The following is a 46,732-nucleotide window of genomic DNA, read 5'->3' as shown; positions in this document are numbered from 1 at the left end:
CGGACCAATGGAAGGCTGGTGGGGTATCCTGAAGTCCGAGATGTACTATCTTCGCAAGTTTACGGATAAAACTGAGCTGATCTCGACGATAGAGGAATACATCACCTATTACAACACAAGGCGTTACCAGATCAAACTGAGCAGCATGACACCTATGGAATACCATGAAGCATATGCTGCGTGACCAGTCGGTGCTTGCCAATTGTTAACAACAAAGCAGCCTGCACAAATTGCACAGACTGCTTTTGGTCACTACATAGAATATTTTTGTTTTTACGCTGTCTACTTGACAGGGGGCGGGTCAGAATGATCTTCTGCACAGCTTTTTTGTTTGGATAAGAAAGTAAAAAATATGTGAAAGCTATTGACAAATACCCCGTGGGGGTATATACTAGAAGTATGAATCATACCCCAGGGGGGTATAATAGGAGATGATAAAGTATGTCGGATACTGAACATTTCTGCTGTTGTGACAGAAAAAAAGTCCGCAGTGAAAAAGAACGCCGTGAGCTTATGAATCGTCTGAAACGTATCGAAGGTCAGATTCGCGGCTTGCAGCGTATGCTTGAAGAAGACGCATACTGTCCCGATATCCTTACACAAGCATCGGCGGCAAACTCTGCGCTGAACAGTTTTTGCAGAACTCTTCTTGCAAGCCATCTGCGCACCTGTGTTTCGGAGGATATCCGTGAGGGGCGCGAGGATACTATCGATGAACTGATGAATACTATTGAAAAGCTTATGAGGTGATATTTGGTGGAGCAATATCAAGTCACAGGCATGAGTTGTGCGGTCTGCGCAGGACGTGTTGAAAAAGCCGTAAAGGAAGTTCCGGGAGTGACCGCCTGCAGTGTCAGCTTGCTGACGAATTCAATGGGTGTCGAGGGCGATGTTTCTGCGGCAGATATAGTTGAAGCCGTTGAAAAAGCAGGCTACGGAGCATCACCAAAGAGTGCTTCGATGAAAGCAGAATCTGGCGGCTCGCCATCCTGGGCAGATTCGGAAGCCCTTAAAGACCGTGAAACACCTGTGCTGAAAAATCGTCTGCTGTGGTCGGTGCCTTTGCTGATGGTGCTGATGTATTTTTCCATGGGTCATATGATGTGGGGCTGGTATGCTCCCGACGCTTTTGATAATCATGTGTTTCTTGGTCTTTTTGAACTGCTTATCGCGGCGGCTGTTATGGTCATAAACGGAAAATTCTTCATTTCCGGTGTGAGCTCGCTTATTCATAAAGCGCCGAATATGGATACCCTTGTGGCACTGGGCTCGGGTGCATCTTTTATCTATTCGGTTGCTGAGCTGTTTATTATGATACTGGCTCAGGGAGAGGGCAGACACGATATCGTGATGAAGTACGGTATGAATATGTACTTTGAATCTGCCGCCATGATACCAACGCTGATAACTGTTGGCAAAATGCTTGAAGCGAAGTCAAAGGGACGGACTACCGACGCGCTCAAAGGTTTGATGAGCCTTGCGCCGAAGACCGCTGTTCTGCTGAAAGACGATAACGAAACCGAAGTCGGTATTGAGGAAGTACGTGCGGGGGATATTTTCGCGGTGCGTCCCGGTGAGAAGATTCCTGTGGACGGTGTGATACTAAAAGGCAATACCTCGGTGGACGAATCAGCTCTGACAGGGGAGAGTATCCCCGCAGATAAGTCCGAGGGGGACAGTGTGTCCGCCGCTACCATAAATCAGCAAGGGTATATCCAGTGCAGAGCAACAAGGGTCGGTGAGGATACAACTCTCGCGGGTATAATACGGACTGTATCAGATGCTGCGGCGACCAAAGCACCGCTTGCACGAATTGCCGACAAAGTTTCAATGATATTTGTGCCGACGGTCATCGTGCTCTCTGTGCTGACACTTGCAGGCTGGCTGATAGCGGGGAAGTCATTTACATTTGCCATAGCGAGGGGTATCTCGGTTCTGGTGATAAGCTGTCCCTGCGCACTTGGGCTTGCTACCCCTGTTGCAATAATGGTTGGCAGCGGTGTTGGCGCTAAAAACGGTATACTTTTCAAAACTGCTTCAGCTCTTGAAGCTGCAGGCAGGACACAGATCATCGCACTGGACAAGACAGGCACTGTCACCGAGGGACAGCCCTCTGTGACGGATATTATTGCCATAGGTATAGATGAAAAGGAACTTCTCACACTTGCCGCATCCCTTGAAAAAAACAGCGAGCACCCTCTTTCAAAGGCGGTAACATCAGCCGCTGAGGGGCTGGATATAAAGGAAGTTACCGATTTTGAGGTGCTTTCGGGACACGGGCTGAGGTGTACTCTAGATGGCAGAGAACTTGTGGGCGGAAGTCTCAAATTCCTGACTTCAAAGGGCATGACCGAACCGTCCCTGACCCAGCGAGCGAATGCTCTGGCAGAAGAAGGCAAAACACCGTTGCTGTTCGCATACGATGGTAAAGCCGTGGGTCTGATAGCGGTTTCCGACAGGATAAGAGAGGATTCGGAAAAAGCTGTGCGTGAGCTGAAAGGTATGGGCATCAGCACCATAATGCTTACAGGTGATAATCAGCGCACCGCGAAAGCAATCGCGGCGCAGGCGGGTGTTGACCATGTTATTTCAGATGTGCTGCCCGCCGACAAATCAGACGTAGTCACCGCCATGAAAAAGCTTGGCAAGACAGCCATGGTAGGTGACGGTATAAACGATGCACCCGCGCTTACTTCAGCGGACAGTGGTATAGCCATCGGTGCAGGCACGGACATCGCTGTTGATGCAGCGGATATTGTGGTGATGAAGAACCGTCTTTCGGATGTAACTGCTGCCATAAGGCTCAGCCGACACACTATCCGCAATATTCATCAGAATCTTTTCTGGGCATTTTTTTACAATGCGGTGTGCATACCCCTTGCCATGGGTCTGTACGGCATTGAGATGAAGCCGATGTACGGTGCGGCAGCCATGGCACTTTCGAGCTTTTTCGTATGTATGAATGCTCTGCGGCTGAATCTGGTAAAACCTTATGATGCCGCTCACGACCGGAAGATCGGGCAGATAAACAGTGAAGCTGTCGCAGAGATAGTTTCTTCGTCAGAAAAAAAGGAGGATAAAACCATGACAAAGACAATGAAGATCGAAGGTATGATGTGCCCCCACTGCGAGGCAAGTGTAAAGAAGGCTCTTGAAGCTATCGACGGTGTTGAAAGCGCCGCTCCTGACCACACCTCAGGAGTTGCTGTGGTCACACTGTCATCTGATGTTGGTGACGATGTTTTGAAAAATGCTGTTGAAGCTAAGGATTACAAGGTTCTCGGGATCGAGTGATAATTTATCAGTAAGATCACAAAGGCTGTGAAGTTTGATACTCACAGCCTTTTATATTGGGCGTAATGATGATTGTGGAATTTAGGTTATTGCATTTAATGATTATTTAATAAACCCCATGCTATAATGTGAACACAGAAAGGGAGGGAACAATATGTATCTTAGAATATTAAAGAAAGATCTGAAAAGAAAAAAGACAATGAACATCATACTTCTGCTGTTTGTAATACTTTCTGCCATGTTTGCGGCATCAAGTGTGAATAATATCCTGTCTGTTGTGAACGGGCTGGACTACTTTTTCGAGAAAGCGAATATGCCAGATATGTTCTACGCCACCAGAGGTGAGAAGAAATCACAGTATATCGAGGAATTTTTGCAGGAGAGCGAATACGTCACCGATTACAGGCGTGAGGATGTTATCTACCTCATATCCTCGAACCTCCAGCGTAACGGAAAAAATCTGTGTGACCTTGACAGGGTGGGTATGCTCAACAAAATCGATACGGTGGGCATAAATGTTTTTGACAGCAATAATGAGATGCTGACCGAGGTTGAAAAAGGAAAGATATACATTGCGGGTCAGGAGATCAAAAAGACCGATCTGGAGATAGGTGACAAGATAACAATAGATCTTGATGGCGTTTCTAAGGAGTTTGAGTTTGCGGGTTATATCAAAGACGCACTTTACGGTTCATCTATGATGTCGAACCCGAGATACGTTATAAACAGTGAGGATTACAGAGCTTTTGCAGAAAATGAAGCTATAAATACAGGTTTCGCTGGAAATATGTATTATTTCAATATCTCAGACGAAAAGGCGTTTACTGATGCTTCTGCTAAATATGCACCTTATCTTCAGCTGAATTTAGATATAAATCTTATCAGAATGACATACCTAATGGATATATTGGTTGCGGCTATTCTGATGGTGCTTAGTATAGGTCTGTTGATAGTTTCATTTGTGGTGCTGAGATTCACCATCGGTTTTACTATTTCTGAAGAGTTCAGAGAGATAGGAGTAATGAAAGCGGTGGGTCTAAATAACAGCTCCATCAGGGGAATGTATCTGGTGAAGTACCTTGGCATCGCTGTACTTGGTGCATCTGTAGGATATATTTTAAGCGTGCCCTTCGGTGCGGCACTTCTTAAAAGTGTCAGCGAAAATATGGTGCTTGGCAGTGATAACAGTGTGCTGATAGGAATTGTATGTTGTCTTGCAGTAGTTGCAATGATAATGCTTTTCTGTTGGAGATGCACAGCTAAGATAAAAAAACTTTCTCCTATAGATGCTGTGCGCAACGGTCAGACAGGTGAGCGTTTCAAGAAACGCAGCGTTATGAGCCTCAGCAAGAGCAGACTTGGCAGCACCGGCTTCTTATCCGTTAACGATATACTCAGCGCACCAAGGCAGTACGGTCTTATAACATTTATATTCATACTGTTCACGCTGCTGATAATGGTACTGACAGCCACCGCGAATACCATCGACAGTGATTCGCTGCTGTATCTTCTGAGCGTTAAGCAGAGTGATGTTTATCTGACCGATAGTGAGCGCAGCATGGAGATAATAGGAGGTATAAAGACGCCCGATGAAGCTTCTGCTGAGATAGAAAAGATACTTTCCGATAATGATATGCCCGGAAAGGTATGGGCTGAACCCTGGTATCAGCTAAACGTTGAGTATGCAGGGAAGAACACCAATCTCAGCTTCCTGCAATGCAGCAAGACAGATACAAAAGATTATGAGTATACCGATGGCACTGCACCGATGTACACCAACGAGGTAGCTTTTGCCGAAGCTGCCGCAGAGAAAATAGGTGTAAAGATAGGCGATACCGTTAAGATAACTATTGACGGCAGCACAGATGAGTATCTGGTATCTGCACTGTTCCAGAGTTTTGACCAGATGGGCATGGTTGGCAGACTTCATCAGGATATCGAGATCAAGGAAACGACACCATCTTCCATATTTGCATTTCAGATAGATTTCGATGATGATCCCGGCAAGGAAGTTATCAACGAGCGCAGGGAAAAGCTGAAAGATATCATGAATGTCAGTATCGTTGAAGATTCACGTGAATTCACGAAAAGCAGCATGGGTGTCGGCGATACTATGTCTGCTGTCAGAGATCTTACGCTGGTGCTTGCGGTGATAATCATTGTGCTGATAAGTGTGCTGATGGAGCGTTCGTTTATCGCAAAGGAAAGATCTGAGATAGCACTGATGAAAGCTATCGGTTTCAAGGAACGCTCGGTAGTGGCACATCATACACTGCGTTTTCTGTTTATTTCAATATTTGCAGTACTCATTTCAGCATCCCTTTGCGTACCGTTCACCAAGCTAACTATGGATCCGATTTTCGGAATGCTGGGTGTTATGAACAGCGTTGAATACAAGTTCGACGTTCTTTCGATGTTCGTTATATATCCCGCAGTTATGATAGCGGTCACAGTGGTGAGCGTACTTCTTACTTCACTTTATACAGGCAAGGTAAAGGCTTCGGATACGGCGAGCATTGAATAGTATAAAAACTATTCTTCAAACATCCTGATATGTACACAGTAAACGACACCGATCTTTGAGATCAGATGTCGTTTGCTGTTTTCCCGGGAAATGAATATGTAGTTGACGTATCTGCAAAATGGGAGTATAATATTAGATATGAGTATAAATATATGCGAGGTGTGAAATGGTCGATATACTGATTGTTGAGGATAACAAGGAGCTCAGTGTTCTGCTGTGTGATTTTCTCAGGGCTGATGGATATACAGTCAGCACTGCTGAAAGCGGAGAAAAAGCGTTGACTTTTTTTGAAAAATACGGTGCACGACTTGTGCTTTTGGATATCAATCTTCCTGGCATCGACGGGTTTGCCGTTTGCAGGCGGATACGTGAGCAAAGCAATACTCCAATACTGATACTTACCGCAAGGATAGACAGGGAGGACAAGCTGAACGGTCTTATCTTAGGGGCTGATGATTACATCGAAAAGCCTTATGATATCGACATTCTCATAGCCAAGGTCAAGGGCATATTCAAGCGTCGTCTTGCCATGGACGATCTCTCCGACGGCGATATTACCCTAGACCTTACAGCGGAAACAGTTACCAAAAACGGAGAGCCTTTACAGATAACAGCCAAGGAATTCGAGCTGTTAAGATTGTTCATCGAGAACAAGGGACAGACCCTTACCAAGGAGTTCATATTCAATCGCATATGGGGTTCTGACAGTGAATCCGAGATACAGACGCTGACAGTCCATATAAAATGGCTCCGCCAGAAGATAGAGCCCGACCCCAAAGAACCTAAGCGAATACTGACGGTATGGGGAAAGGGTTACCGCTGGGAGGGCTGAGATGAAAAGCTTCGACAAGCTTATAGTGTTCTTCATTGTGATAATGATTCTTCTGACAGCTTGCGTTGACCATATACTGCTTAAGGACCGCGGTGAGACTTCCGGGTATTACCTTGTTGAGGTAAACAGAGTGAAACATCGGCTTGATGCAGGTGAAAAAGTCAGTGCCGATGATTATACTTCCATAACAGGGATCTATGATATTGAAGCAGAGGATGAAGCCGCATTTGAAAGCAAGAGAGAGTATGTTATCTGCAGAGCAGGTGGCAGACTTTATAGGATAGAGTATGATGACAGGAAAGATAACAGCAGCAAAAAAGCATTTGCCGCTGTGAATATTGCTTTCATCTCAGTTACGGTAATTGTGCTGGCTGTACTCCTCTATCTCAGGAGCAAGATGATAAAACCTTTCAACAGGATAAGCGAACTGCCCTATGAGCTTTCAAAGGGCAACCTTACCGACCCCCTCAAAGAAGACAAAAGCAGGTACTTCGGCAAATTTGTATGGGGACTTGATATGCTGAGGGAGAAGCTGGAATCTTCAAAGCAGAAAGAGTATGAACACGCCAAAGCTGAGAAGACAATGATACTTTCTCTTTCACACGATATCAAAACTCCGCTGTCCTCAATAAAGCTTTATTCCAAGGCGCTGGCAAGAGGACTATACAGCGATCCCAAGAAGCTGGAAGAAGTCTACGGGAGCATTGGTGAAAAGGCGGACGAGATAGAGCGTTATCTTGAAGAGATAATCAAACATTCCTCCGATGATTTTATAAGCTTTGAAGTTGAGAACCGCGACTATTATCTTTCGCAGGTCATCGATGGTATTGGCGCTTTCTACAACAGCAAGCTTTCACTGAATGGTACAGAATTCACTGTTGAAGACTACAACGACTGCATGATAAACGGAGATCCCGACCGACTTACCGAGGTGCTTCAGAACATTATAGAAAATGCCATCAAGTACGGCGACGGCAAAAGCATAGAGATAAGTTTTTCGGACGAAGAAGACTGCCGTCTTATTACAGTAAAAAACAGCGGCTGTGAACTTCCGAAGAACGAGCTCGACCACATATTCGACAGCTTCTGGAGAGGCTCAAACACAAACGGCAGGCAGGGCAGCGGGCTCGGTCTGTACATATGCCGCAGACTGATGAACAGTATGCGTGGTGATATTTTCGCCGATATAAATGACGGATACATGAGTGTAACTGCCGTATGCCGAAAAAGCTGATGACAAAAAAAGACTGTGCGATCACTGAGATCACACAGTCTTTATATTTGTGATTAATATTATTCAGCAGAAAGTGCTGCCTCGGGGATAGCAACTTCTTCATCAGAAACGCCGCCCCAGTTGCTGAAGTTAAGAACCATGCTCATTGTCATATCCATCTTGACATCACTTGTATCATCGGAACCAAGTGAGCTGAGCAGTTCGGACATATCGAAAGCGATGTCCTCCATAGTAATGCTTACAGGATAATAATCGCTGCCGATAGTCATTACCATATTACCTTCAGCTTCTCCGCCGCCTCCCATACCGAATAGGGACTCTGCAACTTCACCGCCGTTTGCGAGGATATCCTTCAGTGCGATGGTGATAACATAATTGTCGCCGTCTTTTTCAAGAGTAGCATTCTGGAATACAGCCTCATCACCGATCACCTCATTGGAGAATGCATCAGCATCGAGTGTAGTAGTAGAACCAACAGTCTTTGTCCATGTCTTGCCATCGTCAGTAGTTACATAGGTATTGCCGTCTTCAGACTGATAGCTCTCCTGAGTTTCTGTAATAGGACTGCCTGTACCCTGATCGGTAGAAGTGGTCTGAATTGTGTGAGTGTTCTTACCGTTTGTCTTTGAAACGATATCAGTTGTGTTCTTCATATTTGTGGTAGTGCCGCTCATGGTCATTACCATATCGATATCCATCTTTGCAGTAACTTCGCAGTTCTTGCTGTCAGCAGTGGTCTCCTTTACCTTAGCAAGCAGTTCGGTGAGCTCTTCATTAGAAGATGCAGCGGGCTTATCGGACTCAGCCTTGGACTCTGTCTCAGCCTTAGACTCAGCTTCAGCTGCGCTCTCAGCCTCTGCAGCAGATTCCTCTGTTGTTTCAGCTTCGCTTACGTCTACTTCGCTGGCAACAGCCTCGCTTGCAGATGAAGCAGCAGACTCGGTATCATTGGATGCCTTTTCAGTGTCTCCGCAAGATGCAAAGCTAAGTGTGAGTGCAGCTACGCAGAGCATAAGTATCAGTTTCTTTTTCATAGTTCGATTATCCTTTCTTTCTTGAAATTATAAATTCCTAAATTATTCAGTGCTTTCCGTAAATACTTTTCAAAAAATGAATTAACCTTTGCGGAATTGCGACTACATTATAACATTTATCCGATAAAAAGTCAATAGATTTGCTGAAAAATCGTTTTTTCAGACAATGCCATGCTGTACTTATCAGTCTTTTTCGGGTATCTTTTTAGTGCTCAATGTCGAGCCTTTGAGCCACCAGCCGCTGAGGTAGTTCAGCCATGTTATGGTACAGCCCGTGCCGAAGCCGAAAAGCCCGTTCCACCAGATTATGCTGTAACCGAAAAAGTCGCTATACCTGAAAATGTATGTAACTATAATTCGGACAGTAAGTGCGCAGGTGGCAACAATGGTCGGTATAAAACTGTGGTTGGTGCCCTGGAATACTCCGAAAAGTGGGATATACACCGAGAGTACCACGTTGACGAGTGCTATCGTCCGCAGGTGCTGTATGCAGTAGCCGGCGGCGGCATCGTTAAGTTTGAAAAGGTCGATTATGTTCTGAGAGGTAAGCATTATCACCGCGGATATTATCAGTGTGATGCCGACTGAAATAAGTATCGTCTGACGCGCACCCTGCTTGACACGCTCAGGCTTTCCCGCACCGTAATTCTGACCTGTGTAAGTGGCAAGAGTAGTCTGAAAAGCGTTGCAGGGGAGGTTCAGGTACATCTCTATCCTTGAACCTACTGTGAACGAAGCTGTCATATTCTCGCCAAAATCATTTACCGCGCGCTGTATCAAAGTCAGACCGAGAGAAACTATCACAAGCTGAAGCGCGATTGGCGTACCTACTATAACAGTGCTTTTGGCGGCTTTGCTGTCCCAAACATATTCACTCAGCTTGAAGCGGAAAACGGGGTATTTTTTTATCATGTAGATATAAGCTGCTATGAAAGAACCAGCCTGGGCGATATCGGTTGCTATCGCCGCGCCGAAAACTCCCCATTTGAAAACTTTTATGAAAAGCAGGTCGAGTACGATATTCAGCACCGAGGATATCAGCAGAAAATAAAGGGTAGCTTTGCTGTCACCCACTGCCCTGAGTATAGCCGAAAAGGCATTGTAGCCGAATTGGAAGATAAGTCCTAAACAGTACCATCGGAAGTATTGTACCGCATAGTCATGATATTCAGGCTTTACGCCCACAAAATGGGTCAGCACAGGTTCGCTGACGGCTATTCCTATTACAGTTGAAGCGATACCGAGCGCCAGCAGTAAAATTATGCCCGTTGAAGCTGTTCTGCGGACGGCTTTTTCATTTCCCGCACCGTAGTGCTGTGCGATAACAACGCTGTTTCCCGAAGAGAAACCTATGGCTATCGCAAGAAAAAGGAAAGCAAAAGTTCCCGTAGTACCCACACCCGAAAGTGCGGACTGTCCCGCATTTCTGCCTACAATTACCGAATCGGCGGTATTGTAAAGCTGCTGCAGCAGCGACCCTGCCAGCACTGGCATGGCAAAGCTGATTATATGTTTCCACGGAGTACCCTCCGTCATTGTTCTTTTTGACATTTTTTATCACCGCTCCCGAAAAAATCACAATTACCATTATACTCCAATTTTTTATGATTTTCAATCGGCTGAATAAACAAAAAGTGCGCCCTGCGGATAACCGCAGACGCACTATGAATGTCAGTTTATCATACCTTAGGCAGACCAGCAAATCCCTTAGCCAGATCATCATCTGTGGGGATATAGTCGCTCATCTCGCCGTCGTTGAACTTCTGGTATGCAACCATATCGAAGTAGCCTGTACCTGTCAGACCGAAGAGGATAGTCTTTTCTTCGCCTGTTTCCTTGCACTTGAGTGCTTCATCGATAGCAACGCGGATAGCGTGGCTGGACTCAGGTGCGGGGAGTATACCCTCGATACGTGCGAACTGTTGTGCAGCCTCGAATACCTTGGTCTGCTCAACGGATACAGCTTCCATCAGCTTATCATCATACAGCTGAGAGAGTGTGCTGCTCATGCCGTGATATCTCAGACCGCCTGCGTGGTTAGCAGAGGGGATGAATCCGCTGCCCAGAGTGTACATCTTAGCCAGAGGGCAAACCATACCTGTATCGCAGTAGTCATAAGCGTACTTGCCGCGGGTAAGGCTGGGGCATGATGCAGGTTCAACTGCGATGAAGCGGTAATCAGCTTCGCCGCGGAGCTTCTGACCCATGAAAGGCGAGATAAGTCCGCCAAGGTTAGAACCGCCGCCTGCGCAGCCGATGATAATATCAGGCTTTTCACCTAGCTTTTCAAATGCAGCAAGGCTTTCAAGACCAATCACGGACTGATGCAGAAGTACCTGGTTGAGTACCGAGCCCAGAACATAGCGGTAGCCTTCTGAACCAACAGCAACTTCAACTGCTTCGGAAATAGCACAGCCAAGGCTTCCTGTTGTGCCGGGGTGTTCTGCCAGTATCTTTCTGCCCACGTTAGTTGTATCAGATGGAGAAGGTGTAACAGAAGCGCCGTAAGTACGCATAACCTCGCGGCGGAAAGGCTTCTGCTCGTAGCTTACCTTTACCATGTAGACCTTGCAGTCCAGTCCGAAATATGCACAAGCCATTGAAAGTGCAGTACCCCACTGACCTGCGCCTGTCTCGGTGGTAACACCTTTCAGACCCTGCTTTTTAGCGTAATAAGCCTGAGCGATAGCGCTGTTGAGCTTATGGCTGCCTGAGGTGTTGTTGCCCTCGAACTTATAGTATATCTTAGCGGGAGTACCCAGAGCCTTTTCAAGGCAGTAAGCTCTTACCAGAGGAGAGGGTCTGTACATCTTATAGAACTCGCGTATCTCCTCGGGGATATCGATATAAGCGTCGGTAGTGTTCAGCTCCTGGTCAACCAGCTCATCGCAGAATACAACGCCCAGTTCTTCGGCTGTCATAGGCTTGAGTGTTGCTGGATTGAGCAGGGGAGCGGGCTTATTCTTCATATCAGCCCTGACATTATACCACTGCTTTGGCATTTCACTTTCTTCAAGATAAGTCTTGTAAGGTATATTTTTGTCCATGATTAATAAAACTCCTTCTCTATTTGCTGAAATAATTATCAACTTTTGATATTATAGCACACTAAAGCGATAATGTCAAGTTTTTTTTTCGCAAAAATTGCGTGACTGAAATAGTTACTTTATCTTTATAGAAATATTGCATAATAACATTAATTGGAATTTGTTGTTATAGTCGAAAATTGCTGCTGGCGGTGGTTTGCTGGTTGTCGCCCCTCGTTCCTCGGGTCGAGAAATCAACGAGCTACCGCCGTTGATTTCGGGCGCGGCAATATATTTACGGACATAGTTTGAGCGTGGACTATTTGTATTGTCCACGCTCTGAAATTTTGTTATTGCCGCGCCTATTTTGGAAGTTTGCTTTGCTTTTATAGTTCGCTATGCATTTTAGTTTTGCTCCTTGGTGATTGAGGGCTCTGCCCTCAAACTCCCGCAAGCCTTTCGCGAAAGGCTTGACCCAAAGCTCTCTTCCTTGGCAGTATTCGTAGGTTTGTTGTTTTATGCCATTATTTTGTCAGCTTGATAACAGCAGAACCATCGATACTTGTCAGCTGTGTGCCGTTGGACTTGAAGCAGGTGTTCTTGGGATCAACTGTGATCTTCTTGATCTTGTAGCTCGAGAATGCACAAGTACGTATCCTTCTTACAGAAGGTCCGAATTTAAGTTCAGCCAGCTCACCTGAATTCTGCATAAGGGATAAACCAAATGCACCGGTGCCGATGTATTCAAGGCTGTCTGGAAGTACTATCTCTTTAAAGCCAGTACAGCCCTCAAAAGCGTAGTCGCCGATCTTAACGAGAGTCTTCGGGAATGTGATCTTTTTAAGACCCTTTAACTCATCATCATCTAATCCGAGAGCCAGACCGATCTCGTAGCTTCCGTAGAATGAGTAGCGGCCTATTTCAGTAACACCCTCAGGTACGGTGAATTCTTCATGTGCCAGACCTGTGAAAGCAATAAGCTTTTTCTTGTCGGCTGTGTAGAGAACATTTGCGTCAGCAGTGAAATTCTTGTTTCCGCTCTCTACAGTTATTTTGTCAAGGGCAGTACACTGACAGAATACACCGTCGTCGATAGAAGTAACGCTCTTGGGTATCTTGATCTCTTTAAGACCTGTACTCTCAAATGCGAATGCTCCAATGCTCTCGACAGTTGAAGGTATTTCGATGCTTTCCAGCTCTTTATAATAGCTGAACATGGACTCGGAGATGGTTTTCAGTTTCTTGGGCAGAGTTATCTTCTTGGTAGTGGAAGGACCGTCTGAAAGTCTTCCGATGTATTCAACAGAATCGGGGAATACTATCTCTTCAGGGTTAGTTCCAGAGAATGCTTCTGCACGGACAACAGTTACCTTTTTACCGTCAACCTTATCGGGTACAGTCAGCTTCTTGGTCTCTTCCTTGCCTGAATTCTCGAACTTTACAAGCTCGGCGTGATCGTCAAGTATAGCGAATTTCAGTACGCCCTTGTCCACCTTTTGCTCTTTGAGCTTTTCTGTGTTGCCGTCCTTGATGATGTAGCTGCCGATGTTGCTGCAATACTCCTTGCCGTCGATAGTGAATACACTCATCTGAACTGCGTATTCGCCGGATATCTCAGAGAGTTTGCAGGCTTTTACATCAAAGTTATCGCCCAGCAGGCTGAACTGTCCGCCTACAGTATTCGCTTCACCCTCGCTGTAATGTTTGTGTGAGTCACTCTTGTCAGGTATGTATCCTACGAATGGGCAATCAAAGGAGAGCCATTCGCTAAGGTCTATCTCATCCTTTGAAGTAATGGGCACACCGTTTTCGGTGGTTTGATTTGTATTAAGACCTGTTATAGAAGCGTTACTCTTTTCGTCAACGTGGGACTGGAGCATTACCGACATATATTCGTCTGAAAGATCGCGGGTCGCACTCAGCAGACCGGCGGAGCGGTAATTGCCATCGCCGAGATATTTGGTCTGGCAGAGGTTAGGTTCCGCGTCCTTATCGGTAATAACACCGATAAGTGTTGGGTCGAGATCCATTTTCGCAATGCCCTTGTCATCGACCTCGGCGGGTATATATAACATATAGGGAGCCCAGCTTTTTTTGCTGTCACTGGGGTAAACATTTTTAAGTACGGTGTAGTAAACACCACGGATATTACCCAGTTCCTCCTTGGGCAGCTGAGAATATGCGTAGCCGTCGTCCTTGTAATCCTTGTTGGATGACTTAGCGCCCTTTTCAACTACTTCGATATCGAGTTTTGAAAGGTTAGGATTTGAGTTTGCAGTTCCCGAGCTGCTTTCGGGCTTTGAGGAACTGTCATCCTTCTTGGAAGAGCTTGAATCCTTGGAAGAACTTGAATCAGCCTTTGATGAACTGCTGTTCTCTTTCTTTGAAGAACTTGACTCAGCCTTGGAGGAGCTGCTTTCTTCTTTCTTGGAAGAACTTGATTCCGCTTTGGAAGAACTGCTATCTTCTTTTTTCGAGGAACTGGAATCAGCCTTTGAAGAACTGCTGCTGTCTTTCTTTGAAGAGTTGTTGTCAGGCTTGGAATTGGAAGAAGATGTGCCGCCTGAAGTCTCACTCAGCAGAGTGTTCATAAGTGCCTTGTATTCGGCATTGATTGGAGTATTCTGGATATAATCACTGCCGCCCAGATATTTCAGTATAACAAGGCTGGTATCGAGGTCGGCTGTGCTGTTTGAAAGCGGGAAGTATACCGACATACCGCAGGTGTTGGCGATAGTGGTAGTGCCGTCGATAAGCATATCATTCATGGCTGATTTCAGCTGCTTTGTTTCATCAGCATAAGTACTCGAAAGCGAAGTGACCATAGTGCCCAGGTCTGCAAGGTCGAAGCTTGCGTAGCTGTGCACACCATTCAGGAATTTATCGTATGATCTTGTATCACCGCTTTGCAGATCATCGTTCATCGCCTTGCATACGCCGCCCACTGCGTCTTTTACCTTGTCGGTCTTTGAAAGGTCGAATGCTGCGAGAGTCGCATCGGAGATATAGCAGTGTGTGCTTATCTCTGAAAGATAATCGAAGTAGGTCTTGATGATGTTCTTACAGATCTTGGGGGTATCTGTGGTTCCGTTTACGTCTTTGAGGAACTCATAGTTCCAGCCGCAGCCGGGTTCCGAATCAGCGGAAGCCACAAGATATTCAGCGTAATTCTGCCAGAGATCTGCAATCTCTATTGAGGACATTACGCAAGCGTCAAAGCCAACAAATTTTAGCTTCTTTTTCTTGAAGTCGGATTTGTCGAGAGCAGTCTTCATCTCTGCAACAGTAAGGCTGTCACCAAGATTAGTTTTGCTGTCCACATTCAATTCGTCCGAACCATAACCCAGAACAGGTCCGCCGCCGTGATCCCAACATATCAGAGCATAATCATCAGCGGGATACTTTGAAGGAACATCTTTTAGGAAATCGCTGAAAGTATCTGCTTTGCCCATGTTCTTCTTATCGGTCTCATATATGGTAATGCCCGCGCCGTTATCGCCTTGTATATCAGCATCCTTGGACTTATACTCAATGTAAGCGTTCTTGCCTGAAGGATAACCGGGTATCCACCAGGTATGAGCGCCGCCGCAGTATACCACAAGGTTAACGTCCTTGTCGTCAAGACCGCTGTATATCATCTCACCTATGTCAACAGTAGCGGCTTTTGATGCCTGTTTGCTTTCCAGATCAGAGCCTACCATATATACCATTATGGTCAGCTTTTTCTTATCTTCTTTCTTTTTATCAGACCATTTTCTTGCTTTGCCAGAAGTGCCAACATTTACCCTTGTGTTGGAAGTTGTTCTGAGTGCACCTCTGTCTACGGACGAAAGGGAAGTCATCCTCATATTGTCAGCAATAGCTCCGCCTGAAAGATCGACGACCTTCATGCCGTTTTCATCTTCTGTGGTCTCTGCGTCGGTTGTATCTTCCTCAGAAGTAGTTTCTTCGGGTGTAGTAGATTTGTCTTCAGCTGTTGTAGTGGCAGCAGCTGAAGAAGAATCAGCAGCCGAAGAACTATCCTCTGCCGGTTTGTCGCTGCAGCCTGCCATAAGCGAAGCTGTGAGCATCAGCGCTGTTACCGCACTGATAATCTTTTTGTTTTTCATTGGTTTCCTCCTGTTGTATTTTGATCAGACGTTTTTTTCAGCGTCAAATATCAGTAGTAAATTTATAAAAGAACACTAATTGATATTTTAACACAATAAAGACATTTTGTAAAGATATATCATGCAATTTTTAACTAAATAGCGGTATGTTGTCACATACGGGAAGAATTTTTGTAAAAACTGCAAAGTTAAAAAATTTACATCTCTTCATTCTCTGAAAGAATGTGGTCTTTTTCAGCGTAACTTCAAAATGATATTTATTTTTACATTCTGATCCTTATTTCAACGTCGATATACATTTGATACTAAATGTAAAAATTTGTACAGAAGTATCTTTACTTTTGCGGGAAGATGTGCTATACTAATTAATGATATATCTTAAAAGAAAGGGGGAGTGTTCTGTGAGGATAAAAGCAGCGTCTGTATTGCTGGCAGCGGTGATGCTTTGCGGGTGTACTGTCACTCCGCAGGCTGAAAAGAATAACAGCAACAAACCTGTGGCAAGAGATTATAAAGAGGATGAAAATGATTCTCCCGAAGTGCTGACCGCACATATCGCTCCCGATGATAAAGATTACGAATATGGCGGTGCGCTGGTGTACAGCGATTTTAATTTTGGCGATGATTTTAATTTTATAGATTCAAAGGTAAACGATGAGCAGAGGGTCTGGACATTCGTCTACTGGGGTGCTTATGACGAGAATGACGAAAAGTACCGCGACCTTAATTTCTTCCAGCGTACACCTTCCGAATGTACTCCCTATGATATGGTGGATCGTTACGGCGGAAAGGCAGTACCGGCATCGGAAGACGAAGATAAATTATTACAGTATGCTAAGATAACTGAAACTGAAGCTTTTCTTATGAATGCAGCTCATGCAGAGCAGTATTTCGATTATAAGTATTATTTCCCCGAAGATTCAGGCAGACTGGGACAGTATGCGGGTCTGCGTTTCTATTTTGACGGCAAGGGACAGATGGTGCTGGCGGTGATGTACCTGAATGACGACCTCATGCCCCTTTCTCAGGTGGAGAGAGATTCTTATACTTTCAGGGAAACGTTTGAAAAGTATTCGCCCGAAGGCTGCACCCTTGTGCCGAAAGTTATGCTTAAAGGTATGGAGAACTGGCAGCAGCTTCCTGCCGATGAGGCTTTTCCCGTGCTGACATTCAAGGACGGCAAGGTAAAAGTTGAATGTAAACAGACCAGCGGATCTGCCGCCGATGGCGAGGGTGCTCTTAAAAACGGCGTGGAGATGGGTTATACCGAAACAGACGATTCGGTGGAATTCGACCTACCCGCAGGCAGTGACAGCATGACAACTTATCTTTCATACAACCGTTATCTTGATGCTTATGAGCTTCATGACCCTTACTGGCGCGATAAATACGGCTGTACTCTGCTTATGTGCAAATCGAAATAAGTAATGAAAGCGGATAATATTCTATGAAGAATAATGAGATAAAGAAAATAATGAATGATAACCGCAACGATATCGCCAAAGCTTCAAGGCTGATGGTCGGTATAGTACTGGGTGCGGTCATTATAATAGGTGTTGTATTTTATGGTATAGCGCCGAATACCAAAAAGTCAAATAAAGGAGATAAAAATTCCTCAGCGGTACAGGGCAAAACCGAAAAGTCGGTTTCTGTTGAGAATAGCGACGATTCCGAATGGGAGGATACCCGTGAAATACCTATGGGCCATCTATATCGTGTTTCATCTGATACGACCGTTACAGATAAGAGCGGGGAATATATTGGCGCAGCAGGTGAGGGTGAGCTGTTTTCTTCCTATGACGAACTCGATATCTCCCAGTTTGGCACAGGTCAGCAGATAGAGGTGGAATACCTCTCACAGACAGGATATCTCCCTGCTGATGACCTTGCGGAAGTCGGTGCTGCGACAGTTCTTCCAACGGCAGGCAACAGCATTAAGACAGATGCCAACAATTCAGCTTTTCCAAGTGATACCGAAGACAGCGGATTCATAGCGGCTGCTGCACTGGTCAATTGCCAGAAGCTTTATAACTGGGATAAGTATGAGCTGAAAGATGCGGCAGGAACTCTTGGTACGGGTGATGACTTTGTTAAGCTGATAGAAGAGTATTCTGGCGGTGATCTTATTGCTGATAGAAAAACATCATTCAGCGCCAATGACTTAGCTTCATGTATCGACGAAGGAAATCGTATCCTGCTTGCAGTACGCTACTACGAAGGTATCGCAGATTTTGATTACAGTGATTACTACGGTATAAGTTCGGGTACACAGTATGTGGTAGTATGCGGATATGAGGTGGAAGAAGAGGGAGATATATTGTTCTATTGCTGCGACCCATTCTACGGTACCGGTGGCAGGAGCCTTGTTTCTGTAAGTGCAGATACTCTTGTTGCTTCTGCGGAACTTGTAGACGATGCACGCAAAGGCATGATAGTTCTCAGATAATATTATAAGCTGTCCGTTCGCGTTGAACGGGCAGCTTTTATAATAACAGATATGCAAGCCCCATCAGAAGCTTTATGTCCGCACCTTGTTTGTACAGAATGAATATCAGCATAGCGATGAGAGCTTTTTCTTCGTCTATCTTTATACCGTCGAGGATAGATGAGATATTATCGGCGTGTGCAGGATGTTCTGGCTTTTCTTCCTGTGAAGCAACAGCTTCTTTTGAACGCTGCTGCATTTCCAGCACGCGGCGTAGGGCGTCCTCCTGCATTTTGCTGAAATTGCTGTCAGATGATGCCAAAAAGCCCGCCTCCTCCGAGCCCGCTCTCTTTCAGTGCAGGATAAATATTCATAATACGGTATATTTTTATCACTCTGTCAAGCTTTACACGAGTTTCTTCTTTCAGCAGAGGGCGCAGAGCCGACATAAGGCGGATATGATCGTCGTCCTGTGATGCGGTCTGCAATATCTGGCCCAGCTGCATCAGCTTGACCGTATCTATACTATCTGTTTCTGATCGTACCGCAGGCGCAGCTGGCATAGCATCTGAATTATGTGAACTTAGCATACCCGCAAGTTCACGAAGCAGCTTCATGCTTTCTTCGTCCTTCAGCACTTCCTGGATCCTGTTCATCATGTCCTCCATATTATCCTCCTTTTTACGCTATTTTCCCGAAAGTTTCCGTATCAGCGCCTGTGCCTGCGGACTTTCCATCAGCTTCTGACAAGCAGTTTTATCAGCAAGAGTTTTTGTCAGCTTCTCCTGCTGAGCGGCGGGAAGATTTTTCAGCACATTGCCTAAGTCGCCGCTGCTTATCTGTCCTGCAAGAGTTTCGGGCGCAATGCCGAGCTTTTTTGCAGCTTCCTCCAGCAAGGGTCTTATGTTCTCAGGAGTTTGTCTGTTATCTGTCATATCATGACCTCCTTAAAAATTTGTAAATATTCACATACTTGCACTAATTCTCTTGATTTTTGATTCTAAATGTGATATACTAAACACAATGTGGAAGGGGGGATCAGTCCATGAGGATCATTGTTTTTTCGGATACACACGGTAATTTTGCCGCTATGCAGAAGATTATAAAGCGTAATGGTGATGCAGACCTTTTTATATTCTTAGGTGACGGTCTGTCGGAGTTCCGAAAGCTGAAAAATCATTATCTTGATAATAATATGATATGCGTTAAGGGTAATTGCGATTTCGACAAGGAACTCCCCGAAAGCATGGTATATGTTCTGCCCGACGGCAAGCGTATGTTCCTCGCCCACGGCGATAAATGGGGCGTAAATTTCTCTGTTGAGAATATCTACGAGAAAGCCAAAGAGGAAGAATGTCAGTTTGCACTTTTCGGACACACCCACAAGCGCTATTATGAACAGCGCGGCACTATGATGATCCTTAACCCCGGCAGTGCGGGTCAGCCTCGTGATGACAAACCGCCCTGTTATGCATGGATCGATATCACCCCAACGGGAGTTATTTATAATTACGTTAATCTGTGATGCGAGCGCACCTGTGGGTGCGTTCTTTTTTATTATATGCACAAAATGTTTCTTTTGAACCAATGTCTTCCGACGTATAACGACAAAAACGTCCGCACATTTCTGTGCGGACGCTTTTATTTACGAAGTCACGATTTGGCGGGGGATAATATGTTTATAAGTGTACATAATTCAGTACAGTACACGTTTGCATATCTATTTGCTGCTTGCGTGATGTCTGCGTTTACACTCGTACATCTTTTCATCTGCCGCTTTCATTGCCATATCGATGTTTTCTTTATCTGTAACTTTAAGACAGGCATCGCCGATGCTAAGCGAAAGCCTGAAAGGCTCTTTGCCTGCGGCATTGAATCTTTCTGTCTCACCTTCGACGCTCTTGATATATTTCTTGGCAGGGCAGATACCGTCAGTAACGGGTATCACAACGATAAACTCATCTCCGCCAAACCTTGCACAAACTGCACTGCTCCCGGCTAGAGTGCTGATTATCTTTGAAGCGGCGATTATAGCTTTGTCACCTGCATAATGCCCGAAATTGTCGTTTATGAATTTGAGCTTGTCCAGGTCTATGGAGAACAGCGCATAGTTCATGATCCCGCTCTCGGTGAGTTCTGCCATGCGCATATAGAAGCCCCTGCGGTTGTAAATGCCTGTCATGGGGTCGCGCATATGCATATCTGCCACCTTTGCATAGGCTTTTTGCAGCCGTATCTTGGTTTTCAGCGTCTCGAATATCTCGTTGGTATTGCTGACTAATCTCTGTGTGAACAGAAAGTCGAAATCCATGCTGTCTATGGCTGCGGCAAGATATCCCATGCTGTTGCCCTGGTAACTCAGCGGAGTTATCAGCAGTGCCGAGTGTTCTTCAAGCACCTTTTCAAGATTTGGAAGAAGTTCTTTGCGGCTAAATGGGATGTCATATGTATAAGTCTCAGGAGATGCTGTTTCACCGCTGTTTTCACAATGTACGAACAGTACCATATCATCAGCGGAAATAAGTTCTTCTGTATTATCGCTTCGGTCGTCTTTAAGGAGCCGCTGGTCTATACAGCACCATACGGGGCACTCGCAGTATTCAGGTATCATCCGTGCAAACTGTTCATAGCTGTTCAGTTCTCTTATATGAGAGCTGTACTCGAACATCTTGCGCTCATGTCGTTCTCCGTCTTTAATTAAAAGGAAAAGCTCTATCAGTTTGCTGTTCTTATCCGCTTCGGCGTGTGGCACACAGCCACAGGATTGTGATATCCTCAGCTTATAAGGGATGACCGTCAGTCGTTCAGCGGGAGTGCTACCTGCCATCATAGCTTCAAGCAGATCAAAAGAACTCCTGCTCAGCTGATCCGGCTCGCAGGCGGCAGTAGTCAGGCGGGGCAGCATATATTTTTCCTCTTCTATGCCATCGAATCCGCTTATAATAACATCTTTCGGAACATCTATGCCCCTGCTCCTGAGGAAATTTATGCAGGTCATAGCTTCTGAATCATTGGCGCAGATTATAGCGTCCGGTGGTTCGGTCTCACCGTTATAGAATCTCTCCAGTACTTTAAGGGTGGGACTTTCCCAAAACTGCCCGTAACCAAAGCGTTCGGGCTCAAATTCACGACCGTTCTCCGCTAGTACCTTTTTAAAAATATTCAGCCTTTCTTCTGAGAAACTGTTATTTTCCATGCCGCCTATAAAATTCAGTCGCTTTGGCTTGTGAACTTCCACCATATGCCTTACGACCTGTTCAAAAGAACTTACGTAGCTGAAAATGACACAGAAGCAGTCTGGAACATCTCTGTCAACACACAAAAATGGTTTGCCTAAAGCTTTTGCGTGTGCAAGAACTTTCTGCCATAGCTGTTCGCTCTTGATGCTTTCGGGCATGAGAATAAGACCGTCAAACACAGGCGAATCCATCAGCCTGAAGATCTCGGTCTCGGCACGGGTGTAATCGATTCCATAATATGTAAAATTGCTTATGACTATCGTCTTATATCTGCGCCTTTCGGCTTCATGTATCAGTGAAAGTACTGTATTCTGTGTACCTGAATCATGTATTCCTGCGCAGACTATACCAATGATCTTCTGATGGTTGCTCATGGCTTTCATCCCTTTGCGTGTGATATGTTGTCTCTCATACGAAACTGCTTTATATCAGTAATCCCTGAGTTTTCTGATATATGCGAAAGTACGGCGTTCACCATTGTTTTTCAGCATCACAAGAAGTTTTTCCAGCATAGCCGAAGTCTCGGGGTGTATCATACGGCTTTTTTTGCCTTTCATGAAATAAGCCAGCGCAGAACCGTCATCATACTTATCTTTCATATAAATCTTGCTTGCCGCAACCCTGTCGCAGAACATCTCTTTGACATATTTTATCGGCACTTTCACGGGACTCATCACCCTTGTCACGGGGTCGTAGTCAGTCCAGTACTCAAAATGGTGCTTGTTGCGACCCTTGTGGTGCATCCATGCGTATGAAAATCCGTATTCGTCCCTTTCACCTTCATGTGGTGAGCGGTTGCCCTGGAAATATTTTACTCCGTAAGAGAATTCTTCGATCGAGAATTTAGACAGATCGTGGGTAAGCCCCTGTAGGGGTATACCTGCACGGAAACAGTTCTTCATAACCTCATGGCGGTGACGTGTGACTGTCCTGAAATGCTTCAGTGCTTTTTCACGGGTGACACGGTCCATAGCTGAACACTTCCTTAATTTTCGTGATGATTTTCGTAATTTTCGCGCCGCTAAGGCGCTTTTCTCTATCTATTATAACAAATCTGTGCCGATTTGTAAAGGGATTTTTATGCTTTTTTTCATGGAAATGTCTTTGGCATTTTCGCTTATATTTTTTTAAGTTTTCACATAACTATCAAATATACAGAGTATGATATAGACAAGATAAAGAGAGCTATAAAGAACATTTGATAATAACTTTTTTTCATATATTTTTTTCTCCAATTTCTCCACCTCTTCTTTCGTCTCGACCATGGTCAAAAGCTATGGCGGGACGAGGGAATGAAGGCAGGAAAGCAACTAAGAGATCCTCATATTTTTTCTTCATATATACTTCTATACTTCGCAGAAAACCTCGACGCAAGTCGGGGTTTTTTGTTTCCCTCGGGCAGACGTTGTTATGCATTTGGTATCAGTTGGTAGATTTGGTATACGAAATCTGTCTGGTGTGCGAGTTGGTTTTTATTATGTACAAGGCAGGAGAGTTTTGCATACGTTCGGTACCCAAATAGTGCGATGGAATGCGGTCGCATATTTTTGAAGAGTTCTGCATCGTTACTATAAAACAGACAAAGTGGAAAATTCAATATTTTTTTCACAGTATCTTTACTTTTGTTGTTGATTATGATATAATACAAATGATAAGCTCTTTGACGCAGTTGAGTGGTCATAGAGAAAGTTTCTCGCAGAATAAGGAGGATAACGACAATGGATAACATAAATTTGAGCGGAACACAGTGCGGACTTGTAACATATAAGATAAATGATGACATACTCGCGGAGGTGCTTGCGAATAACGGCATCACAGGTGTGGATTTTGACAGTGCATCCGGTGTAAGGACAGTCCGTGACGAGGACGGGCTGATTTTCGCGAAAGAGGGCGGCGAGACTGATCTGCCGCAGATGCTTTTCATGGCGTGGTCCGGCAGTGATCCTGCATCACTGAATGCTGAGGATAAAAGTGTTTTCGATGAAATGAAGTGTACTATTGGTGCACATGGCAGGGCTGATTGTCTTTCCTATAAGATAGTATCTGCAATCGATGATACTGCTGAAAGCAAGCTTAAAGCTGTAGCTGATCTTTTTGCAAATACTGATATCGCTGATAAGCTTGATATAACGGTTACACGCAGCTCCTATTCGGAGGGTGAGCAGACTTCGGGCACTTTCGGTTTTGAGCGCAGAGGTTTTAAAAACGGCAGTCAGGTCTTCTGGCAGCTGAATTTTGCAGGCGAAAGCTATTCCGAGGACAGCGCGGCACTTTTGTTCAAGGACGGCAGACTTTCCATAACTGACAGGAACGGTATCGAATGGGAAAAAAATCTGGCAGAAAAGTTTATGATATCCCTGAATGATGCATCGGCGATCGGCGGTGTGACAGTGCTTGAAAAACTCAGCTGTAAAAATATCGAAAAGCTGACACTTCTCCCTGTATTTTTGGAGATAAGCGATGGTGCGCTTATGGAGTGTGCTGATCTCAGAGAAGTCGATATCCTAAAAAAGAACATAGTCCTTGGCAGGGGATTTGCAGGCAAAGACGTTGTTATAGGCGGCTGCAAGGGCAGTACCGCTGAACATTATGCAAAAACTAACGGCGCTGATTTTATTCTTCTTGAAGAACCGGAGCGCAAGCCTATGGAGTTCGAGATAGCTGATGAAGTCTGCATAACTGCGGACGATTATTCGGTGCTCAGGGGTGAGGACAAGAACAGACTTACCCTGAACGATGTGGGATTCACCCTATATGAAGGCTGTTCGGACGACTTTGACTGCGAGATAATAACTATGACCTCATCTGAGGCGGCAGAATCGGGACTAACAGCTCAGCTTTGCAATTTCGGTCAAATGATAGATACCGAGACTGTCCGCAATGACAGAAACGGCTACATCAAGGCTACGATGATGAAAAGCTCAGCTCAGCAGGATATTTTCAGCTGTGTGCTGGAGATAGACCATGCAGGCAATATTATATGTATTCATGCCGAAAAGCAGTTCACTGCTGAGGATATGGAAAAAGGCGCCGAAAAAGCGATGTTTGCCCGCATGAAACAGTTGGGTGAAAGCGTTCGTTTCGGCAGCATTGCAGAACCCGGTACAGCGGCAGTTCCGCAGGCGGTTGTCGCAAAGGCGGAAACTGTAGTAGAAGAGATTCCCGCCGTTGAGCCTGAACTTGAAATCGCTGCAGAAGTGCCTGTAGTTGAAGAAGCCGCTATCCCTGAATATGAGCCCGAGATTGAATCTGCACAGCCCGCAGTTGAAGAAATTACGGCTCCCGAGTCCGAACCTGAAATCGTAGCAGAAGAGCCGGTAGTTGAGGAAATCTCTGCTACAGAACTTGATGCAGTGGTTGAAGAACCAGTAATTGTGGAAATTTCCACTCCCGTATCTGAAATTGCATCGGAAGAGCAAGTAGTTGAGGTTTTTTCTGCTATTGAGTCTGAACTCGAAACTGTGTCAGAAGAACCTGTAGCTGAGGAAATTCCTGTTGTTGAATCTGAACCTGAAATTGTGTCAGAAGAACCTGTAGCTGAGGAAATCCCCGCTATCGAGCAGGAGCCTGAAATCGTCGCAGCAGAAACGGATGATAATATCCCGGAAGCGGCTGCCGAGGTAGTCGGAGAGCAGAACGATACTTCCGATGACGAGATAATCGATGTTTCTCCGGAGGACATCACAGATGCTGAGGAAAGCGGCGCTGTAAATCTTGTAAGCGGTGCAAGGTTTGACCTTAATGAATATGCGTCCCAGATGCTTGTGATAGACATGGATTATCAGGCTGAAGAAGGTCTTGATATCGACGGTTATATATTCCTGCTGAACGACAGCGGCAAGGTAAGGAGCGATGCCGATCTTGTATTCTTCGGACAGAAAGCTTCCGTAGACAAAGCAGTGAACAATCACCCTCAGCATACAAGAATGTTTACAGTCGAGCTTTCAAAACTGGATGCAGATATTACCAAGCTGGCTGTGGCATTTGCCATATACGGAGATAAGGAAGGACAGGAATTCAGCCGCGTAAGCAAGCCTACAGTCCGTATAAGCTGCGGCGGTAAAGAACTTTGCAACTATGAGATACCCGGCCTCGATGACGAGCGCTCTGTAGTTGCTCTGGAGATATACAACAAGAACGGCTGGAAAGTAAAAACCATAGGTCTCGGTTTCAAACTTGCACTCAAAACTCTGTGCGGAAGCTACGGCGTAGATGTCAGAGACTGACCGTCACATAACTGTCACTCTGTTATCATTTTGATGTCGCCGTGTTGTCGCAAATGCCCGAAATTGCCCTAATCCAAGTTACTAATGTGAGATAATTTGTAATATATTCACTATTGACAGTAATTTAAAAATATGTTATATTTAAGTTGCAGTAAGACACAGACTCCTTTTGAGAGAACAGGTGTCTGATGTCGGTAGGCAAGAAAGAGAGAATAACACAGACAAAACCTTCAGGAGGTAGCATTATGGTAAAGAAGAATGTACTTACACCCGTATTGGCAGGTGTACTCGGTGTCGCAGTAGTCGGCTCCGGCGTTGGTTATTTTGTTTTAAACAAAAACGCAGATAAGGATAACGAGAAGACAAAGAGCCAGAGCTCTATCGTTGTTTCCCCTAAGCTGAGTGTTATGGCTGATAACATCAGCAATACTATCGGCAGAGCTGCTGATATCGCTAAGGGCGAAGTTGACTATGCTTATGAGGGCAGTTTCAGCGTAAGCTTCGGTCCTGCTCTTACAAATCAGATGGGCGTTGCTCCCAAGGAGATCGGTATGTCCGTTTCCAGCCAGCAGAAAGGCGGAAATGAAGGCGGCGATATCGTTCTGACATATGGCGGCGAGAAGCTGGTAACTGTTAATCAGGTATACAGCAGAGAAAACAGCGATGAAATGTATGTAAGAGTTCCCGAACTGTCTGACGCATATATCAAGGTAAACAAGTCAGAAGCTGAGGATTACCTGAAGGAATCCATGGGTATGGATCTTAGTCAGTATGCTCAGACTGCTGAGAATATAGACTTCGATACTGAGGCATTTGAGGCTGATCTCAAGGAATATGAGAAGGTATTTAAGGATAACTTCCCCGAGGCTAAGGAGGAAGGCAAGAAGACCGGCGATATCGATGGTGTTTCTTATGAGTATACTTCCAAGTCCTATGAACTGACAGTAGCTGACGGTCAGAAAGTTGCTACCGCAATTCTTGAAAAGGCAAAGACTGATGAGAATTTCAAGAAGCTGTACGATCAGGGTATGGAAGCTGCTAATCAGCAGACCGCTAAGTACAGTGATGATTCTGTACAGACACCCAGCTACGAAGAGACCATCGACAAGATGCTCGAAGAAGTTAAAGGCGAGATCGACGGCGAGGGTACTGTTGTACTCGAGACATATGAGAACGGTGACGGCGAGTTCACTGGTTTCACCCTGAAGCCTACTGATGAAGAGGGCGAGTTAAAGGTAATTACCGTAAGCAACGATAATGCTGAAGGTATGGATATGAATTTCTCTAGCGATGACAGCAATGTAAGCATTTACGGCGCACTGAAGAGCGAGAATGATACCGTTAACGGTACTTACACTGTTTCTGTTCTTGAGGGTGAAGAGCAGACTGCTAAGATAGTTTACACAATTTCTGATATGAAGAATGTTGGCGAGAACTTCGCAGGTACTATCAGGATTGATATTGAATCCAACGAGGAAGATTTCAAGTCTGCATGGATGGAGATCAAGTCTACTTCTACTGCTGATGATGTAAATATTTCCTTTGACTTCGGTTTTAATGGTGAGAATGCTTTCACTCTTAACATGACAAGCAAGAAGACCGAGGCTTCCGACGTTGAAGTTCCCGGCGGCGATGCTAAGATCTACAATGCTCTTGATGAGGAGCAGATGAACGAGTATCTGACTACCTGCGATACTGAGGGCTTCATGAACAAGCTCAAGGAAACTCTGGGCGATGAGATGTACAATTCTATGTTCGGTGGTTCCACTTCTTCCTACAGCAGCGGCAGTCAGTATGATTACGATGATGACGATTTTGACTGGGAAGCTTTTGAGAATGAGACCGCAACAGAGAGCTCTTCTGATCAGCCTGCATAATAACAAATATTCCATCAGACTGAATAATTGAATCAACGACACTCCTGCTTATAATGGCAGGGGTGTCTTTTTGTATTGGGTGTTAATATTCTGTAAGGTTATTTATTTAGAAAACTGTAACTGTTGACAATCGGTACTTCCAGCTGTATAATATAGTTATATTATTATTGAAAGGACTGATAGTATGGCAAGGACGGCTTTAGTCACAGGTGCCAGCTCGGGCATCGGCAGAGAAATCGCAAGAGAACTTGACATCCGCGGATTCAGGGTGATACTGACAGCCCGCCGTGAGGACAGACTTCGTGAGCTTGCTGCAGAGCTTCACGACAGCAGAGTCATAGTTTGTGACCTTTCGCGTGAGGAAGAATGCATTCGACTGCATGAAGAGGTCAGCGGAGAAAGAGTTACTGTGCTTGTAAACAATGCAGGTTTCGGCAAGCTCGGCGACTTCGATAAGATACCCCTTGAAGATGAGCTTCGCATGATTGATACCAATGTTACAGCAGTTCATATCCTTACAAAGCTGTTTTTGCAGGACTTCAAGGCAGAAGACAGGGGATATATCCTCAATGTTGCGTCTTCGGCGGGTCTTATGCCGGGCGGTCCCCTCATGGCGACCTATTACGCAACAAAAGCCTATGTTACCAGTCTTACGGGAGCTATCTATGAGGAGTTAAAAATGGCTGGAAGCCGTGTGAAGATATCAGCCCTTTGCCCCGGACCTGTTGACACCGAGTTCAATTCCGTGGCTAATGCTCAGTTCGGTGTGAAATCTATTTCAGCTGAATACTGTGCTAAGCGTGCGGTTGAGGGTATGTTTGCAGGAAAAATGATAATTGTTCCGGAGAAGACTCTTGCTGTTGCAACAAAGGCAGCACAGCTTTCTCCCCGCCGCCTGATACTTGCTGCAACCGGACAGCTTCAGTCAGACAAAAAGATCTGATAGCCTGTTTTGCGCGTTATTGATATTTTATATCATTGGTATTATAAGATTCTAATATAAGAAAAATCGGCACTTCCGAACTTCGGGAGTGCCTTTCTGTGCGATATTATGTTATCGTATCGCGATATTGAAGAAATATAGGAGAAAGTTTGTGAAAATTATAAAAAAAGTGAAAAATATACTGGACAAAAGCAGAGAAATAATGTATAATAGTAATATCAGAGTCTAGGAGAGTTTTTATGAGAGTAATAACAGGTTCAAGAAGAGGCAAAAAGCTGAAAACGCTTGAGAGCCTTGATACAAGACCAACCACTGATATGGTCAAGGAAGCAGTTTTTTCTGCGATACAGTTTGATGTGCCCGGTGCACAGGTACTTGACCTTTTTGCGGGCAGCGGTCAGATGGGTATTGAAGCCCTCAGCCGTGACGCAAAGCACTGCGTTTTTGTTGACAATAATGCTGCGGCAGTAGCGGTCATAAAGGAAAATATCAATGACTGCAAGCTTACTGCTGAATCCCGTGTGCTGAACATGGACAGCCTCGATTACCTTAAAGTGGCAAAGGGGCGGTTTGACATCGTTCTGCTTGACCCGCCTTACAACAAGGGTATCATCGAGAAAGTTCTGGGCAGTATAGATGCTCATCTCAGTGACAGAGCGATAGTAGTCTGCGAACACGAAAAAGAGCTTGAACTTGCCGATGAGTACGGCAGGCTGAAAAAACACAAGCGTTATAAGTACGGCAAGATAGCCGTTACAATTTTTAAAATACCGACAGAGGAAGAGTAAATATGAAGATCGCTGTATGCCCGGGTAGCTTTGACCCCGTTACGCTGGGACATCTGGATATAATCGAACGTGCTTCAAAGCTTTTTGACAGGGTCATAGTACTGGTCAGCTTTAACAGAAGCAAGAACAAGGCGATATTCTCTACCAAAGAGAGGATAGAGATGATAATCGCCGTGACCAAGGGACTTGATAATGTGGTGGTAGACTGCTATGATGGTCTGCTGGCTGATTATCTTAAAATGACAGGTGCTGAGGTCATCGTCAAGGGTCTGCGTGCGGTCTCTGATTTTGAGTATGAATTTCAGATGGCGCTTGCCAATAAGAAGCTTTACAATGATGCCGAAACAGTATTTCTTACCACCGCGGGGGAGAATATGTTCCTTTCGTCCAGCGTGGTCAAGGAGATAGCAAGCTTCGGCGGAGATATTTCGGGCTTTGTTTCACCCGAGGTGCTTGAAATGATAAAAAACAGGCTCTATAAGCCTGAGGATAAATAACCCCGAGAAGTACGGGGCAAATGAAAGGAAGTATTACTATGAGTGAAAACATCGATTATACCCCAATGAATGACCTGCTGGAAAGAATAGACGAAACTATCGATAACGGCGCGACCGTACCTTTTTCAAATAAAAAAATGGTAGACGGCGATCAGCTCCACGAACTGGTAGATGAAGTTAGAATGAGTATCCCTCCCGAGATAAAGAGAGCTCAGGAGCTGGAAGTTCAGAGAAAGGCTATCCTGGAAACTGCAAAGCAGGAAGCAGATGCTATCAGGAATTCAGCTACAAGCGAGAAAGAAAACGTTATGAAGGAAGCAAGAGCAGAGGCTGACAAGCTTGTTTCTCAGGAAGCTATAATCGCAAGAGCTGAGCAGTATGTAAAGGAGCAGGTGGACAGAGCAAATCAGGACGCTGAGGACATACTCAGCCGCGCAAGAGCTGAGGCTGAAAACATAATTGCAGATGCCAACAATAAAAGACAGAGCATACTTGATGCAATGATCGCGAATATCAATGCTACTCTGGGTGAAGCATCCGAGACCCTGCAGTCTGACGTTAACAGACTGTCCAAGAGCCTTGATGATGTTAACCGCATGAGAGATGCAATTATTAAGCTGAGTGAACAGGCATAAATATCGGTCGGGGATAATTTCCCCGACTTTTTTTGTTGTATTATGTACTAAGATACAAAAAAGCGGACAGTTAGAAACTGCCCGCTATATTTTTAACTATTAATCGTAGAACATTACAACAGGTGTACCAAGGGGTACATTCTCGTAAATGTACTCAGCGCCCTCGTAAGGCATATTGATACAGCCGTGAGAACCGTTCCACTGATAGATAGTGCCGCCGAAAGCGCCGCCTCTCCATGTGGAGTCGTGCAGACCTATACCGCAGAGTGAGACATTGTTCCAGTAGTTGCATGTGGTATCCCACTCTTCGCCGTCGGCGTTCCTGTCCTTCATACGCTTGTTGGTCTCTTTTGACCACAGCTTGTATACGCCTTCAAGAGTAGTTCTTGCCGCAGAAGTTGTCTGACCTGAAACTATGTCGCAGGTGTATTTCTTCTTACCGTTCTTGTAATACCACAGCTTCTGATTTGTCAAGTCGATCTCGATGTATGTTTTGCCGATATCGTCCTTTTCGGTTCTCGCAGACTCAACGCCTGTGTACTCAAATGAACCATCGCTGTAATATATCGGGTCGATGGATTCAACGTCCTTGCCCTCTTCAATCAGATTTTCAAGCTGTTCAACGGTAGCATCCTGCCAGATCCACCAACCGTAACGGCCGTCATCACTTTGCTCTACCTTTACTTTGCCCTGCATGGTCGATTTAAAAGTTCTTGTTTTATTCAGAGTGTCATACTTCTTTGCGAGGCCTTCGACATACTTCTCGACAGCCTTTCTATCAACGACGTAGTTGCCCATATCGTCCATCTCAATGAGAGAGAGCAGCGTTTTACCAGTGATAGTTTCTGTAGTGTAGTCAAAGTCATATGTTATGGATATATTGAACACCTTGTTCAATGCTTCGCACTGATCTTTGAAAGTTTCAGACGTTAACTGGGGGATATCATAGCAGCCCGTGCCGCTTTGGAGCTTGACTTCGAATTCGCCTTTGCCCAGCGCATCGACAACTGCTTCCTCCAGCTTATCCATATGTGTGATCTTATTTCCCTGAACTTCTTCATCGATGACATAACCCTTGTCTGTCAGTTCAAGCGAAGCATCCTGAGTTTCAACATCGCCCCAGTCCTGATCGTTCAGAAGCTTTTTGAGCTTCTCACTGTCATATGTGGATTCTTCGGTATAGTTGTAGTCAGTTCTGCCTGCATATCCTGAGAACCACGCGCCGTGATTTACCGTGTCATAAAGCTTCTTTACCTCGTCCTTAGCGTTACGGGTGTAACCGAAATCGGCAGGGGAGATAGCAATCTCCTTGCCGTCGATGGTAGTGACCTTGAACTCTTTGGGTATACTGTCAGCTTTAAGTTCCTTGACAGCTTCTTCGTAGGTCTTTCCGCTTACATCGACACCATTGATGAATGTATCAGCCAGAAATTTGTTCCTGTAATATGCTCTGCCAACGCCGTATGAGATACCTACTGCTCCCAGCAGAGCAACGATAGCCGTACCGCATATAAGAGCGGTCTGGTTCTTAACTTTTTTTCTGCCGCGTTTCCTGCTCCCGGCAGATGAGAGCTTTTTGCCGTAACCTGCAGCATCTGCGCCCATTAGTATTTTCCTTCCTTACATAAACACAAAACGACATTATTCTTTAAATTTATATAGTTTATTATACCACATACATAGTAGATTTGTCTAGTGTCGCACTTGGATTTTAAGAAAAAATCTTTAACAAATTTTGAGCTGTAATAAGGGTCATATATGTATATTTTTTGTGACGATACTTTTACTTGTCTAATTAAGTGTACAGCAAACAGACTGTCGGGCGTAAATACGCTGACAGTCTGCAAAAAGCTATCTTATCATATCTGAGAGCTCATCCATGAAGCTGCTCATATTTTTCAGAACTCTGCCAGCACGAGCTTTCAGCTTACGTTTGCCGCGCTGAGTTTTGCGTGCCAGACTATAAGCAATAGTTCCGACGGTAACTCCTGCATATATGCCTGTCATTAGCGATCTACCCATCATATTTACCTCTCCTTTCCAGATAGTAAAAAAATTGTTGCTTTTTTCAAAGATGTCCTGTTAATATTATGGTCAGCTTTGTAAAATAGATACTCGGAAATTTTATGTTGTCAATTATTTATATATTGCATGAACATGACAGATAACCTTTGGTTAATAGTCTTGATTTTGATATTTCTTACAAAAACTCCCAAAAATTTTATTTAAATTTTCTCTGTTAATCACTTTACATTTCAGCAAAAATAAGTTATAATAAAATTGTATAAGAATATTGTTTTATAAGGAGTAGATCACTATCATGGCTATGACAATGACACAGAAGATACTCGCTGCCCATGCAGGGCTTGACGAGGTCAAGGCAGGACAGCTCATTATGGCTGACCTCGACCTTGTTCTTGGTAACGATGTAACAACACCCGTTGCCATCAATGAGTTCAACAAGGCTGGTTTCAGCGATATCTTCAATAAGGATAAGATCACTATGGTGATGGATCACTTCACGCCGAACAAGGATATCAAGGCGGCACAGCAGTGCAAGCAGTGCCGTGAGTTTGCGTCGAAGTACGATATCACTCATTACTACGATGTAGGCGATGTGGGCATCGAGCATGCACTGCTTCCCGAAAAAGGACTTGTAGTTCCGGGCGATGCAGTTATTGGTGCAGATTCCCATACCTGTACATACGGTGCACTGGGTGCATTCTCTACAGGTGTAGGTTCCACTGATATGTGTGCAGGCATGGCTGCAGGCAAGACATGGTTCAAGGTTCCTTCTGCAATCAAGTTCAATATCGTAGGCAAGCTGCCCAAGTACAGCTCAGCTAAGGATGTTATCCTGCACATAATCGGTAAGATCGGCGTTGACGGTGCTCTGTACCGTTCCATGGAATTCATGGGTGAGGGCCTGAAGAACCTGACTATGGAGGACAGACTCTGCATGGCTAATATGGCTATCGAAGCAGGTGCTAAGAATGGTATCTTTGCAGTTGATGAAGTTACAAAGGAGTATCTCAAGGGCAGAACCGACAGAGAGTATAAAGTATATGAGGCTGATGCAGATGCCGAGTACGATGAGGAGTACACCATCGACCTCAGCACCATCAAGCCTACAGTAGCATTTCCTCATCTTCCTGAAAATGCAAGAACTTTCGATGATATCCCCGAGATCAAGATCGATCAGGTAGTTATCGGTTCATGTACAAACGGAAGGATCGAGGATCTTAGAGCGGCAGCAGAGATACTCAAGGGCAAGCGTGTAGCAAGCCATGTAAGATGTATCGTTATCCCTGCTACACAGAACATCTATCTTACAGCGATGAAGGAAGGTCTGCTGGAGATATTCATAGAATCAGGCTGTGCTGTTTCCGCACCTACCTGCGGTCCATGTCTGGGAGGACACATGGGCATTCTCGCAGCGGGCGAAAAGGCAGTAGCTACTACTAACAGAAACTTCGTAGGAAGAATGGGTCATCCCGAGTCTGAGGTTTACCTTGCTTCACCTTATGTAGCAGCAGCTTCGGCAGTGGCAGGACGTATAGCTCAGCCTGCGGACGTTATGTAATACAGCCCATACTACGGGTAATTTGAATCAAACAGATAGGAGGCGGGTTATGACTAACTATTTGGTAGATATTTTCTACGATACCGTGTCAGGTATCATTACGAAAAAATATGGCTCAGCATTTACTGATTCACAGCGCAGAGAGAAAATTCTCGCTTTTATCGATGACCTCAGAGTCGGAAATGTTTTCACCATCGAACAAACACAAGCTATCATTGACAAAAAAGGTTTCAACAATTTCTATACCGATTCTGTCAACGGCGTATCCTGCTTCCGTCTTGTTAAAGAGGGATTTTTCGGAAAGGCAAAGGTCTGCTACTTTATAACCCGAACCAAGGATAAGATGGATTCAACCTATCTTGAACAGGTGTATGAAGAACTGCGCAAGCAGGCAGCAGGCGAGAATGTCTTTAATTCCGACAGATATATTGAGTAAGTTGAAAGGAGTTTTCATAGAATGAAGGCTTGCGGAAAAGTACATAAATATGGGGATAACGTTGATACAGACGTTATTATCCCTGCCAGATATCTGAACACTGCAAACATGGAGGAGCTGGCACAGCACTGCATGGAGGATATCGACATAGATTTTGCAAAGAACGTCAAGAAAGGTGATATAATGGTAGCTAAAGCCAATTTCGGCTGCGGTTCTTCCAGAGAGCACGCTCCTGCTTCCATTAAGGCAAGCGGCATCTCTTGTGTTATCGCTAAGAGCTTTGCAAGAATATTTTACAGAAATGCCATCAACATTGGTCTTCCGATAATAGAATGTGAAGAAGCTTCCGAGAAGATCGAGGCAGGCGACGAAGTTGAGATTGATTTCGATTCAGGCGTTATCACCAACAAGACCAAGGGTGAGACCTATCAGGGTCAGTCATTCCCCGAGTTCCTTATCAAGATAATAAACTCGAATGGTCTGCTGAACTCACTTAAATAAGAATATTAATGCGGGTACTGCATCGTCAGTACCCGCTTTTTTTGTGTAAGAGTCCGAAAATATGTGCAATAAAAAATGCGCCCGATCATATAGTCGAGCGCAATTTTTGTTTAGATTATTTCCAGAGCTTTTCAGGATAAGCACCATCGGCTATCAGCTGAGAAATTGCAGCCTTAACTGATGGTTTGTCTTCGGCGTAGGTAACGCCGAACCATTTGTCTCGGCTTTCCAGCAGCTTGCAGTCTGCTTCGCCGTGCTTTATCATATAGTCGATACCCTCGGGAAGAAGAAATTCCGATGTCAGGCTTGTGCCGTTCTTTTCAAGGAATTCCTCGAAACGGCTGTTCAGTCTGTCGATGAATCCTGCAGGGCAGCCCCACATATTCATGGAAACGTAGCTGTCCTCGCTGAGCTCCTTAGTCTCTTCCTTGCCTGAAAGAACTCTTCCGTCAGCTTCGCGGCGGATATTGTAAGTCTCTTCAACATCAACAAGCATATTGTTGCCGTCCACCTTGCAGACACCCCTGTTTACAGCGCCGTTATCGCTGAGGGTGTTCTTCAGCACGAAACCTGCCATGGACATTTTCAGCTTGTCACCTGTCTGTTCTTCGGAAAGATAGTCATGCAGTATTTTGAAAGCCTCTTTGCCGTAGAAGTCATCTGCGTTGATCACAGCGAAGGGCTCGTTTACGATGCCTTTGCAGCAGCATACAGCGTGTCCGTGACCCCAGGGCTTTACTCTCCCCTCGGGAACTGTGTAGCCTGCGGGCAGGCAGTCAAGCTCCTGATACACGTAATCGACTTTTACCTGCGCGCCTATACGGTTGCCTATCATCTCATCGAAAGCCTCGCGTATATCGCGCCTGATGATGAAAACTACCTTGTCAAAGCCTGCACGTACTGCATCGAATATGGAATAATCCATTATTATCTCGCCGTTAGGACCGAAAGGTTCCAGCTGCTTTATACCGCCCTTGAACCTTGAACCAAGTCCGGCTGCCATTATTACCAGAGTTGCACTCATTATAATTTATCTCCTTGATTAATTTTTTATAGTATAAAAATATTCTTTTAAAATATTATGGCATATTTTAGAATGTTTGTCAATAGCAGTTATATGAAAAATCTTACCAAAAATTGCGGAATATTACCATGCATAAGTGATTTTTTTAAATTATTCCACAACTATTGAAACCTAAGGCAGCTTATGGTATAATAATGTAATAGAAGGAAACAAATACACGATATGAACCGGCAGATTTTTATCTTCGTACTAAAAAATGATCTCTGTGTGTATTAAATCAGACTTGAGATCATTATAATTAAAACTTCTGAAGACAGGCAGCAAAGCGTCGGGATATGTTGCTCTTATATATCAGAAAATGGAAAATTTGGCTAATATGCAAGATAATTCTCATATCCAAAAAATTTAACCATAAAATAATTCATTAATATATACTTGATTATTATTATTCAATGTGTTATAATTACAATGTGAGAATAATTTTTTTATATTGAATCTGACCGTTTTGGGGGTATAAGAATGTCAAGGATACTTGTAGTCGATGATGACAGCATGGCTGTCAGGATGATCGGATTTATATTGAAAAAAACAGGTCATGAGTGTATAGCTGCATCAAGTGGAGCACAGGGTGTTGAGCTTTTCAAAAGCGAAAAGCCCGATCTTATGCTTCTGGATGTTGAGATGCCTGGCGAAAACGGATTTGATGTGCTTGAAAGTATTCGTGGTGAAAACGGGATAAGCGATGCAAATGTCTGTCTGATGTCAGGTACTATCACAGATGAACTGCGTGAAAGGGCTGAAAAGCTGGGCGCAGTCGGATTTATTAGCAAGCCTGTTTCCGCTGACGAACTTATGAAAATTCTCAGCAGAACAGAGATCTGATAAAGGAGCGTGAGTATATGGAGCATTACAGAGTAGCTGTCATTGATGATGATAAAGGAAATCTTAAAGTCGCAGATCGTATACTCAGTCTTTACGGGTATACTGTTGACTGTCTTGATTCGGGTGAGGCTTTGCTTGATTATGTAAAGGAAAACAAGCCCGATCTTATTTTGCTTGACGTTCATCTGAAAGGTATGGACGGATTTGAAACTTTGCAGAAACTGAAATCAAACCACGAACTAAGGGATATTCCTGTTATATTTCTTACGGCGGATACCGAATCCGATACAGAAACAAAAGCGCTTACGGCTGGGGCATCTGACTTTGTTGTAAAGCCTTTTGTGGCATCGGTGCTTCTTTTACGTGTAAAGAATACCATTGAACTCAATAAGCTTCAGCGTGACCTTAAAAGCGAGGCTAAAAAACTCAGCTCCAGCATTATCGAGGAACACCGCAGGAATGAAAGATTATCCATGCAGGTAGTCCAGACTCTTGCAGGTGCAGTGGACGCAAAGGATAAGTATACCAATGGTCATTCTACCCGCGTAGCTGAATATTCAAGAGAGATAGCAAGAAGCGCTGGTCTTTCGGAAAAAGAGCAGGAGAAGATCTACATGATGGGTCTTCTGCACGATATCGGAAAGATCGGTGTACCCGATTATGTTATAAACAAGCCTACAAAGCTCACTCCCGAAGAATTTGATATGATAAAAACTCACCCCGGGGTGGGATATGATATACTGAAAAATATCAGCGAGATGCCTCAGCTTGCTGTTGCGGCGAGATGGCATCATGAAAGATACGACGGCACAGGCTATCCCGACGGGCTTAAAGGTGAGGATATCCCCATGGAAGTCCGCATAATCACAGTGGCTGATGCCTATGACGCCATGAGTTCTAGAAGAAGCTATCACGATGTTTATGCCCAGGAGTATATCAGGAGCGAGTTCAGGAACAATATGGGCACGCAGTTTGACCCGAAATTTGCTCAGATAATGCTTGATATGATCGATGAGGATACCGAATACAGCATGAGAGAGGATCCGGATTCCTATCGTGTAGGTGATAACGGCGTTACTGTTGAGCAGAATATCAATTCAGACAAAGAACTGGTATTCGGATTTTTATCCATGCTTGAAGCGGGCGGTCTTGATACCGCAATTGGCATGAAGTACTGCATGAATGATACCGAGTTCTATGCCGAGATGCTGAATGAGTACACAGGCAGTTCCGATGACAGGATAAGGCATCTTGAAGAATGTATAGCCTGCGGAAATGTCGAGCAGTACAGGGTATATGTACATTCTCTGAAAAGTGCTTCCAAGACGATAGGTGCTATTTCAATAAGCGAGAGTGCCGCAAAGCTTGAAGAAGCGGCTGTAAACGGCGACTGGAAGCTTATAGTCGATACAACGCCCGATGTTATAGCCGAACTTCGCGGAACAGTTGGCAGTATACTCATGGCAATGTCGATATACGGGCTGTGATGATATGATTTTAAATGGGCGGAAGTGCAGTGCATTTCCGCTCATATTTGTACCAAAGCAGATAAATAAGCTGAAAAATAAGGGGGCAGGTAAATGAAAGTGCTATATATCGATGCGACTGTAAGAGAGAATTCAAGAACTGCTGTGTTGGGTGAACTGGTGCTTGAAAAACTAGGCGGTGAAGTCACACCCGTGAAGCTTTGTGAGTACGATTTTCCGCGGACGGACGCGGCATATCTTGCTAAAAGGGACAAAGCCTGTGCCGCTTGTGATTTTTCGGATAAGATGTTCTTTCACGCCAGGCTTTTTGCCGAAGCCGATGTGATAGTTGTTGCCGCACCGTACTGGGATATGTCATTTCCTGCGGAGTTGAAACAGTTCTTTGAAGAGATAACCGTAGCAGGACTTACTTTTGAGTGCAGACCCGACGGCAGTTTCGGGGGACTTTGCAAGGCTCGCAAACTCTATTATGTCACCACAGCGGGTGGAACTATTTTTTCTGAAGAATACGGCTTCGGGTACGTTAAAGCCCTTGCCCGTGATTTCTACGGGATAGGGGAGTGTGTAATGTTCAAGGCAGAGGGTCTTGATATTTGGGGTGCAGATGTTGAAAGCATAATGTCAGCTGCCAAAGCGGATATAAGTAATAATTTGTGCAAAGGTACTTGAAATTCTCTAAAAAATAGTGTATAATATATGTGAGAAATTTGTTACTCAGACTAAAGAAAGGAAGGCGGAACATTATGAGCAAGGGTCTGAAAGTATTTATTATCGTTTTCGTGTCGGTCGTTGCAGCGATAGTGACTGCTGATATAGTAACGGAGATATTCAAAACAAAGCTGAATAAGTATTACTCCGTAGAACGGTAAATTTTCGGCTGCCATTTTTAGGCAGCCTTTTTTGTTAGCTATTTCAGCACAGGTTTTAAAGGTGAGATAATTTTGAAAGAGCAGAATGCTAAACCGTCATGGAAAGGCTGTATCATATTCGGGATAATTAATATCCTGCTTGTGCTTTTGTGCACTAAGCTGAATATCATGCTTGTCAGCACGGTTATGATGCTGCTGATAATTGTTGGCGCAGCGGTCTCGGCAAAGTCGGTGAAAGAGGATCATGACGCGGGATATAAGCTTTCAGCGGTTGGCTGTGCCATCGGTGTACTGCTGAACTTTGGTGCAGGTGTGCTGTATGTGGTGAATATCCTCATGGGACTTGTGAATATGATAATGAAGTTCATAACAACAGTATTTTAAAAAGAGATAAAAGAAACAGGAGACAGAAAATGTTATACAATGTAAAGGAAGATACTTTAGAAATCGATGGAATGAGTATTGACTACGTTGCTTTTGGCAGCGGGGGAGATGTCATGGTTATAATACCGGGGCTTTCTCTGAAACGTGTTAAGGGTACGGGATTTACACTGGCGGTGATGTACAGGCAGTTCACCAAAAAGTTCCGAGTTTATATTTTTGACCGCAGAAAGGTTATCCCCGAGAACTATACTGCAGAGGATATCGGTGATGAGATAGCTGCGGCTATGAATGCCATCGGGCTAAAAAATGCCTGTGTTATGGGCGTATCTCAGGGCGGTATGGCTGCTCAGTATCTTGCCATAAAGCATCCTGAACTTGTGAAAAAGCTTGTACTGGGAGTCACCCTTTCACGCAATAATGACATTGTACGAGGTGCTGTGGATGAATGGGTCAGTCTGGCAGAAAAAGGTGATATCGACGGACTTGTTATCAGCACCATGAAGTATAATTATCCCCCTGAAAGGTTTGAAAAATTTAAGCTGATAATGCCTGCGCTGGTCAAGGCGGGACGTCCCAAAGATCCCCAGACCTTTGTGCGCATGACGAAAGCCTGTATGACCTGTGATACTTATGACAGGCTTGAAGAGATAAAATGTCCCGTATTGGTCATAGGTGACAAGCAGGACAGGATTGTTTCGCCCGAAGCTTCAAAGGAAATCGCCGAAAAACTCGGCTGTGAGCTTTACATGACAGAAGCCTACGGACACGGCGCATATGAGCAGCCAGAATTCAATGATAAGGTCGCTGAGTTCTTCGGTGTGGAAAAATAAGGAAAGTTTTCACAGATAATTCAGATAAATAACGCATTTTTCACCCACAGGCATGGTATTATGATAAAATAACGAAAGCTGCGCGAAAGTATAATACTTTTACGCTGAGAACAGGAGGTATGTTATGGGCCGCGAGCAAAAATTCGATGAGCTGTTCACCGAGGTGATAAACTCACCTGAACTTGAACTGCCTGCACTCAGTTCCGACGAAGTGGAGATGGTATACAGTCACACAAAGCAGCTGATAGGCACTATGGTGGAGTACAAGGAGCTTATGATGATGTACACCTGTGCTATCAAAGAGGTCAAGACCAAGTTCGATGTGCTGAACACCGAATTCAATGTGCGTTATCGCCGCAATCCCATCGAGTTTATCAGCACCCGTCTTAAAAGAACCTCGAGCATCGCTGAAAAGCTTCAGCGCAAAGGTCTTGCTATGACACCGGATAATATTGAGCAAAACCTCAGCGATGTTGCAGGTGTCAGAGTAATTTGCGCGTACATCGATGATATTTATTCCATAGCCGATGCACTTATCCAGCAGGATGATATAACCCTCATCGCTCGCAAGGATTACATCGCTTCACCTAAGCCCAACGGCTACCGCAGTCTTCACCTGATAGTCAGCGTGCCTGTATTCTTCGCAGAAGAGAAGCGTGATATGCGTGTTGAAGTCCAGATACGAACCATAGCTATGGATTTCTGGGCAAGCCTTGAACATCAGCTGAAATACAAGCAGGCAGTTGAAAACGAGCAGGAGATAGTTGACAGGCTCCGGGACTGTGCCGAGGTCATCGCAAGCACAGACCGTGAGATGCTGAGTATCCGCAGTGAGATAGAGATGGCAGCGGATATCCCATCCGAGGACGATATACTTTTTGAGAAGATCAAGAATTTTGATGTTCCGATTTATTGATGTAAAAAGTGCGTTCGTTACATAGCGGATATCAATATAATAGTTTTGCCCCGAGGCATTTTAAGTGCTTCGGGGATTTTTGCTTTTTATGCTAAGACAAATTGTGCTTTGTGTGGATAGCTGGTTAGTTTACCTTCTTCCAATTGGTCGAGAAAATAGCGAGTTATCGCCATTGATTTCAGGTACGGCAATAATTATACGAAAATAGTTTGAGCGTGGACATTTGTGATTGCCCACGCTCGTATTTTTATTAGCGATGAGTGCGTCGACCGCGTGCCGCGCATTTTAGACGCTGAGGTCATAACAGAAGCAGAATCTTCGCTATCTACTCACTAAAATATGTTTGTCAATTAGCTACGCCGTTGCCCTCAAGAAATTCGTAACGGTAGCGCATAAGTTCCATCTGCTGCACAGTAAGCTTGTGCTCGATCGCATAGTTAATGCATTCCTGAAGCTGAAGATTATCTAGAAGTCCGAAAGAAAGGACACGTTCCAATAATGAATCATCATAGTATGATGTTGCATAGCAAACAGCTTCAACGATGTTTCTTTTTAAATAGTCACTGCAGTAGTCAGATGTATCATAGAAGCATATAGCACAGGGAATCTTATACTCGGGCTTATTAAGCATAGCAAATGTTGTTGAAGATTTGCTGCAGACGAAATTCCAGAGACGCCTTTCAGGACAATCGCCAGCTTTGACAGCCCAGGTAAACTTGACGTTCAGTATTCTGCTTCCATCTACGATCTTGAGCTTTGCTCCGTCGGGAAAACCATTTTCACCCAGATGACCATTAGGGCTGATAATGTTTATCTCCGGCTCATGACAGTTAACAAAGGCATTTTCTCCGATGTAGTTTACTGTAGAAGGTATGGTGACCTTTTTCAGCTCGCTCCTCCAGCGAAAAGCACCGTTTCCAATTGTTTTAAGACCGTATGGCAGTGTTACAGCGTTCACTCCGCCGCATTCAACAAAGGCTTCGTCTGCTATGACTTTGACTCCTGCGGGTATAGACAATTCTTCTGCGGAACCGCCGTAGCTTATAAGATACTTGCCGGAAAGGATATTCATTTCTTTATCGCTGTGCTGTTCAAAGCCTGTGCCGGAAAATACTTTTTTTCCGATACGCTCAATGTTGGGTGGAAATTCAATATGGATAAGAGAAGCACATTCCGAGAATACTCCGTCACCGATAGTTTTCAGACTGTAAGGCAGGGTAACACTTTTCAGCAAAGGGCAACGCTCAAAAGCATTATCCTGAATATCTGTAACAGTTTCGGGGATTGTTACATTCTTTAACTCTTCGTTATATGCAAAAGCATGATCGCTGATAACGCGTACACCATCGGGAACGGCAGTACTCTCATCCTTGCCCATGTAGCGAACAAGGACGTGTCCCATGATAAGATAGTCTGAGAAGCAGTAAGTCATCAGCCCGCTTTTTGAGAATGCGTTCGCGCCGATTTCTTCAATGGTATCTGGAACATTAAGCTTCATAAGCTTGCGGCAGTCCTCAAAACAATTTTTTTCTATGACTTTCAGTCCTGATGGAAGCTTTACGTCAGCAAGTGATGTACAACCGCTGAATGCGCTTTTTCCGATGGTTTTTACGCTATCGGGTATAGTGATGGATTTCATGCACGCGCAGCCTTGAAAGCAGCTTACAGGTATTCTTTCAAGGGTTTCGGGAAGACGTATATCATTAAGAAGAAAACACTCGGAGAAAGTGCTTGTTCTGAGTTCAGTAAGGGAATCGGGAAGATAGACCTTGGAAAGCGAATCGCAGCTGCGGAAAACTGAATCACCCATTACAGTCACACCATCGGGGATAGTTATCTCACGGAGAGATTCACATTCTCTGAAAGCGCCGAATTCAATGGTGCGGAGAGTATTCGGCAGTTTGATCCTTTTAAGGCGTGCACATCCCCAGAATGCTTTATGCTTAATTATAGTAAGACCTTCGGGCAGTTTCACTTCCTCTATATGAACGCAGCCAAGGAAAGCACCTTCCTTGATGCTTGTCACCCCGTTTGGAACAGTAACGATCTTATCGTTACCGCTGTAAGAGATTAGTTCACCGTCAAGTATTGTAAAATTTTCATTAGCCATCAAGCGTATCTCCTTCCTTAAGTCCCCGGGCGGCTAATAATTAGTAACATTCGGAAACTTGTTAAGCACGTGATCGATATTTAGTAAAAATATAAATATAATAGTTATCGGGTGTTTTCGGCACGACCCGATACTGAAATTAAAAAGATAAGTCTTTTAAGAAAATAAAATTCCGATTTAGGAATTTTGATTGTAAACGTATTCAGACTTGGTGTGAATACATGTCCTGCCATGAAAGACTACACCTGAAACGTTTAAGTAATGTTCAAATCAGTAGAGACATATTATCGCAGTAATGATCTTCATGGTAGTATATCGTTAAACGGTTTGAACAAAATTTGAACGAACGCGACCTTGCAATATCAAATAAATTGCAGGCCTAGTGGAATCAGAAAATCCTTAACAGATAAGTCTGATTTTTTTGAAGTGCAGACTGTTGTTTGAGAAAGCATTTTTTCGTACAGGACGATCACAGATTTTACTAGAAAAATCTCCATTTAAATTATAACAGCTAATCGGCGAGACGTCAAGATTTTTTTATGAACTTTGCGATATTATTTGGTAAAACTTTGTACTTGACATTTACTAGTTAATCGTTTATAATTACCATAAATTCGTGAAGGCGTGTTTTGAAGTTGTCTGCAAAATATGAACGTTATATTTATTATTGTTTAAAAATGATTATCATATGGTGTCGGATTATATGAAACCTGTACATCATTCACAAACAAGGCTTGTATATCTCTCGGCTTTAACCTTTTCGGTTAAAAAGTAGTGGAAATATATGGAAAATAGATGGTTTTAATTGTCATATATCACATTTGTTAATAGATTATTTCTACATTTCATACAATATTTTACGCTTTTCACGATTTGCATTTAAAGTATGTTGATTTTGCACAATCGAATTTATAGAAACAACAATTTTTAACCGATTACTGTAAAATTAGATGGAAAATAATGGCAGATGCTCTTGTGCGCATATCTTTATTACAAGATATTAACATTGTGTTTCATCTGTGTGAAATGCTTATCATCACTTGACGCGGAAATTATTGAACCTATATCTTTTGCATAAAGCAGTTTTATGCGAAAACGATATTTTGCCTTCGTTTGTAAAAAGTCCTGTCTTAAACTGGAAATTGTCCAAAAGCAGTCGAATTTGGTTCACGTTTGATTAATAGGAGGTCTTATATGGAAAAAAGAATAATTGACATCTCGCAGGAGTTATTTAGCTGTGCTGTTTTCCCCGGAGATCAGCCACCCGTCAGAAAAACAGCAATGAGCATTAAAAATGGAGATATCTGTAACCTTACAGAACTTTCGCTTTGTGCACATAACGGTACGCACGTTGATGCTCCTTATCATTTTCTGGCCGACGGTATCACTATTGATAAGATCTCTCTGGATAAATTTGTAGGAAAATGTTATGTCTTCCATCATGACGGCGATGTTACAGCAGAAGATGCGAAAACGATGTTGGATCGCTGTGATGAAACCTGTGAAAGACTCCTGATAGGTGGAAAGTGCACAGTTACTGCTGCCGCAGCAAAGGTTTTCGCTGCGGCAGGACTTAAACTCATAGGAAACGAAAGCCAGACTGTCGGTCCTGAAGATGCTCCAAAAGAAGTTCATCTGGTGCTGTTGGGTGCAGGCGTTGTCCTGCTTGAGGGAATTCGTCTTCAAGGTGTTGCAGAAGGCTCGTATTTACTCAGTGCTGCACCAATAAATCTGGGTGGCTGTGACGGTGCGCCTTGCAGAGCGTATCTTATTGAAATATAGTTCTGAAACACTTCCGTTTTATCGGAAGTGTTTTTTGACTAAATGACCAAACCTATTTTTAATCTGTTTAATTAAATTGTCCGTTCTTTGTGCATTATATACTATTTACGCTTAAATAATACGCTGTTGTCTAAAAAAACTGAACAAGTTTTAATATACTTTATACCCGAAAATAATTATTGAGTTTTGCGTAATGTACAATACACCACGTTAATTATTATGGGTTTATGTAAATTGATACAAAGAATGAACTATACTGTTGACTTTTTGTTTGAGTTGTGGTATTATGACAATAGTAAGGAAGGTCAGCGTATCGCGAATGAATCGTGGTGCGGTTTTTTAAATACTTTTCTTTTGTTAAATGAATTAATGACGTGAATGTATGATGAATGGAGGTATGCAGAATGAATAAGGTGATCGTTAGAAAGTTTACAGCTCTTGCAGCAGCGATGATGTGTATTAGTACAGCAGCCGTGTCTGCATACGCTTCTCCTGTGATCGTTGATGAGACAGAACGCACACATTCAACAGTTGTTCTTGATAAGCCTGTTCTTGTTGAAGAGACCGAGCGTCAGGTCTATGATGTTGTTGAGTTCCTGCCAGGAGATGTGAACGGTAACGGTAAGGTAAATGTTACTGATATCACTCTTTGTGTTGCTCACGTTAAAGGCATCAGGCTGCTTGATGATATTTCAGCTGCCGATCTCAACGGTGACGGTGTAGTTGATGTTACCGATATTAATTTACTTTCTGCTAAAGTCAAGGGGAAAGGTTAAATTTGTTTAATTAGTCCCCGGAATACTGGGGGCTTTTTTATGCCCAAAAAGAACAGCAAACAGAAAAGTCATTTGACGTATCTGCTTGCTGTTCTTTTTTTTATTCGGTTTCTTCAGGTGTCTCTATGACTGCGTCAGTTAATTCGTCGTAGATTTTGTTTTCTTCCGTATAGTAATTAGTCTCTCCTCAACAAGCCTCTAAAATCCATGGCATACCGGCTGGCGATATGAGAAGCGAATATTTATCACTATTTTCCAGAAGCGCAAAAGCATCGCCGCCAGGCGGTCGATGTTCATTGCGATAACGCTGAGAACTATCGATGCTCTTGTTGTGTCTTCTCTTTTTGTGAGCAGCAGACCAAGACCGAATTTGCGCTTTGCGAGACTGAACTTACGCTCCACTTCGATCCTGTCGGTATTATCTTTATATGCTGCCTTCTTTTCAGCCTTGCTGTCGGCGTAATTCTTC

At 44.2% G+C, this 46,732-nt stretch carries 41 protein-coding genes; 27 read left to right on the top strand and 14 right to left on the bottom strand.

What is annotated here, in order from left to right:
• The 6 genes from BM265_RS15095 to BM265_RS15070 all read left to right on the top strand — a co-directional run.
• Positions 1-184: IS3 family transposase (locus BM265_RS15095; protein ID WP_143098747.1), on the top strand; the 184-nt coding region annotated here is incomplete at its 5' end.
• A gap of 257 nt (positions 185-441) precedes the next feature.
• Positions 442-750, top strand: a complete 309-nt coding sequence (locus BM265_RS15090; RefSeq protein WP_074962840.1) for a metal-sensing transcriptional repressor — start codon at positions 442-444, stop codon at positions 748-750.
• A 6-nt stretch (positions 751-756) separates the two neighbouring features.
• The gene (locus BM265_RS15085; protein ID WP_074962839.1) at positions 757-3,294 is read left to right on the top strand and encodes a heavy metal translocating P-type ATPase; all 2,538 of its coding nucleotides are present in this window, start codon (positions 757-759) and stop codon (positions 3,292-3,294) included.
• A gap of 154 nt (positions 3,295-3,448) precedes the next feature.
• Positions 3,449-5,818, top strand: coding sequence for an ABC transporter permease (locus BM265_RS15080; RefSeq protein ID WP_074962838.1), 2,370 nt, complete (start codon positions 3,449-3,451; stop codon positions 5,816-5,818).
• 166 nt (positions 5,819-5,984) lie between these two features.
• On the top strand, positions 5,985-6,650 hold the full coding sequence (locus tag BM265_RS15075; RefSeq protein ID WP_074962837.1) for a response regulator transcription factor: 666 nt from the start codon (positions 5,985-5,987) through the stop codon (positions 6,648-6,650).
• A 1-nt stretch (position 6,651) separates the two neighbouring features.
• Positions 6,652-7,884 carry a sensor histidine kinase gene (locus tag BM265_RS15070; RefSeq protein WP_074962835.1) on the top strand — a complete coding sequence of 411 codons (1,233 nt, stop codon included), beginning with the start codon at positions 6,652-6,654 and terminating at the stop codon, positions 7,882-7,884.
• A 59-nt stretch (positions 7,885-7,943) separates the two neighbouring features.
• Here the strand turns inward: BM265_RS15070 and BM265_RS15065 are convergent, their stop codons facing one another.
• From BM265_RS15065 to BM265_RS15050, 4 genes are all read right to left on the bottom strand, one after another.
• The gene (locus tag BM265_RS15065; protein ID WP_074962833.1) at positions 7,944-8,918 is read right to left on the bottom strand and encodes a DUF6612 family protein; all 975 of its coding nucleotides are present in this window, start codon (positions 8,916-8,918) and stop codon (positions 7,944-7,946) included.
• Between the two features lie 183 nt (positions 8,919-9,101).
• Entirely contained in the window at positions 9,102-10,469 is a 1,368-nt protein-coding gene (locus tag BM265_RS15060) for an MATE family efflux transporter (RefSeq protein WP_074962831.1), read from the bottom strand.
• Between the two features lie 128 nt (positions 10,470-10,597).
• Positions 10,598-11,965 (bottom strand): TrpB-like pyridoxal phosphate-dependent enzyme, encoded by a 1,368-nt coding sequence (locus tag BM265_RS15055; protein WP_177219608.1) that lies wholly within the window; start codon positions 11,963-11,965, stop codon positions 10,598-10,600.
• A gap of 503 nt (positions 11,966-12,468) precedes the next feature.
• Entirely contained in the window at positions 12,469-16,053 is a 3,585-nt protein-coding gene (locus tag BM265_RS15050; protein WP_074962829.1) for a clostripain-related cysteine peptidase, read from the bottom strand.
• Between the two features lie 401 nt (positions 16,054-16,454).
• On the opposite strand from BM265_RS15050, the gene BM265_RS15045 reads away from it, so the two are divergent.
• Together BM265_RS15045 and BM265_RS15040 are read left to right on the top strand one after the other, a co-directional pair.
• Entirely contained in the window at positions 16,455-17,477 is a 1,023-nt protein-coding gene (locus BM265_RS15045) for a hypothetical protein (protein WP_074962826.1), read from the top strand.
• Positions 17,478-17,500: 23 nt separating this feature from the next.
• Positions 17,501-18,499 carry a hypothetical protein gene (locus BM265_RS15040; protein WP_074962824.1) on the top strand — a complete coding sequence of 333 codons (999 nt, stop codon included), beginning with the start codon at positions 17,501-17,503 and terminating at the stop codon, positions 18,497-18,499.
• Positions 18,500-18,536: 37 nt separating this feature from the next.
• Here BM265_RS15040 and BM265_RS15035 read toward each other — a convergent pair whose 3' ends face one another.
• From BM265_RS15035 to BM265_RS15025, 3 genes are read right to left on the bottom strand one after another with little or no spacing between them, the layout of a single operon-like run.
• Positions 18,537-18,800, bottom strand: a complete 264-nt coding sequence (locus BM265_RS15035) for a hypothetical protein (RefSeq protein WP_242940865.1) — start codon at positions 18,798-18,800, stop codon at positions 18,537-18,539.
• A complete protein-coding gene (locus BM265_RS15030) occupies positions 18,787-19,146 on the bottom strand; it encodes a hypothetical protein (RefSeq protein WP_074962822.1) in 360 nt (119 codons plus the stop codon). The genes BM265_RS15035 and BM265_RS15030 overlap by 14 nt, the downstream gene beginning before the upstream one ends.
• Positions 19,147-19,164: 18 nt before the next feature.
• Positions 19,165-19,413: a hypothetical protein gene (locus BM265_RS15025; RefSeq protein ID WP_074962821.1), complete on the bottom strand. Its 249-nt coding sequence runs from the start codon at positions 19,411-19,413 to the stop codon at positions 19,165-19,167.
• Positions 19,414-19,523: 110 nt separating this feature from the next.
• Between BM265_RS15025 and BM265_RS15020 the strand changes: the two genes are divergently transcribed.
• Positions 19,524-20,003, top strand: coding sequence for a metallophosphoesterase family protein (locus BM265_RS15020; protein WP_074962820.1), 480 nt, complete (start codon positions 19,524-19,526; stop codon positions 20,001-20,003).
• 195 nt (positions 20,004-20,198) lie between these two features.
• Here the strand turns inward: BM265_RS15020 and BM265_RS15015 are convergent, their stop codons facing one another.
• On the bottom strand, positions 20,199-22,091 hold the full coding sequence (locus tag BM265_RS15015) for a GGDEF domain-containing protein (protein WP_074962818.1): 1,893 nt from the start codon (positions 22,089-22,091) through the stop codon (positions 20,199-20,201).
• Between the two features lie 54 nt (positions 22,092-22,145).
• Positions 22,146-22,688: a DUF5662 family protein gene (locus tag BM265_RS15010; protein WP_074962817.1), complete on the bottom strand. Its 543-nt coding sequence runs from the start codon at positions 22,686-22,688 to the stop codon at positions 22,146-22,148.
• Positions 22,689-23,435: 747 nt separating this feature from the next.
• Between BM265_RS15010 and BM265_RS15005 the strand changes: the two genes are divergently transcribed.
• The 6 genes from BM265_RS15005 (at position 23,436) to BM265_RS14980 (ending at position 30,683) form a co-directional block, all read left to right on the top strand.
• Positions 23,436-25,943: a TerD family protein gene (locus tag BM265_RS15005; RefSeq protein ID WP_074962815.1), complete on the top strand. Its 2,508-nt coding sequence runs from the start codon at positions 23,436-23,438 to the stop codon at positions 25,941-25,943.
• 245 nt (positions 25,944-26,188) lie between these two features.
• Positions 26,189-27,820, top strand: a complete 1,632-nt coding sequence (locus BM265_RS15000; protein WP_074962814.1) for a hypothetical protein — start codon at positions 26,189-26,191, stop codon at positions 27,818-27,820.
• Between the two features lie 184 nt (positions 27,821-28,004).
• Positions 28,005-28,763 (top strand): SDR family NAD(P)-dependent oxidoreductase, encoded by a 759-nt coding sequence (locus tag BM265_RS14995; protein ID WP_074962812.1) that lies wholly within the window; start codon positions 28,005-28,007, stop codon positions 28,761-28,763.
• A 239-nt stretch (positions 28,764-29,002) separates the two neighbouring features.
• Positions 29,003-29,551, top strand: coding sequence for a 16S rRNA (guanine(966)-N(2))-methyltransferase RsmD (rsmD, locus tag BM265_RS14990; RefSeq protein WP_074962811.1), 549 nt, complete (start codon positions 29,003-29,005; stop codon positions 29,549-29,551).
• A 2-nt stretch (positions 29,552-29,553) separates the two neighbouring features.
• The gene (coaD, locus tag BM265_RS14985) at positions 29,554-30,048 is read left to right on the top strand and encodes a pantetheine-phosphate adenylyltransferase (RefSeq protein WP_074962809.1); all 495 of its coding nucleotides are present in this window, start codon (positions 29,554-29,556) and stop codon (positions 30,046-30,048) included.
• Between the two features lie 38 nt (positions 30,049-30,086).
• Positions 30,087-30,683 (top strand): hypothetical protein, encoded by a 597-nt coding sequence (locus tag BM265_RS14980; RefSeq protein WP_074962807.1) that lies wholly within the window; start codon positions 30,087-30,089, stop codon positions 30,681-30,683.
• A gap of 99 nt (positions 30,684-30,782) precedes the next feature.
• On the opposite strand, the gene BM265_RS14975 is transcribed toward BM265_RS14980, so the two are convergent.
• Complete coding sequence (locus tag BM265_RS14975; RefSeq protein ID WP_074962805.1) at positions 30,783-32,288, bottom strand: L,D-transpeptidase family protein; 1,506 nt, start codon at positions 32,286-32,288, stop codon at positions 30,783-30,785.
• A gap of 246 nt (positions 32,289-32,534) precedes the next feature.
• The gene (locus BM265_RS20205; RefSeq protein WP_177219607.1) at positions 32,535-32,708 is read right to left on the bottom strand and encodes a hypothetical protein; all 174 of its coding nucleotides are present in this window, start codon (positions 32,706-32,708) and stop codon (positions 32,535-32,537) included.
• 295 nt (positions 32,709-33,003) lie between these two features.
• Between BM265_RS20205 and leuC the strand changes: the two genes are divergently transcribed.
• The 3 genes from leuC to leuD are packed head-to-tail and all read left to right on the top strand — an operon-like array spanning position 33,004 to position 35,203.
• Positions 33,004-34,266 (top strand): 3-isopropylmalate dehydratase large subunit, encoded by a 1,263-nt coding sequence (leuC, locus tag BM265_RS14970; RefSeq protein ID WP_074962803.1) that lies wholly within the window; start codon positions 33,004-33,006, stop codon positions 34,264-34,266.
• A gap of 49 nt (positions 34,267-34,315) precedes the next feature.
• Positions 34,316-34,702, top strand: coding sequence for a hypothetical protein (locus BM265_RS14965; protein ID WP_074962801.1), 387 nt, complete (start codon positions 34,316-34,318; stop codon positions 34,700-34,702).
• Between the two features lie 21 nt (positions 34,703-34,723).
• The gene (gene leuD / locus BM265_RS14960) at positions 34,724-35,203 is read left to right on the top strand and encodes a 3-isopropylmalate dehydratase small subunit (protein WP_024856284.1); all 480 of its coding nucleotides are present in this window, start codon (positions 34,724-34,726) and stop codon (positions 35,201-35,203) included.
• 115 nt (positions 35,204-35,318) lie between these two features.
• Here leuD and BM265_RS14955 read toward each other — a convergent pair whose 3' ends face one another.
• Positions 35,319-36,227: a nucleotidyltransferase family protein gene (locus BM265_RS14955; protein ID WP_074962799.1), complete on the bottom strand. Its 909-nt coding sequence runs from the start codon at positions 36,225-36,227 to the stop codon at positions 35,319-35,321.
• A 519-nt stretch (positions 36,228-36,746) separates the two neighbouring features.
• Here BM265_RS14955 and BM265_RS14950 point away from each other — a divergent pair.
• From BM265_RS14950 to BM265_RS14925, 7 genes are all read left to right on the top strand, one after another.
• The gene (locus BM265_RS14950) at positions 36,747-37,109 is read left to right on the top strand and encodes a response regulator (RefSeq protein ID WP_074962797.1); all 363 of its coding nucleotides are present in this window, start codon (positions 36,747-36,749) and stop codon (positions 37,107-37,109) included.
• A 17-nt stretch (positions 37,110-37,126) separates the two neighbouring features.
• Positions 37,127-38,596, top strand: coding sequence for an HD domain-containing phosphohydrolase (locus BM265_RS14945; RefSeq protein ID WP_074962796.1), 1,470 nt, complete (start codon positions 37,127-37,129; stop codon positions 38,594-38,596).
• A 93-nt stretch (positions 38,597-38,689) separates the two neighbouring features.
• The gene (locus BM265_RS14940; protein ID WP_074962795.1) at positions 38,690-39,265 is read left to right on the top strand and encodes an NAD(P)H-dependent oxidoreductase; all 576 of its coding nucleotides are present in this window, start codon (positions 38,690-38,692) and stop codon (positions 39,263-39,265) included.
• Between the two features lie 74 nt (positions 39,266-39,339).
• Entirely contained in the window at positions 39,340-39,465 is a 126-nt protein-coding gene (locus tag BM265_RS20930; RefSeq protein WP_278287954.1) for a hypothetical protein, read from the top strand.
• 72 nt (positions 39,466-39,537) lie between these two features.
• Entirely contained in the window at positions 39,538-39,849 is a 312-nt protein-coding gene (locus BM265_RS14935) for a hypothetical protein (protein ID WP_074962793.1), read from the top strand.
• Positions 39,850-39,878: 29 nt separating this feature from the next.
• Positions 39,879-40,679 carry an alpha/beta fold hydrolase gene (locus BM265_RS14930; protein ID WP_074962792.1) on the top strand — a complete coding sequence of 267 codons (801 nt, stop codon included), beginning with the start codon at positions 39,879-39,881 and terminating at the stop codon, positions 40,677-40,679.
• A gap of 124 nt (positions 40,680-40,803) precedes the next feature.
• A complete protein-coding gene (locus tag BM265_RS14925) occupies positions 40,804-41,595 on the top strand; it encodes a GTP pyrophosphokinase (RefSeq protein WP_074962790.1) in 792 nt (263 codons plus the stop codon).
• A gap of 346 nt (positions 41,596-41,941) precedes the next feature.
• On the opposite strand, the gene BM265_RS14920 is transcribed toward BM265_RS14925, so the two are convergent.
• The gene (locus tag BM265_RS14920; protein WP_074962788.1) at positions 41,942-43,705 is read right to left on the bottom strand and encodes a leucine-rich repeat domain-containing protein; all 1,764 of its coding nucleotides are present in this window, start codon (positions 43,703-43,705) and stop codon (positions 41,942-41,944) included.
• A gap of 1,194 nt (positions 43,706-44,899) precedes the next feature.
• On the opposite strand from BM265_RS14920, the gene BM265_RS14915 reads away from it, so the two are divergent.
• Together BM265_RS14915 and BM265_RS14910 are read left to right on the top strand one after the other, a co-directional pair.
• The gene (locus tag BM265_RS14915) at positions 44,900-45,487 is read left to right on the top strand and encodes a cyclase family protein (RefSeq protein ID WP_074962787.1); all 588 of its coding nucleotides are present in this window, start codon (positions 44,900-44,902) and stop codon (positions 45,485-45,487) included.
• Between the two features lie 404 nt (positions 45,488-45,891).
• Positions 45,892-46,263 carry a dockerin type I repeat-containing protein gene (locus tag BM265_RS14910; RefSeq protein WP_074962785.1) on the top strand — a complete coding sequence of 124 codons (372 nt, stop codon included), beginning with the start codon at positions 45,892-45,894 and terminating at the stop codon, positions 46,261-46,263.
• A 198-nt stretch (positions 46,264-46,461) separates the two neighbouring features.
• Here BM265_RS14910 and BM265_RS14905 read toward each other — a convergent pair.
• On the bottom strand, positions 46,462-46,732 hold a 271-nt coding region (locus BM265_RS14905; RefSeq protein WP_143098746.1), incomplete at its 5' end, for a transposase.

It is taken from the genome of Hominimerdicola alba (assembly GCF_900112155.1).
Lineage (GTDB): Bacteria > Bacillota > Clostridia > Oscillospirales > Ruminococcaceae > Hominimerdicola > Hominimerdicola alba_D.
The sequence above is the reverse complement of the archived record's forward strand: the minus strand, read 5'-3'. Positions and strand labels throughout refer to the sequence as shown.

Coding starts and splice junctions, on each gene's coding strand:
- BM265_RS15090 (WP_074962840.1), top strand. CDS start 442: ATGTCGGATACTGAACATTTCTGCTGTTGTGACAGAAAAAAAGTCCGC.
- BM265_RS15080 (WP_074962838.1), top strand. CDS start 3,449: ATGTATCTTAGAATATTAAAGAAAGATCTGAAAAGAAAAAAGACAATG.
- BM265_RS15075 (WP_074962837.1), top strand. CDS start 5,985: ATGGTCGATATACTGATTGTTGAGGATAACAAGGAGCTCAGTGTTCTG.
- BM265_RS15070 (WP_074962835.1), top strand. CDS start 6,652: ATGAAAAGCTTCGACAAGCTTATAGTGTTCTTCATTGTGATAATGATT.
- BM265_RS15065 (WP_074962833.1), bottom strand. CDS start 8,918: ATGAAAAAGAAACTGATACTTATGCTCTGCGTAGCTGCACTCACACTT.
- BM265_RS15060 (WP_074962831.1), bottom strand. CDS start 10,469: ATGTCAAAAAGAACAATGACGGAGGGTACTCCGTGGAAACATATAATC.
- BM265_RS15055 (WP_177219608.1), bottom strand. CDS start 11,965: ATGGACAAAAATATACCTTACAAGACTTATCTTGAAGAAAGTGAAATG.
- BM265_RS15050 (WP_074962829.1), bottom strand. CDS start 16,053: ATGAAAAACAAAAAGATTATCAGTGCGGTAACAGCGCTGATGCTCACA.
- BM265_RS15040 (WP_074962824.1), top strand. CDS start 17,501: ATGAAGAATAATGAGATAAAGAAAATAATGAATGATAACCGCAACGAT.
- BM265_RS15030 (WP_074962822.1), bottom strand. CDS start 19,146: ATGGAGGACATGATGAACAGGATCCAGGAAGTGCTGAAGGACGAAGAA.
- BM265_RS15025 (WP_074962821.1), bottom strand. CDS start 19,413: ATGACAGATAACAGACAAACTCCTGAGAACATAAGACCCTTGCTGGAG.
- BM265_RS15020 (WP_074962820.1), top strand. CDS start 19,524: ATGAGGATCATTGTTTTTTCGGATACACACGGTAATTTTGCCGCTATG.
- BM265_RS15015 (WP_074962818.1), bottom strand. CDS start 22,091: ATGAGCAACCATCAGAAGATCATTGGTATAGTCTGCGCAGGAATACAT.
- BM265_RS15010 (WP_074962817.1), bottom strand. CDS start 22,688: ATGGACCGTGTCACCCGTGAAAAAGCACTGAAGCATTTCAGGACAGTC.
- BM265_RS15005 (WP_074962815.1), top strand. CDS start 23,436: ATGGATAACATAAATTTGAGCGGAACACAGTGCGGACTTGTAACATAT.
- BM265_RS15000 (WP_074962814.1), top strand. CDS start 26,189: ATGGTAAAGAAGAATGTACTTACACCCGTATTGGCAGGTGTACTCGGT.
- BM265_RS14995 (WP_074962812.1), top strand. CDS start 28,005: ATGGCAAGGACGGCTTTAGTCACAGGTGCCAGCTCGGGCATCGGCAGA.
- rsmD (WP_074962811.1), top strand. CDS start 29,003: ATGAGAGTAATAACAGGTTCAAGAAGAGGCAAAAAGCTGAAAACGCTT.
- coaD (WP_074962809.1), top strand. CDS start 29,554: ATGAAGATCGCTGTATGCCCGGGTAGCTTTGACCCCGTTACGCTGGGA.
- BM265_RS14980 (WP_074962807.1), top strand. CDS start 30,087: ATGAGTGAAAACATCGATTATACCCCAATGAATGACCTGCTGGAAAGA.
- BM265_RS14975 (WP_074962805.1), bottom strand. CDS start 32,288: ATGGGCGCAGATGCTGCAGGTTACGGCAAAAAGCTCTCATCTGCCGGG.
- BM265_RS20205 (WP_177219607.1), bottom strand. CDS start 32,708: ATGATGGGTAGATCGCTAATGACAGGCATATATGCAGGAGTTACCGTC.
- leuC (WP_074962803.1), top strand. CDS start 33,004: ATGGCTATGACAATGACACAGAAGATACTCGCTGCCCATGCAGGGCTT.
- BM265_RS14965 (WP_074962801.1), top strand. CDS start 34,316: ATGACTAACTATTTGGTAGATATTTTCTACGATACCGTGTCAGGTATC.
- leuD (WP_024856284.1), top strand. CDS start 34,724: ATGAAGGCTTGCGGAAAAGTACATAAATATGGGGATAACGTTGATACA.
- BM265_RS14955 (WP_074962799.1), bottom strand. CDS start 36,227: ATGAGTGCAACTCTGGTAATAATGGCAGCCGGACTTGGTTCAAGGTTC.
- BM265_RS14950 (WP_074962797.1), top strand. CDS start 36,747: ATGTCAAGGATACTTGTAGTCGATGATGACAGCATGGCTGTCAGGATG.
- BM265_RS14945 (WP_074962796.1), top strand. CDS start 37,127: ATGGAGCATTACAGAGTAGCTGTCATTGATGATGATAAAGGAAATCTT.
- BM265_RS14940 (WP_074962795.1), top strand. CDS start 38,690: ATGAAAGTGCTATATATCGATGCGACTGTAAGAGAGAATTCAAGAACT.
- BM265_RS20930 (WP_278287954.1), top strand. CDS start 39,340: ATGAGCAAGGGTCTGAAAGTATTTATTATCGTTTTCGTGTCGGTCGTT.
- BM265_RS14930 (WP_074962792.1), top strand. CDS start 39,879: ATGTTATACAATGTAAAGGAAGATACTTTAGAAATCGATGGAATGAGT.
- BM265_RS14925 (WP_074962790.1), top strand. CDS start 40,804: ATGGGCCGCGAGCAAAAATTCGATGAGCTGTTCACCGAGGTGATAAAC.
- BM265_RS14920 (WP_074962788.1), bottom strand. CDS start 43,705: ATGGCTAATGAAAATTTTACAATACTTGACGGTGAACTAATCTCTTAC.
- BM265_RS14915 (WP_074962787.1), top strand. CDS start 44,900: ATGGAAAAAAGAATAATTGACATCTCGCAGGAGTTATTTAGCTGTGCT.
- BM265_RS14910 (WP_074962785.1), top strand. CDS start 45,892: ATGAATAAGGTGATCGTTAGAAAGTTTACAGCTCTTGCAGCAGCGATG.